Consider the following 57,671-nt stretch of genomic DNA (forward strand, 5'->3'; position numbering starts at 1 on the left):
AAAGCTGCGCTACTTCTGCCCCATCTGCAGTGCCACTATTTGTAAGCGTAAATTTCACTTCCTTTTCGTTGATTTCCAAATCTGAATAGTCAAAAGTTGTATAAGAAAGCCCATAGCCAAACGGATATTGTACCCGTACTTTACTGGTGTCATAATATCTGTATCCCACAAAAATGCTTTCCCGATACTCGGAGTTTCTCTCCGTACTTGGATAATGACGGAATGCTGGTGTATCTTCATGCTTAACCGGATATGTCTCATTTAAACGTCCAGAAGGGTTTACTTTTCCGGTCAAAATATCCAGTATAGCCCCTGCGCCTGCCTGCCCATTCAAATACCCATGGAGAATTGCTTTCAAAGAGTAATGCCATGGCATCTCAACAGAAGATCCAGCGCTTATAATTCCCACCACGTTAGGATTCACCTGTACAATCGCTTCCAACAATTCAATCTGGTTCTGGGGAATACGCATATGGGTACGGTCTAAGCCTTCAGATTCACTGATTTCATCCAAACCGAAGAAATAGAGCACAACTTCAGCATTTATTACCAAATCAAGCGTCGCTTTCTTCATTGCCTCATCTTTTTCACCGCTGCGTCGATAGCCTTCGTTTACTCCTATCACCTGCAAATCATACTGATCAGCTACTTTTTCTATAGATTCTACAAAAGTAGGATTCACCATGGAAGAACCAGCTCCCTGATACCTTGGCCTTACTGCAAAATCTCCGACAATCGCGACTTTTGTTTTTGATCTAAGCGGAAGAATTTTATCTTCATTTTTAAGAAGCACTGCGCTTTCTAAAGCAGCCTTTCTCGCCAAATCGTGATGTGCTTTTTCATTAAAATACTTAGGCTTCCCTTCCATATTTTTATTCAACGTCAAGACGGCGTCTAACAATTCATCTACACATCGATCCAGTTCACCTACTGTAAGATTCCCCTCATCTATGGCCTTCAGCAGTTCCCTTGCGGAATCCAGTCCCGGAGCAGGCATTTCCAGGTTGGAACCTGCTGCTATGCCTTTCGCATGGTCATTCGATGCCCCCCAGTCTGTAACAACAAATCCATCAAATCCCCATTCTTTACGAAGGATATCATGGAGCAGATGTTTATTTTCATTGGCATAAACACCGTTGATTTCGTTGTAGCTTGTCATTATAGACCTGGCGTTTCCTTCTTTTACTGCAATCTCAAACCCCGTAAGGTATATTTCTCTTAATGTTCGCTCATCTATAACTGCATTCATCGCCATGCGGCGAAGCTCCTGGCTGTTAACTGCAAAATGTTTGGGGCAGGCATATATGCCCTGGCTCTGAATCCCTCTTATATAGGATGCCGCCATCTTTCCCGCCAGATAGGGGTCTTCTGAAAAATATTCAAAATTCCTTCCACAAAGAGGGCTTCTCTTTATATTTAATCCCGGCCCCAAAAGTACATTCACCCTTTGTGAAGCAGCTTCTTCACCTAATGCTCTTCCTATCTCTTCTCCCAATTCTTCATTCCAACTGTTGGCAATTGTTGCCGCCGTTGGAAAGCAGGTTGCCGGAAGAGAAGCGTTTAACCCCAAATGATCTCCTGTGCCAGCCTGTTTTCTGATTCCATGTGGTCCGTCAGATAAAAATATAGCAGGAATCCCAAGGCGTTCTACTTCCCTCGTCTGCCAAACCGTTTTACCGCTAAGAATAGCCGCTTTTTCTTCCAATGTCATTTGTGTAAGTAATTCCTGATGCTTCATATCTACTTCTCCATTCCAAATATGCTCCCTTTTGAAACTGGCCTTCCGTTCACCACAGAAGACCAGTCAATTCACATATACTAAATTTCTTCTTTTTCTACCGATACTTCTGAGCCATTTCTCTTTTTACGCCAGCGCAATACTACGATTGCCATGACTGCCGCACTAAGAATTATAATTCCTGCATCAATTCCAATAAACAATGCGTTCATTGGCGTAATCAACGGTTCGTCTCTTTCGATGGTATACGCGCCACTGTTCGCTACTGTAAACATAATATTTTTTGAAGAATTCCTAAGCGCCTGCACACAGGAAGCCGCTTCTGTATCTGTAATCTTGTTGGATTCATAAGAATTAAATCCAAGCATCAGGTCATTTCCATTTCGGATACTGTCATCCGTATTCTGATAACCATAAGAACCATCCCAGTCAGTAATTACCATTCCTTTGAATCCCCACTCATCACGAAGTACATTATTCAAAAGGTTTGCATTGGATCCGCAGTATCTGTCACCGATAAATACAAAGGAGGACATAACTGCCAGAGGCCTTGCCTGGTAATCAAAGTTCTTTACACAATCCTCAAATGGCTTGAGATAAATTTCACGGAGAGCCTGCTCTGTAGAGAATGTCTGGCAGATAGCGCTACGGTTCGTTTCCTGATCATTTACCACAAAATGTTTGATGTATGCATATACGCCATGGTCAGCACAGGCATTTACTATTTCAGAGGCAAGTTTACCTGACAGCATGCCATCTTCCGAATAGTATTCAAAATTACGCCCATTAAATGCATTACGGTGAATGTTCATTGCAGGACCATACCAGCCATAAATCTCACAGTCTGCATATTCCGCCCCTACCTTATCACCATATTCTGAAGCAAGTTCTTTACTCCACGTCTGTGCCAGCATAAGTGCAGTGGGAAATGATGTACCATATACTCCAGTTACCCAGTTGTTGACTCCAGATGGTCCATCGCTGTCCATGGTTGCAATCTTTCCTACAGACTCTACTGGGACAGTCTGGAACCCACCTAAATTTACAAGCTCCACCATTTCTTCAACCGTCATCTGATCCATCAGAAGCTCCCAGTCCGGATCATCATAATCCCTGCCTGTCATCTCCGCCAGCTCAAGTCCGTTATCTGCTCCTGTTGTTGGCATTTGAGCCTCCGGATCATCATATGCGGTTGGATCATAAAATGCTGTGGATTTTGCCTGTATATTCGCTCTGTTTTCTTCTTCCATTAAAAATTCTTCTTCTTTAGGTCCAGATACAGCTATTTCATAATTTGCAAATCCATTGGCACGGGATAGATATTCTACTCTTCCAGCTGAATAATCCTCAAACTGATTCGTTGCTATATTCTGGTCGCTTGCACGTCTCTCTGTGCTATAATCAATGTCTGTATCTACTGTAAAAGAATCTTCTGCAATCACTGTGTGTGAATCTGAACGAATGGAAATACCATACTCTCCTGATTCCAGAACATAACCGCCGTTTTCTGTCTTAATTCCACTGGAATCATAAGATGCCATATCCTCTTTCTCAATTACAAAAGATACTGTTTCCGATGCACCTGGCCCCAGAATCTGTGTTTTTGCAAAGTCAATCAAATTTACGGATGCTTTTTCAATCCCTCCATTGTTGTAGGGCGGTGTATAATATATTTCTACCACTTCTTTCCCTGCCACGTCACCTGTATTTGTAACCACAACATCGAAAGAAACCGTATCTCCATTGTCAGTAAAATTCTGCATTTCCTGGCTGAATGTTGTATAGCTCAATCCGTAACCAAAAGGATACTGCACGCTTTCTTCATAGTGAATCAGCCCTTCTTCTGCCGCAGTTTCATAAAATTTATATCCAAGATAGATATTTTCTGTATAATTCAGGAAACTCATTGCTCCCATATAAGCTGCGTCTGCCTCTGTAATTGCTTCATTCAAGTCATCCACATTCGTGTAGATAAATCCACCGCTATTATTGTAAGTTACACCTTCTGTCAAATCATAAACGTATGTATCCACTGTTTTTGCAGATGGATTTACTTCGCCATTTAAAATCCTTCCAAGACCAGACATACCATAAGCGCCGCTGCCTGGTGCGAGAATTACGGACTGGATAGAACTGTAATTTTCTACCCATCCAAGTTCCATGGTGTTATTGGCATTGATTACAACCACTACATTGCCAAACTCACCACATACCTTTTCAATCATAGCTTCCTCTGTATTAGACAGTTCCAAATAGGACTCTCCCGGATCAAAATCATCATATTCGTCACTGTTATTCTCATAAGCGGCTCCATAATATCCATAGTTTTCATTCCCATTTGCTACTTCATCACGAATATCATATGTACCATGGATGACCGCATTCATATCTCTGGGCAAATCCTGTCCTTCGCCTCCAGATCTGCTAAGCACAATCATAGCTGTATCAGAAAATTCCTTTGCCCGATTTATCACTTCGTTTGTATAGACATCTACAGTTGGCTCTGGAAGCGTCCAATCTGTATGAGAAATATTTCCCATTCCCGGCGTGTTTCTTGTATCACGGTAATCTGTATAAATTTTTGTCAACTCTTCATTTGTAGAAAACCCTGCATCTTCTAAAGACTGGATGATTCCTATTGCATTGGAATTATCCGATGATCCAGAGCCTGTACCTCCAAAAATCGGATTCGTAGAAGCCCACCCGAATACATTGATATTGCTGCCTTTTGCAAGAGGCAATGCGTTATTATCATTTTTTAACAGCACCATTCCTTCATCCCCGATTTTTTCAATCGCTTCACGGCTTTTGTCTGCAGATTCTTCTGTAACTCTTGCTGTGCTGTTTAATATAATGGACAAATTATTATACAGTGGTCCATAGCAGACTAAATTCGCCAAGAGTGTAATGACCAGCAATCCGGCAAGCCCTGATCCCCATCGCACAACATGACGTGTTCCTTTCTTGACAAACCAATGTGCTGCTACCATAACAACTGCTACTGCAACAATCGTTCCTACTATCCCATAAATATAACCACTGCAAGTATCTACATACTGCTGTACATCTGTAGGACTGACACCCATATTCTGAAAAATCGGTGTCAATACTTCAACCAACCAGTCTAACATTTTCTCTTCCTCCCTTTCTTCATTTTCTGTGTTCCCTGAATCGGTTTTACAATATCTGAATTATACTGCAAATATCCGCTATCTATTTTCAAATACGGTAATCGGTCATTTTTATACGATAATTGGTCGCTTTTCAAGAAAAAAAGAAGCACCCGAAGGCACTTCTTGTATAACATTATTTATAATTAGGCTGTGGTAATAAAATATCCAGAAAAAACCGGCCATTCTTTACATGCATCAGCAATTCTCCATCATACTTTTCTGTTATATACCGTATGCTCCTTACCCCAAATCCATGATTTCTTTTGTCTTCCTTGTCAGTCACAGGAAGTCCATCTTGAAACAGCGGTTCCCTGCTACACCGGTTTTCCAAATGAATTAAAATCATTTGTCCACGGCTTTTAATATGAAGGCTTATAATCCGCTCATCATCTTCTTCCTGCAACACTCGTTCCAGTGCATTGTCTAATGCATTGCCCATAAGTGCGTAAATATCTGCCGAGGTCATAAACACAATTGCTTCCCCATCTACCATACAGCTAAATTGCACCTGATACTCATTAAACAGCAATGTTTTTTCTCTCAGAACATAATCCAGTGCCTTGCACCCAGTATGGTAGGTCGCATCATAAATGGAGACCGCTTCCTGTACCTCCTGTAAATAGTCAGAGCGAGTTTTGGAATCTTCCATTTTTGCCAATGCACGGATCTGATGCTTGAGATCATGGCATTTGATGTTGATAATGTCAATGACCTCTTTTGCACTTTTTTGCTGTGAGTCAGATAGCTGAATCAACTGTTCCATTATTTCACGTTCCCGTTTCATACTGTTTTCTCTCAAAATGTAATATTCCATAATCAAAACAAAAGCGCTGCATAGGAAACTATATGCAGGACAAATCACTTCCCCCATTAACGTTCCTATATATTCACTCGGCTGTGACCAGCATATGCTCATTATGATTGCTGTCATCAATAATATCAGCGTCAAAAATATGATACGGACATCAACCATTTCCAGACTATCCTGATCCTTATTACCCTTTATAAGCAAAAAATATATTGTTACGGCTCCCACAATATAAAATAAATATCTGGTAATCAACAGATGAGCAAGGCTTCCATAAAGTATGTATTGATATCCCAGTACATATAAACTGATTCTGGAAAATGCAAAACACATGTGCTCTGTAGCATAACCGCCTGCAAGAATGAAAACCAGTTCCATAAGCTTAATGTCAAAACATCCCCATATCAATACGGAAGACATCAAAGCATATCCTAAATACAATAAAGCATACGGCAATATAGAATCCCCTGCAATCCTAATCACTAATATTTCCCATATAACCGCTAATAGCAAATAGATAACCATTCCTGTCACTATTCGGAAAGAAAAATGATTTCGTTTCGGCTTATTCAGCAAAAAAACCAGTTCGGAAATCAGAAGTTGAAAGGAAAATTGTATATAAGTGTTTTCCAATATCGTATAAATCATATTAAAATTCTCCTCCCATATATTTCATATACTTCTGTGAAAATTGCTTTTTTAATCTCCTTGACAGTGGAAGCTGCACATCACTTTCCACGGTTACAGAATCTTTCCCAATATGTATTACATATTCAAGATTAATAAGACATCCTGAAATACTCTCTTCAAAATACAGTTCTGCAAGTTTCTCTTTCATTGCCTTGATGCTCCCTCGTCCTTGAAAAGACCCCTGAACCGTATGAAAAATAAGATAATCCCCATCCTTTTCAATGTACAAAATATCTGAAGCTGAAAACCTCTGAATGCCATCTTTGTTATTCAGAAGTATATTATGTGTGCTGCGTTTCCTACAAAATTGATATGCCTTTTCTAACTTTGTAGCAAAATTATAGTATCTGACCGGCTTTACAATAAAATCAATTGCGTTCACCTCATAACCATGAATGGCATACTGCGCCATACTGGTAACAAAAATAATTCCCACAGCATCGTCTTTTGAACGTATCTCACGAGCCACTTCCAAACCATTACTCCCAAGCATTTCAATGTCCAGAAAAATCACATCATATTCCCCGTGATATGTCTCTAAAAAATCAAAACTGGCATAAAATACACAACATTGCAGTTTTATATTTTTCTCATTTTCAAATTTTTTAATATAGTCTGTCAACAATCCTGCATCTTCTTTTGAATCATCTACGATAGCAACCTTCATTTCAACACCTCACAAAGTAATCTCTTCTTCCAGCTCTTTTCCCTTCCTCTCGTCAATAATGCTTTTAGCCAGCGCTTATATCCCCTTTCTTTTAAAAGCCATGCCCGGCTTCGGATAAAATCTCAAACTTAACAGATGGATACAACTGAGCCGCTCTTTCCGAATAAGAAATCGGTACACCCCCGTCTTTATCACCATGAACCAGAAGCACCTTTTTATCATATTGGGGAATCACCTGATAACATCCCCATGCAAAATGTCCCTATCAAAATAAAACAGATTACCTTTCTCATAATTTTTCCTCTATCTCTGCATTTATTTCATACCAAAAACAAGAGCCAGCATCCCAAAAATCCATGTTGCCGACTCCTGCTGTTTACCTTTCATTACTGTAATCCTTAATGCAATATTGCTTCAATATTTCTATATTAGCTTCTGTTGTATTGGAAATCTTTAATTGTAGCGGTCTGGAAAGATCCATGCTGAGAATTCCCATAACAGATCTGGCCTCTACCTCATAATGTCCTGAGCATAAAGCAAATTTCCCTTTCATACTTATAATGGCAGATTCAAATTTTTTGATTATATCAAAACTACCCAGATAAATATTTAATGTTGTAGACATATGTTTCCTCCTTACTAACGCCTCTTATCCTAATATGCCATATGCTTTCATTGCCTGCTCCAGCTTTCTTTTATTTACTTCTTCCAACTCTGTAAGAGGCATTCTCGGTATACCTGCCGCAAATCCCATAAGATTCAGGGCGCTTTTTACCGGAATCGGATTCACTTCACAAAACAAAGCCTCAATCAGTTTCATAGATTGCAGCTGCAGCGCAGCACTCTCCGCTGTCTTTTCTTCAAAATACAGCTGGCAGATATCATGCGTCTGCCTGGGTATCACATTAGACAACACCGAAATAACGCCTTTCCCACCCAGCGAAAGAACAGGTACAATCTGATCGTCATTGCCGGAATATACATCCACTTCACCCTCTGCCAGAGCCAAAAGTTTTGCTGTTTGGGAAATGTCTCCTCCTGCATCTTTTACCCCTACAATATTTTCCACCTCACGGCACAGTCTGACTATCGTTTCCGGCTGAATATTGCATCCCGCCCTGCTTGGAATATTGTACAACAGTATCGGAATCTGAATAGCTTCAGCTACTGTTTTAAAATGCTGGTACAACCCATTCTGGGTTGCCTTATTATAGTAAGGAGAGACCAGCAGAACACCATCTGCTCCCGCTCTCTCTGCCTCCACAGAAAGTTTCACTGCTGTTTCAGTACAGTTCGATCCCGTTCCCGCAATCACCGGCACCCTTCCTGCCACAGTTCTGACACAATGCCGAATCAAATTCAGATGTTCTCCATGTGTGAGCGTAGATGCTTCCCCACTGGTGCCTGCCACAATAATGGCATCCGTTCCGTTCTGAATCTGAAACTCTGTCAGCTTGTCAAACTCTGTATAATTGATACCTCCGTCTTCACGAAACGGTGTTATAATCGCTACGCCGGCTCCCTTAAAAATCGACATGCTCCTTCCCCCTTCTGACTATGGTAAATTTTTGTTGACTGTCCTTCCTGTACAAGCCGTCCCTGAACGCCAACAACCGTGGCTCCAGCAGGAACCTCCTTCAGTACAACGGTTCCTGCCCCGATTTTGGCGCCTTCGCCTACAGTAAAGTTGCCCAGGATTTTAGCACCTGTGCCAATGACCACATTATCTTTGATTGTCGGATGGCGCTTCCCCTGCTCTTTTCCTATCCCGCCAAGGGTAACTCCATGATACATTGTGACGTTATCTCCAATCTCCGCAGTTTCCCCAATGACCACGCCATTGCCGTGATCTATAAAAAATCCTTTTCCGATCACTGCACCCGGATGAATTTCAATCCCGGTTTTTCTTGCTGTCCGCTGTGAAATCCATCTTGCAAGAAAAAAGTGTTTTCTCAGATACAGCTTATGAGCCAGTCGATAATACAAAACCGCCCTGAATCCGGGATACAGGATAATCTCCAGATTGCTTTTGATTGCAGGATCTCTTTCACGAATGACCTTTAATTCTGCTTTTAAATAAGAAATAATACCCATTCCTCACTCTGCTCTTCATTTACGGCTGTGAAATCTGGATAATCTTATTTCCCCATCCTTCCAGTACCGGATTTTCTTCCACTGCCGTTATAAATTCTTCTGTCGCCTCAAATGTGCCGATCTTTGTATATTCTGCTGAAATCTCTGCATCATGGTAAAATAATACGATGCGGTTCGGATCAGAATAAAATACGTCTCCTGCCTTTGCTTCTGTCACCGTTTCTGAATTGGAGGGAATCTCATACCTGCTGGGAATATCATAATACTGCAGCACGCTGTAGTCCGCATCTGCATCCCGTTCATAGATAGGAAGCCTCCAGTCAGAAGTTCCTACATACCTCGCAATAGCTGCGGCAGTCTCATTGTCTAAAAGCGTCATCATAAATGGCTCACCGCTATCCCCGAACCGGACTTCCAGCTGTGTACCTCCACTTTCCGTTGTCTGATCCCCGCCAGTCTGATTTTCTATATTCCCTGTATCTATACTATTTTCAGAAAAATCGCCTGTTCCGGTATTGCTTTCCGGTCTTTGTGCTTCCGTCCCCTCCTCTCCGATGGATACGGTGTCCCTTACACTTTCCGCATCTCTATTGCTCTGGCCGCACCCTGCCAAAAGTGAAGCAGAAAGCGCTATTGCTGCCATCAATCCCATTATCCTTTTTCCCATATTTGTTCTGTAGTTGTTGTTTTTCATTTTATTTTCATCCTTTCCTTATTCCTGCCTGTCTTCATTCCTGTTTGCCTTCCGTCTCAGTTTTCCTGTCTGATACAAAACCTTTCATGTTTCCGCTGTCAGCACATTCATGTCCTCTTTTTTAATCCTGCCTGATAACAGCCAGGCGAACCCAAAGAATAAAAGTATTACCATACTCCCCGGAAGGAGGACGCTTCCAGGCGTATTCCCCGATGCGAAATTGCTGATTCCTGCCAGCCGCATAACAGTGGATACCACAGGGTCTGTGAATCCCATAGCAGCCAGTGTCCCGATCACTGCCCCGACTGCTGCCACAATTCCAAAGCGGAAAGCAAAGGAGAATCGAAGCATCCTGACAGAACATCCGATGGATTTATAGATTCCCATATCCTTCTGCTCCGCATCCAGAATCTTTGTTCCTGCCATTCCAGTCACGACACAGATAAATGCAGCGCTCACTCCATACAGGAAAAAAATCAGCATATGCATGGCAGAAATAATCCCAGACAGTCCCGGCCAGGAATTTTCATGGACATGGACATCCCCGCCCCAGGTCTGTTCCAGAGCTTCGGTAATGGCCTGTTTCTGTGAAGGATCTTCCAGAAAATAATGATAACACCACAAACGGCTGTCATCTTCCCCGATGGAAAGGTAGCCTTCTCTGCTCATTCCCAGATTCGCCCCCATATCATTGGCACAATGATAGATCCCTGAAACCGTAAACTCCCCGCTGCCTTTATTTCCCCGTATCGTAACGAAATCTCCCACATCTGCTCCCAGATCGGATGCCAGTGCCTCTGTCAGAACTACCTGGTCTGCCCCCATACTGGTCTGCCCTCTGCTGATGTGGAACCGTTCCGGCTCTGTAATGACATTTGCCGTGTAATTCGTTCCATTCACGGAAACACTGGGCATGGCCAGCAGATAGCTGTCTGTAATATCCGTATAGGAAAGTACCATCTGCTCCATTTCTTCAGCCCCAGGTTCCCCTAAAACCTGCACCCCCAGGTCAAGGTCTGCCGGGTTAAAGGCATCCATCATTCCTTTCCCATCCTCTCCCAGCCAGCCATTCATCCGGCCTGCCAGGGAAGCAAAGAATACCAGAAATACTGCTACCAGACAGGTGCCCATGTAACGCCTCCTGCCTGTCAGGACCTGCCGCAGCGCCAGATGAAAAGAAAGCCCGCCTGAGCGTATCCCGTTACGGAAAAACTTCGTTTCTGACGCAGATACGGTATCCAATTCCCCACGGATAGCAGCCATAGGAGCAATCCTCTTGATATTCCGAAGGCGCAGGATGCAAAAACTCACCGGAACCAGCAGTAGAATAGCGAATACCCCCATACAGGGCAGAACCGGAAAATGAACTGGAATCAGAACACCCGTAGTTGTGACCGTCATCCGGCTGATCAGCCCTGCTGCCGGAACCGCCAGAAGCATTCCCAGAATAACGCCACCTCCCATAGCAGCCCCATACTGTATTGTCAACAGCCCCGTCAGCCGCCCTCCGGTATAACCCATGGTTTTCAGAATACCGAGATTTTTCCATTCCTGCTCCACCAGACCGGAAATACTGTGCCCCATCACTGCCATAGCCACTCCAAACAGCACTAACGCAAAAGCCGCTAATATTGCAGAAAAAGCATTCTGGAGAATCCCCATAAAACCTGCCATCGTATCCGCACTGTGGATAAATTCCGTATACATGGAAAGAGGCGTGTTCTCCACCAGGATTCTGTTTACTTCCGAAACCGTAATGCCATCCTCCGCCTGAATATGGATCATAAGCCCATCCCTGGCCAGGGCATCCATCCCCGTTTCTTCTATGACGGAACCTATTTCTTCATAAGTCTTCTCCGATATCAGAAACCCTTTCATCCCAATCATGGAACTGCCCATAAAGGGGTCTTCATAATACCCTGCCACCGTCAGGCTGATCGTTTTTCCACCTCTGGCTATGGGAAAGGTAACCGTGTCGCCAGGTTCCAGATCCATCATGGATTTCATGGAAGGGGAAACATACACTTCCTGTCCCCCGATTTCTTCCGGAGCCTCTCGGTAGCCGGAAAGGTTATTTTGAAAAAAGCGGTACCTGCTGCCTGAAAGCGTCCAGGGAATCATCTGCCCCTGGCTGTCAGATTCCACACCGTTTGCCTCATATTCGGAAAAAATCAGCCTTTGGGCCTCCGCCGCCTCTACACCTTCCTGCTCCCGTATGCTTTCCATCAAAAACTCTATATCCGGCACATCCGATGCCCATGCGGTAAGGTCTCCAAAGCCCAACCTCTCCATCTCATCCCGTATATAGCTGTTTCCTGCCAGGACAGTTATCAGTACGGCTGTCAGAGAAAGCGCCGCCAGAAGCAGAAGGATTCCGATCCCCAAAAAACTTCCCTTATTTCTTTTCACTCCTGCCCGGATTATCATTCGATTTTCCAACATTTGACCATACACCTCCTACCAGCGAAGCCCGGAAAGCCACTGGCTGACCTCTCTTTCCCGCTGCTTTTCTTCCATTTCATTGTAAGGCTCTAAAGAGAGTTCGTCACAGACTTTTCCGTCCTCCAGATATAGAATCCGGTTCCCTCTGGATGCAGCCCGCAGGTCATGTGTCACCATCAGGATGCTCTGGCCCTCCCTGTTCAGGTCAGTCAAAAGCCCTAAAACCTCACGGGTATTTGCCTGGTTTAAAGCGCCTGTAGGCTCATCGGCAAACAGAAGCCCTGGTCTTCCGATCATGGCTCTGGCGATAGCCGCCCTCTGCGCTTCGCCCCCGGATACCTGGGCAGGAAGCCTGTCTTTGGCTTCCTCCACATCCATCTGCTGCAGAAGGTTCTTTGCCCTTTCCCTTACTTTTTCTGCACTGTCCTTCCTGCCCACATACCCTGCCACCAGCACATTTTCCAAAAGTGTCAGGTTGCTGACCAGATGAGTCTGCTGGAATACAAACCCGAATTCCTCTGCCCGGAGCCTTGCCATCTGTTTTTCCGAAAGGCTGCTGATTTCCCTGCCCCGATAAAGCACATGCCCCCCGTTTATCTGATCCATGCCACTTAAACTGTACAAAAGGGTGGACTTCCCGGCTCCCGATGGCCCCATGATAACCGTAAAGTCTTTTTCATATATTTTGATGTCAATTCCGTCAAGGACTTTTGCTTCTGCCTTTCCCTGATGAAAAATTTTTGTAATCTTTTCTCCCTGTAATATGGTATCTGCCATTTGTTATGCCACCTTTCCCTTTAAGATCAAAGGTTTCTTCCCCGTCCGGATATCCGGCAGGATTTCATTTACAAAATTCACATAGAACTGCACATAGTCTAATTTTTTCCCGGTCAGGATTTCTCCCATCTGCCGCAGCATTTCCTGCCTGATCCGCTCCCTGGATGCGCCATGTTCTATCTCTGCGTACATTTCAAAGGTATCTTTCGTGGTCTGACGGAACTGATAATCTTTCAGCCCTTCGATACAGAACCCTTCAATCGCCAGTGGATGAAGGAACTCCCGGTTTCCCTTTCCATCTTCGAACCAAAGGACATCTTCATTCCTTCCCAGAAGCCCTACCGCTTTGGTAAATGGCTGTTCCCCTTCTTCTGGCGCCTGCAAAGTCAGACGGTCGGAAAGACGGTAGCGAATGAGCGGCTGTGCGTAATTATAAAGGCAGGTAAAATACATCACTCCGTTTTCCACCTCAATGACATTCATATCGTCAAACAGAAGCATCCCATCCTCCGGATCCGTTTCTACTCCCAGAGCCAGGGACTCACTGGCGCCGTAGAAATTGACAACCTGCGTCCCAAATATCTTTTCCAGCCAGCTCCGTAAACTTGCCCCCAACGGCTCGCCGCAGGAAACCACCCGTTCCACATCCAGGCTGACTTCCCCGTCCTCCATCAACTGCGCAAGAATCTTAACCGCCGATGGATAACCAATGACAATGTTGGGCCGGAATTCTTTTAGCTGCCTAATCCATTCCGTAACCGGTGTCTTGATGTCCAGATAAAGCTGGCTGGCGCCTACTCCATCAATGCCGTCTCCTACTGCCATAGCCCCACCGTATCTCCCATCCGTGGCTGCAATATACACAATCCTGGGGCGTTTTATCAGCAGCTTCAAAATCCGGAGCATGGACATCCCCCATAGAGCCGCCCGGATAATACCGGACAGCATCTGGTTCCAGGCATCTTCATCATATACAAAATACCCAGGCTTCCCGGTGCTGCCAGAGGAATGGACGACATGGTATTTTCCCTGATAGGGCTTTCGGTCTACAGCTTCCCCTGCATCAAATTCCCGCAGGCTTTCCTGCTTTAAATCAGGCACTGTGACCAGTTCATCAAAATGTTCCAAAAACTTTTGTTTGTCAATGGTTGGAAAGCATGAAAGTGGCAGTGTGTCTAACTGTTCTTCTGTAATTCCGGCATCCTCAAAAGCTGACCGGTAGTAAGCGGAATGTTCCCATGCGAATCTGAGAAGTTTACGCAATTTTCCATCCTGCAGGGATTTCATCTTTTTTGCACTTAACTTCGCATTCTTTTTTAATCTGTATAAATCCGATAAAGTTTTTAAGTAATTCATAATTTCCTCCTTTTTGTCATGTATTTTGGCATACAGGTACGGCCCAGGCCGCCTTCTCTTGCCACTCCGTGTCAATTCACCTTGTGCCCATAGGGCGCTTCCTCCTGTTAAAATCGCTGTGCGATGGCACTAAAGGCTAAAATCTCTTTGCGACTTCATCTATTCCACCGGAACAACATATGCCCTTCCGTAATTTTCTCTATGGTAATAAATCAGCTCCTTTGTCTCCTGATTCATCACAATGCTCCATTCTGTAGATTGGGAGTCACCAAAATTATCTTTGCTCACACTGTCCAGTGCATTCCGCACCCCAGTTTCTGTCATCTCCCCCTGTTCTTCCAATGTTCCCGTAAGGATTTCATACCGGGTATGGGACTGGGCGGTACCGATTCCCTGTTTTTCTCCCGGAGCCAGATAAAAGTTCGTGACAACAGGCGTCTCGATCACAACCATTTCATGATTCACATATTCCACTGCCACGCTCCTGCCGTCCGCATCTGCGATAGCCAGATGCACCATCATTCCCATAGAACTGTGGAAATCATATTGCTGTAAGAGTTCCAGCGCTTCTTCCACATCTGCCGCCCGATCAAGCAATAGCCGGACTGCTGTTGTAGTGGTAAGAGCAGGCTTTCCGCTGTCCTGGCTGATGCCTGGTGAGTCCTGAATCATGTTCACGGAAACCGCCAGCCCTTTTTCATTCATGCCATCCAACGGTGCATACAGGGAGACAAAAGCCTGCGCCGAATCCGGTAACTGTGAAAGGTCTACTCCGCCTGCCCGGATAAAATCCATGTTTACCGTCGAAACGGAAGCATACCCGTTTTCCGGTCTGGCGCTGACAATCCATCCATTACAGGTGTTCCAGTCAAAATTTCTTCCGAACAGGTATCCTCCTGTCTGATTTTTTACCGACAGGGTACTGCATCCGAAAGGACTTCCTTCCATATGGATTTCCTGATCCAGCAATGAAGTGATATATGCTGCAACATCTGCATCCGAACCGGCTCCTCCCTGCTCTAAAAATGCGTCAAATCCATATTCCCCTTCATATCGGACGATCGACAGCCCGGTTTCCAGTTCCCTGACCTCAGATGTTGGTGCAATCCGGATTGCATTTTGGTCTCTGCTTTCTTTTCCGTTTACCGTCTCTTCTTTGACCATTTCTTCCTCTGCCCTGCTTTCCTCGTCATGGCTGTTTATCTCTGTCCGCTTTCCAAAATCTTTTCCGCATCCTGACATCAGGCCCGATACTCCCAGCGCAAGCAGCAGACATATATAGAATCTTTTTTTCATTTTCCGTCCTCCCTCTCTGTGACTACGTGTGCCCTATAGGGTATACCCATTCGGGCATCCCCTAATTTACGTCCCTGTGGGACTGGCGGACTCCGTCCGACAAGGTATACTTTACCTGTCTCAGATAACATCCAGCTAACAGAAAAATAAACAATTTCTAAATGAATTCTTGCAGATTTCTCAATTCCTTTTTGTTTTCCAATCCTGAATATATCGTAACAAGATAGCATATAAATAGCAAATACTTATACTTTATTTATTTGAATAGGAATTATCTATATATTTTATGTATTTATCACTTTTATCACCTGTTCATAAAACATCCATTCACGCAAAAATACCAGTTTGACATGAACAGCAGAATTCTATCTGTCACTCACGCCAAACTGGTATTTTCAGCAATTTAGAGTATTTCCTGTTCTGAAACAACCAATTTTACATACTTTCATTCTCAGCACAATGCACACATATAAGCATCCTCATCCACCGGTTCCAGCCATTCATTGGAACCTTCTTCTGCCGGAACCTCAACAGCTAAATGAGAAAACCAGCTGTAAGGCGTCGCCCCATGCCATTGTTTTACGCCTGCCGGAATATTTACTACATCACCGGGGAATAACTCCTGCGCCTTTTTCCCCCACTCCTGATAGTATCCACGTCCGCTGACACAGATCAGAATCTGTCCTCCCCCACTCTTTGCATGATGGATATGCCAGTTGTTGCGGCAGCCGGGTTCAAAGGTCACATTAAAAATCCCAACCTGATCGGCAGAAATGGGAGCCAGATAGCTTTGCCCGGTAAAATACTGTGCAAACGCATCATTGGGCTTTCCTATGGGAAACAGCATGGACGCTGCATGTGCGGACTTCGCATCCGATTCAGAACATTCTTCTGCCCAGACTTCCTTCGCCATCCGAAATGCTGCCCATGCTTTGGGCCATCCTGCATAAAACGCCGCATGAGTCAGTATCTCCGCGATTTCTGTTCTGGTAATTCCATTCTGTTTCGCACTGGCCAGATGGAACTGAAAAGAAGAATCCACAAGTCCTTGAGCCATAAGGGAAACCACTGTCACCAAGGAGCGGTCCCTCAAAGAGAGCTTATCTTCCCTGCTCCATACTTCTCCAAATAATACATCATCATTTAACTGTGCAAATTTCGGGGCAAATTCGCCCAGAGCGTCTCTGCCTGCGGTCTGTTTTACTGCCATTTTTCCTCCTTATAATCCATATCATTTTCTAAAATCTTATATCCATCTGGGCTATCCTTTTTTGTCAATGCATATTTACTGTAAAGAATTCTGCCAGTCTGTCAAAGGGGATACGGTCTCTCCGGTCATACAGGTCGATATGCTCCGCATCCTCCACAACCAGCATTTCCTTTGGTTCCAAGGCCCGCTCATAAGCTGCATCACTGAAAAACCGGGAATGTGCCCTGTCTCCCACCACGAACAGAATCGGACGGGGTGATATTTCATCAATGAAATCCAAGGGCCGGAAATTCATAATCGCCAGCTCGCTGGTAGTGGTAAAACCGCCTCTGGCATTTGGATGATGTCCTCTTTTCAAGGCATAAAAGCGGAACCACTCTGCTCCCGGCTCCGGTATATCCTCCGGCACCTTGTCTATTGGCTGCTCCGGAAATCCCGGCAGGTATTCCGGGTATCCGTTTTCGGCATCCAGCCACCTCTGATTTGACAAACGTTCCTTTACAGCCTGGAGTTCTTCCTTGTTCATATTCCCTCTGACCGCCACATTCATATCGTACATGCTCATAACGGCAACCGCACGGATTCTGGTATCGCATTGTGCCGCAGAAAGTGCAAAACCGCCGGAACCACAGATACCGATCACACCGATCCTTTCCCTGTCTACAAACTTCTGCAGTCCCAGGAAATCCACCGCCGCACTAAAATTCTCCACAAAGATATCCGGTGATGACACATTTCTGGGAAAGCCCCCGGATTCTCCCATAAAGGCCTGGTCAAAGGTCAGCACAATAAATCCTTTCTGTGCCAGTTCGTTGCCATATACACATGGCCCCTGTTCTTTCACCCCGCCATAAGGCGCACCGATAATCAGGGCAGGATGTTTCTGATCCAGAGAGATTCCTTTTTTAAAGTACAGTTCTCCTGTGATATCCAACCCATACCGGTTCCTGTAAACTACTTTTTTCCTCTTCACATTCTGTGATAATTCTAAAATATGTCCGCTCATGTTCTTTTCCTCCTACTATTGTTGTTTATTTTTTGCTGCGGATAACCTTTTCTTCTGACTCTTTCCTTACTATTTCTGGCGTTATCATGGACTGCCTGCTATAAAAGAATAATACTTCTGATAGTTTTCCCTATGGTAATAACGTGCCTCCCCGGTACTTTGGTTATAGACAATGCTCCACTCTGTAGACGCAAACTCGGAATCAAAATTGTGCTTACTTACGCTGTCCAGCGCATCCCGTATCCCATCCATATCCAATGAAGAACTGCTCTGCAGCAGGTCTTTCAGCATGGCATACCGGATTTTGGATTCTTCCGTCCCAATACCATATTTTTCTCCGGGAGAGAGGTAATAGTTTGTGACAACCTCTGTTTCTGTTACTGACATCTCATTGTCAATATACTCAACCACCACAGAATGTCCTGTGGCATCAGCCAGGGCAAAATGTACCATCATTCCCGCAGATGCGTGCAAATCATATTGGGAGAGCAGCTCCACGGCTTCCTCTACGTCAGCCGCCTGATCTAACAGCAGACGTACCGCTGTTGTTGTGGTCAGATCCGGTTTCCCTGTATCCTGCTGGAATCCCGGACTGTCCTGAATCATCAGAACCGCCACACATAATCCTTTTTCATTCATCCCATCCATAGGGGCAAAAGGCGCCGCCACTGACAAAAGGCGCATCTGCGTTTCTTCCGGCATACGAAGTCCCAGGTTTAGGAAATCCATATTGACCGTGGAGACAGATGCATATCCTTTCGCCGGACGTGTCTGTACAATCAACGCCGTGCAGGTTCCCCAGTCAAAATTCCTGCCAAATACCGCCTCACCTTCGGATGTCCTGGCAGAAATGGTGCTGCAACCAAAGGATGTGCCCCTTAAATCCACAGGAAACAGACCGTGAAACACATCCTGTATCACAAATTCTGCTACCGCCAGGTCATCAGCCGCACCGCCCTGTTCCAGAAACAAATCAAGCCTATAATCACCTTTATATTCCATGGAATACAGACCATCCTCCAGCTTTCTTACACTGGCAGCCGTCCGTATGTTTCTTTGGAAAAGTATCACAAGAATAATGATTACCGCGAATAGCAAAATCAAAATAGCATATATAATATATTTCAATCTTATTTTTCTCATTTCATACTCCTGACTGCGTTCCCCTACTTTCCAAAATAGGTAGCAATCTCTTTCATTCTGGAACCCTGCCTTACATGGAATGGGCACCTCCTGTCACAATGGCCACAGCCTGTGCAGTCGGAGGCTTTCTTCTCCAGATTTCCATAATGCCTTTCTGCCATGGAATCCCCCGCCACTGCCAGGTCATAGTATTTATTGATCAGTCCCACATTCAGGCCTGCAGGACAGGGCTGGCAATGATTACAGTACACACAGTTTCCCACAGCCTCCCCTGGCGTAAATGTACCGATAATGGAGTAGTCCCTTTCCTCGGTAGAAGCCCCAAAAAATCCCAACAGATTTTTTACATCCTCCGCAGTTCGGATACCCGGCAGCACCGTCAGCACTCCTGGCTTATCCAATGCATATTGGATGCACTGGTAATGTGTCAGCGCTCTGCCAAAAGGCGATGTTTTATCATCCAGCAGCTGCCCGCCGGAAAAGGGTTTCATCACGGAAATGCCCACCCCGTCCGCCTCGCATCTGCGGTACATCGACATCCGCTCTTCGGTACTGCCGTTTGCATAGTCTCCATGTCTGTAATCATATCCAGGATTGATGGAGAACATCAGCTGATCCACGATTCCGGCATCCAGTACCTTTGTCACAAGGCCCGGTGTATGGGAAGACAGCCCGATATGCCGTACCACTCCCTGCTTTTTTAACTCCAAAAGATACTTAAGAGCACCTCCCTCCTGATAAGCCTGCCAGTCCTTTTCTTCATCCAGGCAGTGGATAAACCCATAGTCTATGTAGTCAGTATGCAATGCTGTCAGCTTGGCATCCACGGAACGCCTGATTGTCTCAACATTCGTAGTCCATCCATATGCGCCGCTTTCATAATTTGCGCCAAAATGTACCTGATAGTATATATCTTTCCTGACGGATGAAAAGGCTTTCCCATAATAGATAAATGTCTTTGCATCAGCTGTGGCAAGGTCAGCATAGTTGATGCCATTTTCATAAGCATATTCCAGTGCCTGGATTGCCTCTTTTTCCTCCGCTTCTGCAATATAGCTTGTTCCCAGACCGATCACACTGGTATGGTCGCCTGTCCTTTTGTTTATTCTGTACTCCATCGATTGTCCTCCATTCCAAAGTTATATAGAATTGACCATCAGCCCGGTCAGAAAAGAAAATAGCATGATATATGCCAGATATAGTGTAAACCGCTTTATTCCCAACACAATCTTTACCGCTCCCAGATTCGTGATCTTTGTAGCCGGCCCGGTAATCATAAAGGCTGCGGCGCTCCCCAAACTCATGCCGTCCATGAGCCACGCCTGCAAAAGCGGTATGGTTCCCCCGCCGCAAGCATATAGGGGAACCCCAATGGTTGCTGCCATCAGGACGCCGAATGCCTCATTGCCGCCGAATAACCCGGCTACCGTATCGGCAGGCACATACCTCTGAAACAATGCAGATAAAGCAATACCCGCCAGAAAATACCATCCCGTAGCCCTCACATTTCTGGCCAGATTTTTGAGAAAGCGAAACAGCAGATTGGAATCTGTATCCCTGCTCCCTGTTTCCTCAAAACCTTTAAAAGAGAAAAAGGACCGGTTGCGGTAAAAGAGCCGTATCAGCCCTCCGGCAAAAATGCCACATAAAAAACAGGATACCAGACGCACTGCCAGAGCGGTCGCTCCCAGGGCTGCGCTGTAAATCAGCAGCTGTGGATTCAGCAGAATGGAACTCATCATAAAAGCCGCCAGCCAATCATCCCGCATTCCGCTTTTTGAAAAAGATGCGGCAATAGGAATTGTCCCGTACATACAAAGAGGCGAGGCAATCCCTAATGCACTGGCGATGACAATCCCCAAAATCCCCAACCGCTTTTCGCCCATAAAACGGAACGCACTGTGAATGCGGTCTTTCAGGAAAACGGAGACCAGGCTGCCCAACACCATTCCCAATACCCAGTATTTAAAAATCTGCTCCAGCTGGACACTGAAATAATACCAGAGATAAACCGCCTCACGGTGCAGCATATCAGCCATCTATACTTACCAGCCTGTATTCCCGGTATCCCAAACCGATTTTTTCCGCCTGCTCCAAAGTGTGCAGGCCGTTGCGGGATTCTATCCGGTCGATCAGTGACTGCCCATCCTCTGCCTCATAGACCAGATCCACACAGGCCTGGTCAAGCGCCACCGGATCGTAGGAGGCCAAAATACCAATATCATGCATATCCGGCTCCGCAGGGCTTCCGTCACAATCGCAGTCCACCGACAGACGGTTCATCACATTGATATACAGAATATTTCCATCCAGATAGTCCACAACCGATTTCCCGGCCTCAGCCATGGATTCCAGAAAGGCATCCTGACTGCCGCCCCACATACTCCCGCCTGTGCCGCCGCTGTGGATATGGGATTTCCCTTCCGAAGATGCAATCCCAATGGAGATATTTTTGATTGCCCCTCCGAACCCTGCCATAGAATGTCCTTTAAAATGAGACAGCACCACATAATAATCATAGTTCGCGAAATGTGCCCCCACATAATTTTCCGTTAGATTGTCCCCGCCCGTTACCGGAAGCGTCATGGAACCCTCTTCATCTATAATGTCCACATCCGCAATGGCGGTATATCCATGCTCCTCTGCCACCTGATAGTGCATGGCTGTATTTGCTCTGGAACCTCCATAGGCGGTATTGCACTCCACAATAGTTCCCTCCAGAGACTCCACCAGCTCACCAATAAGTTCCGTCCGAAGGTAATTGCTGCCCGGCTCACCGGTAGAGAGCTTTACGGCAATTTTGCCGGAAGGAGATGCAGACAGCGCCTGGTAAATATCCATGAGTCCCTGACTGCTTAAATCTGTTGTCATATATACCACCGGCGTATCTGTCTCTTCGTTCTGGCCTTCTGCGGCTGATGCTTCCGGAGCACGATTTGCCATATCTTCTGATGTGTTTTCCGGCAATTCTTCTGTTCCCGATATTTCTGCTGCACCGCTCTCCATTTCGGAATCCGATTCCTTATGTCTGTCCTGTACCACCTCTGCACTGCTTTCATTTATTTCCGGCCTTTCCGCAGCAGGATCCTCCGCATTCCGCCCACAGCCGGAAAACACGATTGACAACAGTAATGCAAAAGAAAGCAAATATTTCTTTTTCATCAAAGCATCCCTCCTCCCATAACCTTAATCAATCCGAAACCGATAGCCTGCTCCCCATACGGTCTCAATAAACTGATTCTTTGATTCGTTTTTCCCCAGTTTATCCCGCAGGCGGTTGATATGTACCGTCACGGTTGCCGCATCTCCCAGGGAGTCCATCCCCCACACCCGGTCGAACAGGGTATCCTTTGAGAACACCAGATTGGGATTCTCCGCCAGGAACAACAGCAACTCAAATTCCTTATTGACCAGTATGACTTCCTTTTTATCCAGATAGACTCTCCTTGATTTCGGCAGGATCGTCAGATTCCGGTAGGTAATCTCTGTCTCCTGCTGTTCCTCTTCTTCCGTGGTGGAAAGCAGGTTATGAATATAGATATGGGATTTTACCCTGGCCACCAGCTCCGTAGGGCTGAACGGCTTTACCAGATAATCGTCCGCCCCCAGTCCCAATCCCCGAATTTTGTCGATATCCTCTTTTTTAGCTGTCACCATAATGATAGGCAGCCGAAGACTTTTACGCAGCTCCCTGCAGACATCAAACCCTGTTTTGCCGGGGAGCATCACGTCCAACAGAATGGCGTCATATTTTTCTGTTTTTGCCTTTTGCTCTCCTATGATTCCGTCAAAGGCCAGATCCGTCTCATATCCATTCGCTTCCAGATAATCCCTCTCCAGTTCCGCAATCAGCTCATCGTCCTCTATAATCAGTATCCTCTCCATCGCAGGTGATTCCTTTCCCTAATTCTTCCCGTATTCCCTCTCTCCATCTATAACCGGAATGTTGATTATCACTGCCAGCCCTCCCCTGTTTTCTGCTCTTATGGTTCCTCCATGACCGAGGATGATTTCTTTCACCACCGCCAGCCCGATGCCGCTTCCTTTTTCTGCGCTGTTCCTGGAATCATCCACCCGGTAGAAGCTGTCAAATATCTGTTCCAGGCACTCCCCCGGCACTCCGGGGCCGTCATCCTGGAATACTAGCTCCAGGCAGTTCCCTTCCAGTTTCCTTTTCATGGAAATAAGGACTCTCGAATTTTCTTTTCTCCGGTATCTCACCGTATTGGCAAACAGGTTATTAAAGATACGTTTAAATTCTTCTCTGTCCAGCCTGACCGAAAAACTTCCTTTCCCACAGGAATATGCAATCTGTACCTGCTGGTTTTCCATATCCGGACGCACAAGCTCCAGATACTTTTCCACATAATCTTTAAAATCCGTGTCCTCCATATGATACCGGAAACCGGCATCCAGCCTGCTGTATTCAGAAAGGCTGTCTACCAGGCTGACCAGATTCCCGGTCCTTGTCTTTATGGCCTGCAGGTAACGAAGCTGTTTTTCCGGTGTGTCCGCAATGCCGTCTAAAAGTCCGTCCAGATATCCCATAATGGTAGTCAATGGCGTCCGCAGGTCATGGGAGATCCCAGTGATCAGGTTCCGTCTGCGCTTTTCATCCTTCAGCCGCTGCTGTACAGACTCCTGCAGGTAAATGCGCATCTCATCAAAATCCCTGCACACTTGGCCAAACTCATCCCTTTTCTCATACTGCATAGGCGTATCCAGGTTTCCTTCCCGGATCTCTTTTGTGCCAAGGCTCAATTTCCCAAGAGGTTTTAAAATACTGCCGGAAATCCACCAGGAAAGAACACCGTTGATACACACAGTCAGAGCTACAAAAAGAACCAGGATGCCGGCCAGATAACGCAGGATGCCGTTTTTCAGATAATTTACCATCGTTCCGTCGGTTTCCTGTGGGTGGACAGCCGTAATACAGAAAATACTTTCCCCGTGCCAGAAAGTGCTTTTGATCACGGACACCTCATACCGGCTGGCGGTCAGCATTTTTGCATAATCAATGGCATCTCCTGCCACAGACCGGGCCGTATCCAGATCTTCTTCGGACAGGTTGGAATAGATTCTTTCTCCATCCTTTGTAATCATAAAACGGTAGCCCAGTCCGGACAGTTTATGTTCCAGATGTGTCATTTCATCACTATGCCGGATCTCCGCCTGGCAGCCATCCATTTCCGGGCACTGTCCCCAGTTGTTTTCCCAAAGCTCCTGCTGGTAGTTATAGATCATGCTCTGGGCAAACTGCATTCCATTCTCATCGCTGTACATATCCATAAAAGTATGCCAGTAGCTTCCCAGAGAGGTATTCAGGCACACAATGAGCACAACCGATGTAAACAGAATCGGTATCAGAACCATCATAATATTGGACAATCTGATTTTTTTCTTAATGGTCACTTTCTATGTTCTCCTTTTCCTGCCGGCTTTCTATCCATTCACATTCCGCTCTGTGTTCAGATTAGCATGGCAGGATAAAAGAATTCACAAGAATATCTAAACAATTTCTAAACTAAACTTTTTCCAAAGGCTTTCAGTTCTGCCAGTTTTTCTTCTGATTTGTTTTGTTTGTCATATGCTGTAAAGATTCCCATATTTTCCAGCTGCAGATAATCCAGAAATGAGTTCTGGTACTCATAGATCGCCCCGTCATATACCTGGTTGCTCCCAGAGCTTAAAATCAGCGCCGCTTTTTTCAGGTTTGCCGGTTTGTCCAGAGCATAAATACGGTTAATGGCACATTGAAGCTGTCCCGTCAGGCTGTGATAATACACTGGCGAGGCCAGCACAATCATCTCTGCCTCCGAAAGAACCGGATAGACTTCCTGCATATCATCCTGCTGGATACACCTGCCCTCTCCTTTGGTATGGCAGTATTCACAGGCCAGACAGCCTGCAATTTTCTTCTGGCATACTGGCACTACAATGATTTCATGCCCATTCTCTTTTGCACCTTCCACAAAGGCATCTACCATAGCCGCCGTATTCCCGTTTGGGCGGGGGCTTCCATTTAACACTAAAATCTTCATACCTGCCTCCCCATTTCATGGGCTTTCTCCAAAGCGCTGTGTCCTCTTGCCATTCCCGGAGCGTCAACGCCGCCTGCAAAGATACATCCCGCAAGATATGCCCTCTCAAAGCAGGCTATAAATCCCTCCAATCCTTTCCTTGCGCCATCTATGGCATGTTCGTCCTCATCTGCCGCTGTCGCCAGAAGATACACAGCCCGATACGCATAATCTGCGGTATATAAAGGATTTGCCCGATCAAGCAGAGTCTTCATCTGTCCGCTCATCTCATAATAGTAAACGGGTGTGGCAAAGACCAGTACATCCGCATGCAGCATCTTTTCCACAATTCCACCGGCATCATCTTGGATGACACAATTCCCTGTTTTCTGGCAAGCCAGACAGCCCCTGCAGAACCCAATGGTTTTATCTTTCAGGCTCACTTTTTCCACCTTATGGCCCGCTTCCCTGGCGCCGTTCATAAAAGCCTCTGCCAGCAAATCCGAATTGCTGTCCGCTCTCAGGCTGGTTGAAACCACTAATATTTTTTTACTCATTTTCTCTTCCTTCTTTCTCTTAAAGTTATCTTTTTCCTGCCGGTTTTCCCTGAATCTGATAGATCAGATAATCCAGGCAGGAAATCCTTTTTTCATCCTTATGGACCCTGCCAAGCAGACTCTCCCTGTGATGTCCCAACAGCTCAAGCTGCTTCTCCTGCTGCCCTTTATCAAACCATCCCAGAAAGTCCTCAATCATTCCAGGCTCGCATCCGGCATCTTCCAGGTTCTGTATGACAGCTTCCCGGCTTCCTATGGCCATCATATTACCACCCCCTGATGTTTTTGATAGTTCCAATATAAACCTGTATAAGTAAAATAGCAAATATTTATATATAATCCATTTTCATAGTTGAAACCTATTGAAATTCGTGTTAGGATGTATTCAGGGTTTCTTTAATATTGCTGAATGGCATAGAGGTATCCTTTCGGGTTTCTTTAATATTGCCGAATGGCATAGAGGTATCCTCAGGCAAAGCTTCCTTTAAAGATAAAAATAGCGTTGTAAACAGATCAGAACAATAAGAAGGAGCGTCAATATGGAAATACGGGTATTGCAATATTTTCTTGCCATCGCAAGAGAACAAAGCATCATACGGGCCGCCGAGTCTCTCCATCTCTCCCAGCCCACACTGTCCACGCAGATTAAAAATATGGAAGAGGAGCTTGGAAAACAGCTGCTGATCCGCGGCACAAAGGGTTCCCGCAAGGTCACGCTGACGGAAGAAGGAATGATTCTCAGGAAACGTGCAGAAGAAATCCTGGACCTGGTAAAGAAAACAGAGAATGAGATTACCTGCTCCGACCATGTTGTGATCGGGGATGTCTATATTGGCGCAGGTGAGACAGATGGGATGCGCCTGCTGGCAAAAGCTGCCGGAAATTTAAAAAAGCTTTATCCGGGAATCCATTACCATATTTCCAGCGGCAATGCTGTCTTTGTCAAAGAACAGCTTGATAAAGGGCTGATTGATTTTGGGATTATATTTGGAACTCCGGATTCCACCAAATATGAATCATTAAAGCTCCCGTCAAAGGATATCTGGGGTGTACTGATGCCAAAGGACTCCCCACTGGCAGAAAAAGAATCTGTCTCCCCGGAGGATCTGTGGGATCAGCCATTACTGATTTCACAGCAGGAAACAGAGGGAGGAAGGATCTCCCGTTGGATGAAGCGCCGCCTCTCGGAACTGGATATCACTATGACATATAACCTGCTGTTCAATGCTTCCCTGCTTGTGGAAGAAGGATTGGGATACGCCATTTGCTTTGACAGGATCATCAATACTTCCGGCGACAGTAAGCTATGTTTCCGCCCCCTGACCCCAAAAATTGAAGTTGAGATGTATATGATCTGGAAAAAATATCAGGTCTTTTCCAAACCTGCTGAGAAATTCCTGTTGATGATGCAGGAAAATTTGAATACAATTTAAACTGGTATATATTAGGCTGGTGGTCAGGAACACACGGATGAATTGCAATTCTAGCCAGTTAGCAAAAATAATTTATTTACAAAGCTTATCGCATTCATCCGTTTCAACCCTAATAACAAAATAACTTTGCCACCACATGCTTCCCTTCCACAAACGGCTCCAACCAGAAGCGAGAATCATTTGAATGTTCCGCATTATCCCCCAGAACATAATAACAGTCTTCCGGAACTGTCAAAATGGCGCCATTTCTTTCAATCGTTTCACCTGCGACTGCAGCAATCCGTTTCACAAGCAGTTTCCCATTATGTCGGAATATAATGATATCTCCTGCTTCCAAATCAGAATATATTCGGCATCCAATGATATAACTGCCTCTTTTCAATGTCGGCTCCATAGATTCCGTTGGCACGTACCCTAACAAAAACATATACTTCAAAAATAAAAATGTAAAAAGCATCACAACTGCAGGAAAAAGCCAATTTCCTGTCTTTTTCAATAATCTCCTCATAACAATCCTCACTTTACTGTCGTGTAACTAAAAAAAGCGGGATGCTGAAAACCTTATGGTTCCAGCATCCCTTTTTCGCTTTAAGAACGATAGACGGCAATCGCCTCTGTTTCCGGACGTTCTTTCAAAAACTTCCGTGCCTTTGACACCCATGCACACACCAGCTTCGCTGAAGCTCCCATACGCTCCCCAATCTCACTGCTGGTGTATCCCTGGGACATCATAACCATTGCGTCTATCCCTTTGGCAGTTGAGGGCGGCGCCTCTCTTCTGGCAGAACTGAGCGCCTGGAACAAATCTATACGAAGCCCGCTTAAAAATTCCCCATTCTCGGTTTCCACCTTTTTATATGGCGTCACATCAGCGGTTATTTCATCCGAATACCGTTTGGTTGACTGAATCAATGCATCACATATTTCATGCCAAATCAGCCGATATGCATAAGTGGAAAAAGTCCCGCCCTTATCTGTCGCTGCCGCTTTACACAAGCCAACGCACCCAATCTGAAACAGATCGTCATAAGTATAGAATCCCCATTGATTGTAACCATGTACTTTATCCTTAATCACCTGATGTACCAGGCCCATATTCTCCTCCACTTTTCTTTGTTGTATGACCGTTAATGTCATGATGCTGCACCTCCTCTCACCATGCGGAACTGTTTCTTATTTTTCCTTCCTCTACACTGTTCCAGAAGTCTGCGGCTTTCTTCAATCACCTGCTTACAGTAATATTCCCCCAGATGCCCGATATGGGCCTCCGACAGTGGGGCTGAAATCAAATCCGCAAGCCACTGGTATGCATCCTGTTTACTCATGTACCCAGACTGATGGAGTTGGTCAAAATACTGGTGCGCCGTCCTCCTGAGTGTACGCAGCTCATGATTGGCAAGGCTACCTACCGGAATCCTGGTACCTGCATGGACACGCACATAGGCGTCACACTGCGGGTAATGGCTGCACACATACAGCATCATCCCTTTACTGTTGTCATAATAAATACCGTCTGCACTCCGGTACACTACCGTGCTGCCACAATAGGGGCAACGCATATTGCCTGCCTGAAATCCCTTTCTTTTTTTCTTTTTGTTTTTATTCTTCATCTATATTCCTCCGTTTTATATAAAAAAAGCCGGAAGCTCTGCGAAAAAAGCATACAGAGCCAGTGCGTTGGCGTTTGGGTGTCTCGTCCAACATTTGACTCTGTAAGTATTTAAGCAGCCTTCCGGCCTACATATTCAGTTGTGGCTTGCGTTATTGTGGATTCGCTCAGTGCGCAAAATCCGTAACGGTTCCTTACCCTCCTCCGGATAAGTCTGACGCTATACCAAACGTACCGAAAGCCTGAACGCAAGCCCCTGCCACGGTTTTAGTATAGCAAATCAATCGCTAGATGTCAAGCCTTTTGAGAATATTATTATATTTTATTCTGTATTTTATTCCTATTAGGTTTATATCTAGCTTTTTGTCTCAGTCTGGAGGCTATTCTTCTTCCTCCTCATCGTACTCGTAACCACTCTCATCTTCTCTACGCCTTTTGATAATATGCATCGTAACCAATCCACCCACCGCAAGAATCATGCCTCCGATAAAAAGGCAAAGATGAAGCACTGGTATGCCTGCAACCAAAGCATCTTCTGCCTTTTCCGGCTGCTCTGCTGTAATTTCCTCCGGCTGCTCTGTTGTGATTTCTTCCGGCTGTTCTGTCACAATCTCTTCTGATTGTTCTTCTGACGGGCTTTCTGTTGTGGCAGGGGCCTGCGTCGGGGAAGGAGCTTTTGCAGAGGAATTCATACAGGTCAGAACATACTCTTTACTGCCGCCAATTTCCAGGCGGAGTACCCCATCCTGACCTACAGGTATGGTATCCGGATATAATCCGGCATCAGTCTTCATTTGGAACTCCACTCCTGCCCACTCCGCCCCCAACTGAATCTCCAGCTGTTCAGGCTGGGCAACCTGCAGCTCGGTGCCATTGGTTCCCTGAGGCTGTGCAAAAACCGGTCTTACAGAGAAAGAGGACATACACATCATGGTCAGAAACAGCAAAACATGCTTTTTATACTTTACTCTCATGGCTTTCTACCTCCAAATTCTTTCTAAAATGAGGAAACCGGACAGGAATCATCCTGCCGGCTCCTCTTAGTTACTTTCATACAAAATACCGGAAATCTTATCGCTTACTGTGGAATCTCAGTCCTTTTTTACGCTTTCTGAGACTATAGGCACAAGCTCCGATGCCTCCAGCTCCTGCTGCCATCAGACCGAACCACAGCCACAGATTGGAAGCATCTCCTGTCTTCGGCACATCCACAGTAATCTTATCATTATGTACATTGACCGTCAGGGTTTCATCCACTACCAGTTCCACTGTTACCGGATCCGGACGTTTGTACCCTGCACTGACGCTGTCCTCCACTTCGGTTATCGTATATCTGCCGACACGCAGGTCCTCAATAAAAATTTCACCTCTGGCATCCGTTTGGAATGTCTGGTCATAATTGTCCCCAACCACGCGGAATGAAAAGCCCTCCACGCGGCCGTCAGAGGAAGTTTTTACAATCTTGAGGTTTCCTCTGTGGGCCTGGTTGTAAAATCCTTTGCCAGCTTCGTTCTCTATCTCATAAGTTTCCCCATCTGTATCAATCATGGCATAATAAACATTCTCATCCAGATAGAAGCCGTCCGGCGCGGTTTTCTCTTTGACAAGCACGCCGCCGTAAAGCAGGTCACGCATCTCATACTGGCCCGTCTCGGTTTCCTCCATGGTACCCAGAAGCTCATCATGCTTATCAAGCTCTTTGTTCCCATTGACGTCACGGTATACTTCAAATACAGCCCCACTCAGCTTATTTTCCGGATAATCTTTGTCAAATTTCGTCAGATGGAGGTTCCCACGGATAAACTCATTGGTAATTTCCACCTCAATGACCTGCTCATCCTCATTAATAGCAACAGGGAAAAGCTCCGTGCAAAGTACAAAGCCCTCCGGCTGCTCGATTTCCCGTACCATCCACAGTCCATATGGGACATCCTCAAACCGGAAAGAACCATCCTCATCGGAAGTTGCCACTAAAATTGCAGCCTCTTCTGTAAATTCCTCGGCAGATGGTGCAAACAGGCCAATCTTGGCTCCGCCTAAGCCTTCCCCATCCTCATCCAGCTTCTTACCGGATATGGAACCATAAACCAGTTCATTGACAATAGGCTCACCGTCATTGGCTGCAATTGTCACAACTGCCGTGTCCTGATCCCCATATGCAAATACTACAGGATACTTGGCATCACTTAAAAGATAATGCGCATCCGTGCTGTGTTCCTTCAGATAATAACTGCCCAGCGGCAAATCAGTCTTGGCAACGCCCCTGCCGTCTGTATCCACGCTTACAACCTCAAGCAGCCCGTCTGCCGGGATGACAGAACCATCTGCTGCAGTAAGATCTTCTGCTGCATACAAGCCAAACGTAATGTTGGCAAGCTCATTGTTATTGCCAATGCCAAATGCTTCGTTCAGCTCCAACGTCTTCTCCAGACCCAGTTCTACCTTCTGACGTTCATTATAAACGCCGGCGGCTGTTTCCGTCAGGTCAATCTCCTGCCCTGCATACACCAGTTCCACTTGATGCGGCTCTTTGTTCAGCACCATACCGTAAGGAGCCTTTGTTTCAACAATCTCATATTTGCCCAAATACAGTTCTTTGCTGGAAACAGCGCCTCCAGGACCGGTTGTAACAGTATCCACCACTTTGCCCTTTTCAGCACGCAATGTCCCATCCGCCGTAATAATGTCTTCTGCCGCACGGATTTCATAGACTGCCCCCTCCATGCCATGGATTTCATAAACCGGCTGGTAAAGGACTTCCACCCCATCCTTGTCGGCCCCATCGGATGTCGTGACGGAAGCAAACACTTCGCCGTTCTTTGCAACAACAATTTTACCCTTCTGCGGCATGTTATGCTTTTCAACTACCACCACATCCTGTGTCCCGTCCACCGTGAAAGGAACCGGCTCGCTGTCCAGTACATAGCCATAGCAGGTTTCCACCTCAATCAGTTCATACTGGCCATGCGGCAGCTCATTAGGAAGCATCAGCCATCCTTCCTCATTGGTAAAGAACGTGTTGATTATAACAGGCGTCGGGTAATAAATTGTTTCTGCAACCAGTTCGCCTGTAGACAGGTCACGGACCTGAAACCCGACACCGGCTGCAGGAATAATTTTCCCGGTTTCTGCATCATGCTTTTCTACACGGATAAGGCTGGCCTTTGTTATATTGTTCAGGATATAGGAATAGGTCTGATCGTTTGTACGGATATATACAATGAAATCCGGAATGAATGCCTGTCCTTCCTGCCCCTTTGTCTGGTGTACCACATAACGTCCATAAGGAAGATCCTTGGAAGCAGCAAACCCGTCTGCATCTGTAATCAGGATATCGCGTTCGTCCTCCCTTGCCGCATCAAAGCTTCCTGCACTGGCAAGGTAAATCTGGAATTCGGCGCCTTCCTCCGGTTTTTCGATAATTACTTCATGTCCGGGCGCTTCGATATCTTCCGGCGGAATCGGAACAGGTGCAAAAGGATCCGTTTCCGGCTCTGTTTCCGGAGCCATCTCCGATTCATTATCTTCTGTTGTTTCTCCTGTATCCTGTGACTGCTGCCCATCTGCATCCGTTTCCATATCCGTCTGGGAGTCTTCGCCATTTACGGCTGCTTCTGCGTCGCTTCCCTCTTCAGCTTCCTGGGACAATGCCTCATCTGCTTCCAATTCCATCCCAGTCTGGGCATCCCCGCCGCTTACTGTGGAAACAGCCTGTAAAACTTCGCCGTTTTCCTGCTATACCGGTTCTGCGCCATTTTCAGACGGCGTCTCCGTCTGGGGTTCTACTTTTTCTACATCCTCCAGTTCCGCATCAATATGCTTAACCAGGCGGATACGCCCCATGATCACCTCTTCGGTAACACCAATGGGAATCTGGTTCAGTTCCTCGGTATAATTACCGGGATCTGCCGGAATCGGGTAGACTGTTTCATCCAACAGGTATCCCTCGGAAGGGCTGATTTCGCGCAATGTCCAGTTGGAGCCGCAGATAAAATAATCACTGATAAAAGAACCTGTTGCGTCTGTAGTGTAAGATGCCACCAGCTCATCGCCCCGGTACACGCCATATACCGCCCCTGCAAGGCTGGCATCCCCCTGGGCATATCCGGTCTTCCGGTCTGTCTTAGTCACTTCTACACGGAATTTTTTCAGGATATTAGTGAAACTGCGCTTGGTGACGACATTCCACTGGACAGGCGCCGTCTGGGCAGCCGGAACCACATACCGGACAGGGGTGTTGACCTCTTCCAAAGTATATGGGGCGCTTCCGCTGATCAGCACATTTTCAAAACGGGCCACACCGGACGCATCTGTTACGGCATACTCATCCACAGGCAGCCCCGACAGGGACGTGCCATAGAGATGGAATGTCATATCCTGCACAAATTGGTCCTCTGATGTCTTGATGACCTCCAGCGAACCACGTTTCAGCTTATTATTAAAAGTTACGGTAGAAGTCTGCCCACTGACAATCGTGACTCTCTGGGATTTTTGAGGCTCATATCTGTCAATGTCCTGCTCCGTTACCGTATAGGTTCCCGGCATAAGCTCGACGTCCACAGTACCTTCTGCTTTTGTCTTCACTGTTTTGTCCACGCCGTTTCCGGTAATATGAAAACTGATATTGGATACGACGTCATCCTCAGAAGTCTTACGGATACGTCCGGTACCATAAGTCTCCGTATCGACCTTCACATAGAATACAACCGGATCATCTGCTCCGCACAGCATTGTCTGGAATCCGACACGTCCCCAGATCAGCATATCATTTCCGACTCCCGGAACATTTTTCTGCACAGTGAGCGATGCCGGACTGGTGAGCATACGGCTGCTGGTAAATGTATACTTGTTCCCACTGCGGCTCACACTGATGCCGCTGCCGCCGGAAAACTTCAAATCCGCCCTGGTATTGTTCGTATCCGTCAAAGTAAGGGAATACTTTTTTGTTTCCGGATTGTATTTTAAGGTATGGACCTGCGCAGAGCTGCTCCTGTCGGAAGCAAAACTGGGTATCGTCGCATGCTGCGCCATCTGAGCCAGAATCCAGTCATAGCATTGCTTTGCTGGACGGCCATCAATCGTGCGCAGATAATTGTCCCCACGGATTCCTGCCGGGCTGGGATGCAGATCCTGCGGGCTGGTCCTTAACTGCTGCTGGTATTCCCATATGAGGATCTGCGTTGCAATTGCATAATCATCCTCATTGGTCCCCGGTACCGGCGAACCTTTTCCTGGCTGCCATCCATAGACGCTGGTGAGCATGATCCCATACTGGGCGGCATATGGAAGGTTCTGAAAATATGAACTGTTTTTTCCGCTCTGGGAAGTATAGCCGTTTGTGGATGTCCCATAAGCAATGCCGGACTCAACGCAATATACCTGGCGCTCCTCTGAGCCGTTTGAAATCATATATTTCCTTCTGGGATTCCCGCCTGAGCTGGTCCTTACAGTCGTATTCCCGTTGCTGTCATACACCAGATAGCTGTAGCTATCCGCTGAATAATAATAATCCCCGTCGGAGCCTACAAAATTGCCCCCATAATGGGAAGAAACCGTCTGTCCCTCAGACGGCGAAAAAGCAAAAACCGTTGTCGGTATGACACCAACAACGGTCAAAATAGAAAGGAACAACGCCAGCAGGCGCTTTCCTCTTTTTCTGAATAAATGTTTCATATAGGTAAACCTTCCTTTCGTTTTCAGGCACAAAAAAAAGCTCCCTGCAAAAACAGAGAGCCCTTTTTTCACCTATTTGGTTTTAGTATAAGAAATAAAATGTATAACTTCCTCCCCCATTATCCTGCACGTAAATCGTGAAGCTGGTTAACTGCGCTCCCCCATAGGAGCCAATTATAGAAGGCATGGATGTTACATAGTCCTTTAGCGCCCGTTTCAGGTTATCTCCCTGAAAAGATTCGGATGCTGTAACCGGAGCTGCCCAGGAGCAGGTATCCGGCGTACAGGGGATACCGTCATCCTCTGTAATATGTGCAAGGCCCATGGACTGCCCAATCGCAATCAGCTCTGCCCGGATGGCATTTGCATCAAAGGCAAAATCATAGATAGTTTTTGGTATTTCCGGTTGGGCAGGCGGCTGTACCGGTTCTTCCGGGACGATAGGTTACGGCTCCGGCTGCTGTGTTACTGCAGGCGGTTCGGCAGACGACTCCACTGCTGGTTGTTCTGCGGGCGTTTCCGGCACCTCCGGCTCTTCTGCCACTTTAACAGACTCATTTTGATTTGCTTCTGAAGATGCCGCTGCCGCCTGGGAATTCTCCCCTGACCGGCTGCTGCCTTCCTGCTGCTTCACAGCAACACTCTCCTCTGTCTTTTGAGGAGCGGCTGAAGTTTTGCTTCCTTCACTGTTTTTGTTCCGGTCTGAGTTATCCGCCAATTTAAGTTCTGTCTTCTTCAGTTCCGGGATCTTAGGCCGATTTTTGGAATCAGTCTCGGATTTCTCTTCGTATTCCGGACACCGGGTATCTTTTTCTTCTGAAGGTACGAGAGTTTCAGCCGAATCTGACGCAGCACAGGCGCCAAGAAGCAATAATCCCAGCAATACAATAAATACACGAATTTTTTTCATAAAGCATTCCTCCAGTCATCGTTTATTTATATTACACGATACAAACTGCAGGAATACAACGCCTATCCTGTAAGCTTACCAAACCCGCGGTCTGCCTCATCGACGCACCGGTCAAGAATCTCAAAAAAACGCTGTGGTTCCATCTCAGTATCCAGCCAGTGCGCTGCACGGTAGGAATAGCACCCAACTTCATCGTTAATGGCATGGCTTCCAAGAATACTTCTTAGATTCAGTTCATTGGTCATCTGCCGCTGCTTTGCTGTGCTTGGTTTTGCAAGCGCTTTTGCCAGACAGAATACCATCAGCGGATGCAGCTCTGAAAAAGAAATCTGCAGAAAATAACCATGATAGTCTGTCATAAGAGAAGCGCCATCTTCTTCTGCAGCAGTAAGCTGTGTCAGGACCATTTTCCGGGTACGCACAGCAGTCTCCCTGCGGTGCTGCTGTTTGGCGGCACTCAGGTCACAATGGGTCATTGGCCTCACCCCCTTTCTTTCTGTAAATGGTAAAAAACAGTTACCTGGCTGCTGCAATATGAGTGATTGCTCCCCATATCCGATTGGAATCGTTGTTGATTCCCAGGATACGGACGGTAACGCGGGAACCCCTCGGCGGCCTGCCGCGTTTCGGATAACTGCAGAGGCAGTCGATGCCCCCGTCCAGCGCCACAAACACACCATTGGTGTCTACCATACTCACCGTACCCACATAACGGTTCCCGACAGAGTACCTGCGCAGAGCCTTCTCATAAGGATTTTCTCCCGCCTGCTTCACAGAAGCCGTTGCCTTAATCTGGTTGCGGTCACTGCGGTCAACCTCCAGAACCTTCACCAGAATACGCTGTCCCGGCTGGAAATAGGCTGCCGCATCCATCCACCTCTGATAGCTCAGTTCCCTGAGCGGAATGTAAATCTCCAGACCGAACAGATCTACAAAGATGCCTGCACGGATAGCGGATACGATTCTGGCTTCTGCGCATACGCCGGAGTACAGCAGGTTATTCCCATCCCTGTCCGTGCCGAGATAATAGGCTTTCCTTTTGGATTTCATCGCCTCAAGGCGGCTTGCTACTGCCAGACCGGATTTGGGATCAATGCCTTTGACAATATAATCCACTTCAGCGCCCAGCCGCTTGGTAAGCATATAATGCAAAACATCCTCCGGAAGCCTCCCTCGGTAATCCGCTGGGGGCTCCACAGCTTCCTCTGCAGGAATCATCACCTTGAACTCACCATGATAAATGACTGCAAGAGAACGGCTGGGATTATCGGCCGGACGTTCCACACCCTGGATGGTGCCGGTCAGGATACGGCCTGTTTTCTGTGACTCAAGTAAGTCGAGAAGGTCATTTTTCGCCTTGTCTGCTTCAGTCTCGACGGTCGGCCGCTCATCAATGGACACCACCGGTTTGGATCTGGCAGAAGCCCTCCTTTTCCGGGGCTTAGGCGTCTCCTCGACGCCGTCGCCGGCATCCTTATGATCAGAATGTGCTTCTGTGTCAGACTCAGACGGTTTTTCCGCGGTCTTCTTACGTCCGCGGGCCTTTTTTGGCTCTTCCGTTTCAGTCTGGGACAAAGCCCCTTCGTCATCTGCTTTGGCATTAAGATCTGCTGAATTCTCAACCGTTTCTGTCATTTCTGTTTCAGTCTGGGGAGGCGGGCTCTCTGCAGCAATTGCATCATGCATCTCCTCTCTGTCCATCTCCTCCAGTTCCGGATTCATCTCGGTCTGAGGAGCTGCTTCCTCCATCGGAGTCTGCTCCTCCGAAAGAACTTCCTGTTTCTTTGTTGCCATAAAAAATCCTCCTTTTTAAATATAATAGAATCCCGGATTCTATTATCATGAATTAAAATTCAGCCGGCGGTTTTGCCGAACTGTATAAGCTTTTTCTGCGAGCCGGCTTTTTCTCCTTTTCTGGCTCTGCCTGCCGGTCAGACTCATCGGGAACCGACATGGTATATACCGGTGCAGCGACGGACGGACAGTAATCCATCACAGATGTCTTTATCATCTGCTTGGACATGGGGTGCTTTGTGTAATCCAGCTTATTCAGCCTGAGTATGTTGCAGCCACGTATGATGCAGAGCATCTCCTCGTTCGGCAATCTCAGAACCTCATCCGGAGTCAGCAGCTTCCTGCGCCCCTGCCCCTCAGTCTGTCGGTATTGCGGAATCACCTGTGCAACCGCAATTGTTTTCCTTACTGTCATAGTAGAATTGATTTCAATACTCATGTCCCCGCTGCGGTCTGAGAAGTATTTCGCGGTCACATCATCCGTGCATCCCAACATCAGCTGGATGTCACAGTTGCCGATAATTTCGGACCACAGATTATTTGGATACCGGTTCTGCAGCTGGCCAAGGCTCTGCACCGCCAGCATGACCCGTATATCCCTGGAACGGATGACGCTTAAAGACCTTGCAAAATCCGATCCGTCCTCCGCCCCGCCGATACGTCCCACATTGTTAAACTCATCCAGTATGAGATTGACGGGCACATCGCAGCGGCCGTCCCTGCAGCTGTCTGCATAGCGGGTCAGTCTTATGAACAAGAATGAAAAAAAGAGCGATGACAGGAACGCCATCGTGGCATCCTGGTCGCTCAGGATAATAAAATATGCACTTTTCTGCCTGCCCGGCGCCGACAGGTCGATATCCGAGCGGCTGGTAATTTTTTTGACCGCATCGTTCTGCAGTACCTGCAGGCGGGTTCCAAGTCCCAGTATAATACCGGAACGAACCGTATCGCTGGACTGGGAAAACAGATTAAACGGCGCCCTTGCCGGATGATCCAGCGGCAGTTTCTCAAACAGGGCCGTCAGCTGGCGCTCACTGTTCTGCGTCAGCATCTGATATACCGCCGGAAGATTTTTCATTTCCGGACTGCGGCTCCTATCCTGGTCAATCAGCAAAATCAGTGCCTTCAGCAAATTGCCCTCGCCATTATCCCAGAAATGATCGCCTTTGCCGGAACTGGTGTTTCCGATAATAACATTGGTCAGCACCTGCGCCATCAGCGTATCCCCGTTTAAGTCTGACATGCAGTTCCATGAGTCGCCATGCTCAGGGTTTACCAGGTTAAAAACCTTGACCCCATACCCATTCTGGCGGTAAAGCTCTGCGGTATCCGCATAAAGCTCTCCTTTTGGATCTGTAATCACGACAGATTCCTGCCGCTTCAGGGCCTGAAATAAGGCATTCCGGATAATGGCTCTGGATTTCATGGTGCCGGATGCGCCGAAAATAGCAATATGGCGGTTGAGTCTGGTATCTTTTGGCATACAAACAGCATTTCCTTTATACTCACCCAGAATCACACCTTCTGCCTTCGCTGGCGCCGTCACCTCCAGAACTGTCTTTATCTCCTTTTCCTCCATCCAGGAAGCTGTGCCGTAAGCGCCGCTGCTGCTGGTCTTGAAGCCTCTTGGATCATAGTTCTTTCCATCAAACTTATCATGAAGCCTCACATACAGAACCACCACCCCGCCAGCCATCAAGATTCCAGCCATCCCTTTGAGACCGTTTACAGTAAATGCCTGCGGGATGCAGGCCAACGGGTTCCAGTCTACTGGTTCCATTTCAACCTGGCCGGCAAACCCATCTGCCGCCATCCAGTCCATATAATTTCCAAGCAATTGGCCAAGCATTCCGCCAAGATACAACAGCGCTGCGCATCCCAGTATGGCAGCAGCGATTATGGCAGCCTTTCTCTTTTTATCTGCCAAACAAACTCCTCCTTTCCTTATGGCTACACGTACTTCCAGGCATGACGGAATATTAGAAAGGCATTTCCAGTCCTAGCTCTGCTTCCACCGCCTCCATGTCGATGGTTTTGATATTCACCATCCGGCCCAGATATTCACGAAGGAAGTCAGTCTGGTGGGGAAAACACAGGATTTCAAACCTTCCTGTTTGATCACGGATGCCTTCCCGGAAGCGAATGAGTCTTGCAATGTCACCGTCCAGATGCGATAAAATATATACGCCGTCCACACAGGCATCGTATTCAAAAAAACCTTTGTCAAAAGATCTGACTTCAGGCTCAAACAATAAATCAAGCAGCTTTTCTTTCCAGTCTGGGACAGACAGAATAGAAAGCTGACGCATGCCGCACACATCCATGGGCACGAAATAAATATGGTGGTAAATGGAATCAAACCGGAACTCAAGCCGCCGGCTTTTATCCGACTCCAGTAATGTTTTCAGGGCTATTTCACCAGACTCACCGAAAAGCACTGCTGAAGAAATCTGATCCGTACCGGCATTCAGACGCCCAACTTCGGTTAAATTGTGGAGCGCCTTAAATTCTCCCATCCCACTCCATTTCATTGCAGCTGCGCGTGTATTGTAAACAGCATAACAACTGCCGTGAGAAAAAATAGCTCCGACCATCCGGGTGAACATGGTTTTGTTCATCTCCGCCTGGCCAATCTTCTTGATGTCCCTTGCAAGATAGAACGAACTGCCCTCCGGTATGACAGAGAACCGGCCCCCGTTTTGCAAATGGGGAAGCAGGTAGGGCCTCGTTTCTATTCCTGCCCGCATACAGAGCATTACCGTTTCCGATACCCTGTGGTTCCTCTCCCTGTGGGCAGAGTCCCCTGGGAATCGGTGATTCCAGAATGCATCCATATAATACCGGTACGCAGCCGGATGAACCCACTCCAGTATGGGAAGAGCAGCCTTATACAAACGGACTGTTTTGGAACTGCTTCTTCCAGTAACAGTTAACAATCTGCAGGTCATTTCCGTTTCAGTCTGGGGATTTTGGATTGTCTGGGGCATGGTCAATTTTGTCACCAAAGCTTTCAGAACACGTTCCTTCCCAAGCATCCGAATGGAGCGAAACGGGAACTCTCCTGTGACGGAAAGCAGTGTGATGAGCTGCCAGACCTGACTGCCTGGACGGAAGTGCAGCATTTTAACCTTCTCCCGATTTGAAGCATTTTCCGACAACATGACTGCTCTCTTTGTCGGATTTTCCTGCATAGTGCCGCCCCCAGACCGCAGCAATACCGGGCGTTTTCTGCCTTTGGGAAGATATGTATTTTTCAGGGACAGAACTCTGCCTGTTTTTACATATGTTTTTCCGCTTAAATCTACCGTGTTTCATATAATTTCACCCCCTTATCCGGCATAGCGCGCTCTGTCACCAGCCATAATGGAAAATCATTTTTAGGTACAACATATACCTCGGTACGGTCATCCGTCCCCGATGCACTGCAGTAATAATGGGCGCACACCTTCGGACTGTCATCGGGCATAACATACAATGCCACAATGTCCGATACCATATTGACCTCAATATTGTCATGATCCCGTTTCTGGCGCTCTGGCCGATCCCTGCTATAGACATGCCGGTAAACCAAAACACAGTCCCGGTACCGGACCGGCGGCTGTGTCTGGAAAAACCTCCGCATGGCAGGGTATAAAAAAGAGCGGATATAATCCGCTGAACCAGAAGACTTTTTGGGAAGCAGCGCCGGAATACGGAGCGCAAACCAGCCATCTGCCGTAAAGCCAATCTCAACCGGAATACTTTCTGCCATGCAGTTTTCCACTGCAGCTCCCGCCATAGGGCATCCAGTATATGCCGGAAGCCTTCTTGTGAAAAGCGCCAGCCGTTCTGAGATTTCTTCCAGCCGGAGGGCTGCATCGTATGCCGCCTGAAAATCCGAATCTTTGTAAAAGCGGCGCACATAAGCCATCTCTGACTCCAGACTTCGTTTCGCCAGCTCCACTTTATCCAGGACTTTTATGAATGAATTCTCTCCTGCCATTTCCTACCGCCTCCTCTGAATAAAAAATAATTTTTGGTTCCTCCTCCCCCTGAAAATCAACCGTTGCAAACAGACACGGCGCATCCGGCAGTTTCAATTTTTCCGCCATTGCAATATGGGGGACAATAATGATATATTTCAGATCCTCCTGCGGCTGTAAAAGCCTTAACTGGCTCTGTTCTCCTTCATAGAGAACCACAATCTCATACCCGATGTTTTCCTTTAGAAAGAAAAGCTGCGACGGGTAGACCGCAGGGTAATGAGCCATCGGATCTACATAGTCAATAAACTTGAGCAGCACCCATACTGCCAGTATGATACGCTGATCCGGACGACACATGGGATCCAGGCCAACGTAATAGCCGCCTGACACATCTGCTATCTGCATCTGCTTTTTCAGGTTCCGAAGAATCTTTTCGGCTGTCTTCTCCGGTTTTTGCAGCATCCGGACAATCTGTGTCTTTGGCAACGCCCCATACTGGGACAGCCATTTCACAACGTACTGCTCATCCTGTAACAGCATTTCTGCCACCTCCTTGTCAGTATAATAAATGTGGGCTGTAAGTATTTGCGCCCAAATAAGTATTTCTATGCGGAATGCGTTTTTTCTTTCTGCCGCTCCCGCAAAATTGCTTCCAGTTCCGCACGGTCTGTAGTAATCATTTCCTGTTCTTCCTTGGAAGCTTTGATTACTACCGGCACCTTATTGTTGTTCGAGTATACTAACGCCTCCCCTCTCTCGAACCTTGTAATGGAACGGACCTCTGTTTTCGTCAGCTTCAGGACATCCTGGACATAACGGGCCTCATCCGGCTCCAGGTTCAAAATAATTTTGTTTTTTGAATTATTGACGATTGCCCGTCCGTATTTCCCATCTTCCAGGCTGAAGAAATCTGACAAATCCTGCGTAGCTGAAATAGCCGCCCCGCCAAATCCCCGGATTGTCTTAAAAATCGTCAGGCAGAATTCCGCTGCCTGCCTGTTGGAAGATGCCCCTACAAGCTGCCAGATTTCATCAATCATGATCGCTTTCTTTTTTGTCCGGTCTGCTTTCACATTATCCCAAACATAGTCCAGGGCAATCATCATCCCCACCGGAAGCAGCTTGCCCTTCAGTTCAGACAAATCCAGTACAATATATTTATTGCTCAAATCCACATTGGTCTGTTGGTTAAAGGACTGCGCTGAACCTGTAACAAAGCGGCTTACAATAACGGCAATCCGCTGCGTCATTGGGTTTTCCAAAAGATTTTTGTGGAGATCCCCAAGAATCGGCATCGTCTTCATCTTTGGATGTGCCGCTTTCCTGTTTTTATATAAAGAATCGTTATCATGCGTGATGCCGAAATCAGCATATGTCTTAATCAGCGCCTCATCCAACATCTGTTCCTCCTCATTCGTCATGTCTGGAATCAGCAGGGAAAAGAAAATCATCAGCTGCTGGATTTTCCTTGCAAGCATGGAATCCATCTCGCTGTAATCCATCTCGTCAATCAGTTCCATCTCTGGTGTAATCGTATGCCGGATTTCCATGACATTGATACAATGCGGAGAACCAGGCGCTATCTTGATATACTGGCCGCCGATCCGGTGACAGGCTCTTTTGAACTCATGTCCTTTAATCGGAGCCAGAATATAGCACTGGATTCCTCTCATGCGCATCCTAAGCGCAAGCAGCTGAAGCGTAAAGGTCTTTCCGGCTCCGCTGGTACCGAGCAGGTTCAGGTTGGCATTTTTATTTTTCTTCGTATTAAACAGGTCTACAATACACAGTGAATTGTTATGCCGGTTGACGCCCAGCAGCACACCTGTATCATCCGACATTTCAAAGCTTGTAAACATATAGGTAGACGCTGCTCCGCTGGTAAGCACATTCCTCTGGGACTTCTTTTCCAGAGACGGCGCTATCTGCAGAAACGGCATTACGGATCGCAGCGCCGCCTCCTGCTGGAATTTACAGTCGCTAATATACATATCCATAGATTTCAACATATCGGAAATCTGCTGCTTCCGCCACATCAGCTCCTCATAGCTTTTCGCTGATACCGTCACAAACACAGACATGTAAAATAAATCCTCATTGTTATTTGCAATCCCATGCTTTATGAAATACCCTGCCTGAATAGAATTCGTAAGTTCCTCGTAATCGGTACTGGTGTCCTGCATACTTTTGAGTTTCGTGCGGTTCAACCGGATACGCTGCGCCACCTTGTCAATCGTTTTACTTCGGTTCTCACGGCGGAGATAGACATCTATGTCAATCCCTTCCCCGGCATTGATCAGCGCCGACATCCAGCCTGCACGTACCATACCGGGATAGCCGTTCCCTTTGATATATAAAAACGAATAGTACAGCCCGTCCATAATGATATAGTTATAATGCGTCAGGTCAATCCCACGCGGTGACAGAAAATGCGCCATTCGGATATGCGGTATCGGGTCCACCCCGATGACCCGATTCTTTGCCGCCATTGTGTCAACCACTACCCGGTTCATCCGCAAAGAGAATGCCTCATCCACACAGGAACAGCGGTTAAAAAACATATACAGGATTTCCACCGTAGCTTCATCCGGATCCCTTGGCTGCAGGATAGAGTTTCCACATTGCAGAAAATATGCTTTTGCATTCTGTTCTGCGGTCTGCAGCATTCCGTATATCTGAGAAAAATCGTCGTTATCCCCTCGTCTGATTTCTTCATACTGGAAAATCAAAAAGAAGCGCCTTGTCAGCGCCTCCCTGCTTCCCACATCTTTAATCAGGCGGATATATCCTTCACCGAGCGACCTGCACTGCGTATCCTCTTCCTCTGCCAGCTCTTCCTGAATCATTGCCACATGTTTATCAGAATCCGCCTTTCTGGTAATGCTCTTAAACTGCAGGCGCATAGGTGAAATTTTCAGCCAGCTTGCAAAGGATGAAATGATGCTAAACTGCTCTTCCCCGGAACGAAGCATGAAATTAATCGGCTCTATCTCCAGAATCTTGATAAATCTTCCGTCCGTCGTCTGTATGATTCCGTGTGTAATGTCTTTAATTGGAATAAAATCCTGCACGAAATCAAGCTTTTCCAGCTTTTTTCTTTGTTTTTTCAACTTTTTTCTTTGATCTGCCGCCTTTTTTCCTTTTGCGGAGCTGTTTCGGATCATAATGATAACCCACCCTTCTGAAATGTAGTTTTCTTTTTTTCGCCATGTAGCGGACTATGTGAACCAGGTATTGAAAAAGGGAATCTCCGTCAATTCCCATCATGGCGACAACCGCTGTTGGCAGAAGCGTCACAGTCATGACGACAATTCGTATGGTTCCCGGCATGGAAATCAGCATCAGCTCCGGATAACCCAAAAGCGCCACCAGTATAACTGCTTCAATCGCATTCCGCGGTTCCAGCATACCTCCCAAAATCTTACCTGAGTCTGTATAATTTGCCGGTATGGCATAAATATTGTTATACTCTTTATCCTCCAAATAAATCACCTGCCTAATCTGTAAATTGTTGCTGTTGTCCTAAACCGTCCAAGCCGCAGCGCCTCGTTATGGTCTGGAACGTAAATATCCACACGGTGTATGTCATTTTCAATTCCGGATCCGCCGCGATCTTCTACCGTATACATTGTACCGTTAATCATAATCTGTGTTCCAAACGGATAATGGCTGGACATGGCCACCATTCCCCTGGAAGCTATTTTCCCACTGGCAGTAATGCCATTTGCATTGCTGCCGCAGCATTTTGCGCAGGCACAATAATGCGTCACGTCTACCTCCAGAGTTGAAATCGGCGTACCTTGAATATTGTCCGGAACCGGCGCATCAAAATCCACATTCTGTGGCCTCCTAAGCTCCAATGTGGCTTCATAGCTTGGAGAATTTAAGATAACGCCTTCCCCGCCTGATGAATGTACCCACATCCGCCTGCCATCTTCTCCATATCCGGCAAAAATAAGCACATGGCTCCACCCTTGTCCGTCCGATTCTCTTAAAAACCCCAAATCTCCAGGAAGAAGTTCACTTGCGGAAACAGCAGCCGTTTCTTCCCACTGATTCCATGTTCCCCCATAGAGGTTCACTCCCACAGCCGTCTTATAGGTCCAGTCAGTAAAGCCGGAACAATCCAACCCATACGGTCTGATGGTTCCGCTTGTTGTAGAACCTGCAGCTGTTACCAGCTTTGGCGTATTCCATTCATCATTCCATCCCGGACCTGATTTTCCACCCCAGAAATACGGAACCTTCCCTACGAGCGAAAGAGCTGTTGTCAAAATATGTTTTCGTGTAGCATTACAGTTTTGCCGGTTCACAAATGCGATTAATTCCGCATCTGTCAAAGGAACAGACTGCCCGTTTCCTGCTATTCCATACAGCGTCATTTTAAGCGCTGTGGCCATCTTTTGGATTGCTTCTCCATAAGTGATTCCAAATTGCTCATATGGCGCATCCAGGTTAATCCCAAATGCTGTGGCAATTACGGCATTATCAAATGGATGAATCGTACATTCTATATATTTAATTGTCTCCGTCCCCGGCGTAACTGTTTCTTTCCCATCCGCCTGATAATAGGTTTCCTCCGTAGTGCCGGTAACTGTGCCGCCAGAATAAACCGGGAGAGATACTGTCACGCTTTTATATGCGTCAATCTCAACCGGCTCATTACTGGTATGGGATTCATCCGGCAGGTAATATGTCTTTTCTGCGGTTTCATACCGGTACTGCGCCACCCCATTGACGGTGCCTGTTTTCACTTTATCGGTTACAACCGTCAGTGTCACTGGTTGATAGGTATAATAAGTGACTGGGATAATGATTTCCTTCTGCTTTTCCTCTGATGTGACCGGGAACATGCTCCCGGCAACGTTTCCGAGTTTTGAAACCATATCTTCTTTCTTTGTGTTTTGCTGCTGCATGGAGGCTGAATATGCCGCCAGGATATAGCTGACATCATATCCCGATGAACTTTGTGCATAATTAACCAGAGCCTCCATAGATAAGTCATAGTCATACCCGCCATCGGATATCATGCTCTCCACTTTGGCAAGCGCCTGGCTATACCCATCATCCACCACGTCAGAAACCGCCCCTGCCATCTCCGCATAAACCGCAGTCGGCGTGACACCCTCTATCGGCTTGTTCCCATCCAGCCCAAATATGCTGTTAAAAACAATCGAGGGCAAGGACACTATCATAACAATCAGAAACAGCAGGAATAGACAGATACAAACTAAAACTTTGAACAAAGTATGACGCATAGACCAGGCAGCCGAAAGAACAGCTCCCCATGGCCCTCCTGCAGCCGTTCCCGCTGCAATCTCAGCGGCAGCTTTGCCACCCTCTACACTGGCTTTTACAGTCGCTGCAGCCGCATTGGATGCCTGTTCTGCTCCTTTAGCGGCAGTCTGCTTCACAGCTTCCTGCCCGGACTGTCTGGCTGCTTTCGCCATCTGGCCGGCTGCCTGCCCATAATTGTCAGATCCATCACCAATCTGCTGCTTTGACGGTTCAGCCATCTTCTCCACCTCCTATTTCAAGCTGCAGTGCTGCAGCATATATTTCTTCCATAAACGTAGAAAAGCCGGATCAGTTTCCCTGGTCCAGCTTTCCGTTTTTCATTATCTTTTACGTCTCGGCGGCTTACTCCCAAAATTCTTTCTCGGTTTCGGCTCCTCAAACCGTGCCGGCGTCTGCTTGTAACGCACGGTTTCCACCGACACAGAGCGGACATTCTCTCCGTCATAAACGGGTTTTCCATTTTCATATACAGGCTTGTGTTCCACAGATGCCTCTCCACGTACCGCATACCACTGCCCGCCGCGCGCATCTTCAAATACCTGATAATCACCGCGGGGTGCAGCATACTGCGCAGTGTCAAAGAACATCGTACCCGAACCATTCTCATGACGAACTTCAAAATGCCCATCAGCACGGCCGGAACCATCCACAGAAGATATTTGCTGCTCATATCCCGGCATAAATTCCTGGAACTGTGCCTGATTATACATGGCTGCCGCAGCACCGGATTCAAATTCCGGTGTCTGGGCATGCTGCTGCATTGCATACCAATCCACACCGTTTGCTGACTGCATAATCGTATGCGGCGCATCTGGCTCATCATAGTAAGCGCTGTTATACCACATAGAATTGCTGCCATCGGCTCCGCTCGCCTCGATAACGCCGTCTCCGACTGTCCGCAGCGTTGTCCCCTCTGCTGCATCCGGAAAGGCCTGTGCGACCTGGGCTGCCTCGGAGATATCCCCGGAAAATGCAGGTGCATCGTAAAATGCCCCAGCGCCTGCCCCGGATGCCATCTGATACCACTGGCTGCCGTCTGATGCCGTAATAACGGAATGCGGCCCGTCCGGCTTGTCAAACTGTGCTGCATGATACATCTCCACATTGGAACTCTGTCCGTTTGCAGATGTAGCAACGGTGCTGATCTGTCCGCCGGATATCTGCGTATCCTTTAACTGGTATCCGCCAAGCTGCGGCATATAGTTACCAAGGCTGCGGTCTGCAATATCTCCGGCTATGCTGCCTGATACATTTGGACTTCTGGACGCAACCGAAGAAATAGAATCTCCTGTAAGAGCCGCCCCGTTACGGGCTGCCATTCCTCCAAAAGCACGGCCCACAAAGCCAACGCTTCCACCGGCCCCCATACGGATTCCGCCATCCACAACTGCATCCCTCACATAACTGTTGCCCTTAAATTTGCTGGCAAACCCGGCCGCGAATCCACTTGCCGCCGCACCGGTTCCGGTTACAGTGCTTCCGCCTTTTCCGAAAACGCTTCCAGCGCTTCTGGCCCCGCCTCCGACACCGCTGATTACCCTTGCCGCCATTAAAAGCTCCATGCCCATACTGGAACCAGTCTGTGCTACATTCAGTCCCATCGCCGCCAGATAAGAATCAAATTTCTGTGCCGTTTTTAAGAACGCCAGGGCGCAAAACAGCCAAAGGAAGATGCTGCCCTGACCTGTCGAAAGCGCACCGCCATTTCCCATATACTGTCCTACGGAAGAGTTGAACCCCCGCAGGAACCATACATTCATTACAAGCAAAAGCAATTGGGAGCCAACCATCCTGCACCAGCTCTTGAATACTGGCGCTGTCGTTTTGGAAGCCCCCATGGAAAATGCCAGAGGGGAAGTATAGCAAAGAACGCCTACCACAATATACCGCTCTACTGTTTCAAGCAATAGCTTAAAATAATTCCATCCCAGAGAAATCTCCAGAATAACCAAAAGCAGCAGCCCTACCACAGACACAACCGCGACAATCGTAGTCAGCCCATTTGATAATGCTTCCTCAACGCCGGCAAACGTAAAGTCCTCCGCCGTCATACTGATATCCATAAGAGCCGTATAGGGAGCCCTTGCAATATCCAGCGTAATCATAAAAATCGGCCGGGCATATCCTATCAGCAATGCAAAGATAGAACTCCTTGCAAGCAGTGTCCACGGATTCTCCGCTTCCGTAATCGGGCCTCCAAACACACGGAAGAGCTGCCATACCGTAATCAGGAACAGTACCGCCCACGCTGTGTACTGTATAACCGTAAAGGCTTTGGCCACAAATGGAAAATATTCCTCCATTGCTGTCATATCAGTTCCAAGCGCCTGAAGGAACAAGCCGGAAACCGCATCCATCATTTGGGATACGATACTGCTAATCCAGTTCACAATCCCTTCAAATATCCAGTCAAGCATCTTTCACCACCTCCCATCTGGCTTGACCGGGAAATTTAACCTGCGTAATTTCCACCGGCAATCAACGGCTGCAGGTAAGCAACGATAAAGCCCAGTGAATTGAGGACAATCCATGTCACTACAATCCGCTTCAGCCAACTGGTTGCTTCATCCACTGCACGCTGGTTCCTGGAAACCATCCTGACAATCAGCGCAATCGCAGCGGCTGTGACCGCAACAATCGTACTGATTCCCACCAACTGACCATACACATCTTTCATAATCTTGGAAAAACGATCCCAAATCGTGTCGGCCATGACCGGCTGCAGGGAAATAAGCGTCACACACGCCATCCCTACCAGCAACCAGTAGGCAGTTTTCAGATGTTCCCTGCCCTTTTTCAGTTGTTTTACCATACGAAGGTACCTCCTTTGATTTTTTGGCGTCAGATAAATCTCGCAAAGCGGGATTTTACGCCTGCGGCAGATTGCGCAAGCAATATCCTTCCTCTCTGCCGCAGTGCGATAATTTTTTTCGTGCTATAGGAAATCCGCAGGATTTTTTATAGCATGAAAAATGCCGCTCCAAAAGCATCTTGCTCCTGAAACGGCATCTCCTACGCCCTCTCCCAATTTGGGACGATATCAGTATACCTCTTTTCCGTTTGCATGTCATCGGCTCTATAGCGCCACTTTTACGCCACTTTACTGCCATTTCATTTTCATTCCAATCCCTCCATAAGCGTCAGCATCTCCAGCCAGAAATCCACATCCTTTGCCGGAGCCGCCCATAACCGGATGGACAGAATGGTGATTGCCTGTTGGCGGAGTCGGTAATAGTGCCTGGAAGACATGTCCAGCCGATAGAGAAGCTCCGTATGATTCAGATGCTCCGGCGATATGTACGTCAAATAAACCAGCTGATACAGCTTCTCCCCATTCTCTGGCTTTTTCTTCAGCACCGTAAGCGCTTCATTTACCCGATCCAGGAGCAGCCTTGATTTCTGGATGCCATCCATCCGGTTCTCCAGCTTCCGGTTCCCCATAGCCATTTCCACATCCATATGCTCAATCAAGGCATCCACTCCCTCAAAAGGCTTTTCCAGTTCCTCCGCAATAGTTTCCGGGAAACATTCCATCATCCAGACGATGGTGCGGTACTGCTGCAGGAGCATAAGCGTATTGTGATAGCTGTTCCTGGTCTTCTCCTGCTTTGCGGAACGCACCTTCTCACTGTCAATCTTCTGATCCGCAAGGATCCCCCTCTTTGTCAAAAGGCTGATAAATGCATCTGATTGTGCCAAAATCTTTTCTTCCTGCTGTTCATACAGCTTTTTTTCATCCTGTCTGCTCATATGTGAATAACTCCTTTGCTATTTTTGTGATGTCCACAGGCACACACGGTCCGCGGATTTTACTCGTTTCTATCACTGCATCCGTATATATACTTTTACCCTTGCAGTCATATATACAATTCTTACAACTCCTACACGGAGAAAGATACGCGCGTATTATAGGGCCGGAAAGTGCAACGCCCCCTTCTGGCTCATTTTGATGCGTTTCTTCCGCCATAGCCCCTGTCAGTTTCCTGCTGTACCATGTGACGATACGGTTAAGCTGTTCATGGTCGGAACCTTTTTTCTGCGTATTTGCACCCAAAATGCGTATTTTATCCAGAATACTTATAATATCCTCCTGGGTAGGCATTGAAACCTCTGTACCGGTTGGGTACAGTCTATTAAAAATGAGGCAGCCATAGGATCCTGGCAGACGGTACAGAGCAAAGACATCCCCATGCTTCTGAAAAAACCTCCATACCTTCGTCTTTTCCCAGCCCCATCGCTGACCCAAGGCTTCCAAAGTCAAAACGGCGCCATATTTCCCATACTGGACAGCCGGCGCCAGGAATGAAAACACATTGTTTGTTTCCTCAAATACCGTGTGGCACCAAAGGTCAAGCCATGCGTCAGATTCCTCAAATTTAGTTTGCTTTGCGGCAAGCCGCTCTGTTATGCTGCGGGGAAGGCAGAGAAAGCCATACCCTTCGGTGGCATAAACAGCCCCATCCATGCAATCCTCTCCTGAGCATTTCACAACCCAGTCTGTGACCTGATAGGTGAGCTTTTTCGTTTTTGTATCCAATGTATATTCAAGATATCCCAACTCTGAGAGCGCCTGAAGCGTTTCCAGCGCCTTAGAGCGGCTTTTCATACCCAGTATGCTCTTTAGCCCTACAACGCCTCCAGACCACATGCCAGGGCTTACAGTGTTGCTATAACCACAATAGGAGGCCTGTCCTTTGCGGAATGCCGCACGGGATGCAAGCTTCGCCCAGTATCCCATAAGTCCTTTGCCTTCTGGCAGACGATTACGGGGCAGTTTTACCCATTGGTACTTCATTAAGCATTTCACATCGGACACCTCCTTCCTAAAAATGGACACGTTCGCCTATCGGCTCACTGATCGCGGTATTCGCCATATGGGAACGCAAGCGTCCCCGCATGGCTCATTACTCGCACAAAAAAGGGCGACCTCTTTTTCCCTAAAGAAGCCGCCCGGCAATTAAACTGCTAAAGTCTTACAACCAATCCTGAAATGTTATCTGTCTTGATACCCACCAGATACCAGTCTTCACCAAGCTCAATCCTGGTGGGTACCCATTTGCCATTAATCAGCACATCCATACCAGTTCCACAATGTAATCCCCCATAATAAGATTCCAGTCCAAATCGTATGTCCATCCGCTCGCTTGACGGATCGTAAAATAAAGATCCCTGTTTCATAAAATTTTCCTCCAATTCTTTTTCAATCTCTTTACTAAGTATTTCCAGTTATTTACTCTTAAATCACTACATGATATAATGAGTTTACTCATTCAACGAGTAGCAAATTGCGATTACAGATGCCTGCATCTGTAATATAATAAAAAACGACCAGACAGGTTAGCTACTCCTATCTGGCCGTTTATGACAAGTATGAAATTGTCTTAAATTCCTAATAATATTGTGTTGGGAAATCAAATAATTTCTGTCATTTATGATTTTTATGACGTAAGCAAACTATTTTCCACTTAAATTCTAACATATCCTGTAGCTGGCCCTGAGCCAACCTTTGCAATGTGACCATTTTTAACTAATTCTGTCAAAGTCCGTTCTATTGTTGTTTTACTTATATCCGGACAAGTATCCATGATTTCTTTCTTTGTAATTTTTCCAATCTTTTGATCAATTAAAGCTTTGATTCTATCTGGTTTAGAAAGACTTCTGTTTTTTAAATGTTCCACACGATTTTCAAACTCATTATATGCTTTTAATGTAACTCCCAGATAGTATCTTACAAAAGGCTCATAGGCATTCTCATTTTCATGCCAGTCTCCGGAACTTGCCTGTAATGCCTCATAATAAGTTTCCTTTGTCTTTTCAATCAGCATTTCCATACTGATATATTTTCCTACAATATATCCAGCTTTATAAAACAAAAGGAGTGTAAGCAAACGGCTCATACGTCCATTCCCGTCATTAAAAGGGTGGATACACAGAAAATCAAGGACAAACATTGGAATCAATATCAATTTATCAATATAATCCGCTTCCCATGCCTCCCAAAAACGATTGCAGAGTTCCTCCACTGCTTCTGCCGTCTGAAATGCTGGAACAGGAATAAACCGCACTTTTTCATGGCCTTCAGCATCTATCTCAGCGATCAGATTATCAGAATTTTTATAATTGCCACCGACAGCTCCACGCGAGAAAGAGTATAAATCCCGATGAAGCTGCAAAATCATATTTGACCTCGGAACAATATATTCATAGCTTTCATGAATCATGGCAAGCACTTCCCGGTAACCTGCAATTTCCTCCTCAGAACGGTTGCGTGGTTCTGCTTTCTGACTTACCAGCTCTTTTAACCGCTTATCTGTTGTATAGATACCTTCAATACGGTTAGATGCTCCTGTACTTTGAATCATAGCCACTTCCAACAATGTTTTTAATTCGTCCTGATTTGCCTCAAGGAATAACTCCTGTTTTCCTTTATGTTCATGAATACTGGCAATCATTTGGACAATTTCTGGTGTTAATAATTTTTCAGGCGTTTTTCTATAATCAAATATCCTCATATTATTTACCTCATTTCTAAAATATCTGCATCATTTTACCACAAAATGACGGAGATTCCAATACAATGACGGAGATATTTTCTTGTACTTATCCTTTACCACATCACGCAATGCTTCATAGAATTTTCCTCCAATTCTTTTTCAATCTCCTTACTAAGTATTTCCAGTTATTTACTCTTAAATCACAACATGTTATAATGAGTATGCCATTCAACGAGTAGCGAATTGCGATTACAGATGCCTGCATCTGTAATATAAGAAAATTGACCAGACAGGTTAGCTACTCCTATCTGGCCGTTTATGACAGGTATTCAATTATGAATATGTATTTACCGAAACTGCTCCTCCTTTCACTTACATTCACATATCCGCGCAGATACAGTGTCCCATTCTTGGTCAATGAATTAGGATAACCACCAGAAACGCCCTATTTATCAGCATTTCCCGTGTTGTCCTTATTATAACTCACTCACATCCCCTGCACAATCCCTCCGGTCAGATTCAAAAGTTCTCCGTCTGTCACCTGAAAAAGGATTCCCTTATTTTCACTGTTATAATCCACGTCGGTAATGACAATGGAATATTCCTTCCGCTCCCCGGAAACAGTGGAAATAATGACAGCTTCTCCTTTTTCAATATCCTGTTTCAGGCCAATGGGATAATAAGGGCTTTTGCCCACTGTATCAGGTACTCTTTCCAGATTACCGTAAATACCTGCATTTGTATTTTCCTCTACCGTTCCCAGCCGGTACTGATCCAGATATGTGATTACCCCTGCAATTTCTCCCGGATTTCCTTTTTCTCCCTTAGTGATACCTGCCACTTCCGCTTCATACAGAGTTCCTTCCCCCATATTCACTTTCGTTCCGGTATCCAGATCACTGACCGGATGCCCCAGTGCACCGTAATCTCCTTCTTCATTGTAAAACGTCAATGTTCCAACGCCTGCCAGATCATCCCGCACCCAGATACCCAGCTTATATTCGTTTTCTGCTGTCTGTACCGGTTGGAGCTTCAGCTGAATGTATTCTTCCCCGCGCAAAACTCCCAGTATCACAGATTTTCCCTGACACTGGTTGATTTTCCCAATCAGATCCTCTTTGCTTTCCACCACCTGATCGTCTACCGTTTTCACATAATCTCCGCTTTTTACCAGATTCTCCGCAGGCTCATAATTCATTCCATCGTTCCCGGTTACCGTTCCTGTTCCAATAATCAGAATCCCGTTGGTTTTTACATAAATTCCCACAGGGATGCCGCAGGGCACCACCTGCTCTTTTTCGATTACCTCTACTGCCACTTCTTTTATATGAAACAGGCCGAACAACCTGCAGCTCATGGAATAACTTCCCTGATTCCGGGACTTCAGAGAAAAACTTTCATTCAAATCCAGGCGGATTTTATCCTCCTCCACCGCTGGAGACTGATTTCCAAAAACCTCCAGACCTTCCTGGTCCATTTCCCCGGTAATGGGCAGGTGGAAATCAAAATTTTCCTCTTTTCCCTCTTCAATCCAGATTTTATCCGGAATAGCTTCCCTGATGGAATACCAGGAAAAAAAGATTCCCCAGCAGAGTCCTGCCGTCAGACTTCCCCGCACCATCCATTTCTGAAATTTTGCCAGTCTGTTCCTTCCGTTTTCTTTCATCCTTTCACATCCTCTCAAAAAAAGACTTCAATTTTATTCAAATTGAAATCCTTTTTTAGTATGTGAAATTCTGCTGTTTTAAATCTGGGATTTTTTAACTTTCCGGATAAAATTTTCTTACATGTGATTTTTCACTTTTACTCAGCTTCCCTCCTGAATCCGGGAATTTTTAACTTTCCGGGCAAGCTCCTTCATTTCTCCGGCACTTTCCATCACTTTATCGGTAATTTTCACGCCGCCGAGCATACGTCCCAGCTCCGTAACGCTCTCTTTTTCATCCAGCAGGGAAATATTGGAAACTGTCACATGATTTATCACATCTTTTCGTATCAGAAAATGATAATCTGCCATGGCCGCAATCTGAGGCAGATGTGTGATACAGATGACCTGATGATTTTTTCCGATTACATTCATTTTCTCCGCCACCATCTGGGCTGTCCTTCCGCTGATTCCTGTATCTATCTCATCAAAAATCAGCGTCTCAATTCTGTCGCTTTCCGCCAGAATGGTCTTAATGGCCAGCATGATACGGCTCAGCTCTCCGCCGGAAGCCACCCTGCCCAGAGGCTTTACAGGCTCTCCCGGATTGGTGGAAATCAGAAATTCCGCATCGTCTGTCCCATTTGAGGTATAGCTTTTGGTTTCCTGAAATTCCATGGTAAATTCCACATCCAGGAAATTCAGTTCCACCAGCGCCTCCTTTACCTGTTTTACAAGTTTTTTTGCAGACTTTTTGCGGATTTTTGACACTTCCGCCGAAATTTTCTTCAAAGCCCCTTCTGCTTTCTCCAGACGTTCCTCCAGTCCGGCCAGATATGCTTCATGATCTTTCAGCCGGCTGTACCTTTGCTTTTTTTCCTCTTTTGCCTGCAGAACCGCTTCTATGCTTCCACCGAATTTATCTTTCAGACGGTTGATTTCATCCAGACGGCTTTCCACCTGTGCAAAAGTTTCTCCGTCAAATTCCTCCTCGGAAATGTAGCCGGACAGCTCCCGGTTAAAATCATTCAGCAGACTGTCCACCTCTTCCAGCTGTCCCCGGAGTCCTTCCAGATGAGGATCAAAGTCCGCCACGGTCTGCAGCTCCCGCAGCGCCCGGCCAAGCTGTTCTGTGGCACTTCCGCTGCCGCCTGTCATCTCATAGGCAGCTCCTGCCGCTTCCATAATTTTTCGGTTATTGGCCATTTTGCGATAGGACAGTTCCAGTTCTTCATCCTCTCCCGGTACCAGAGCCGCATCCTCAATTTCCTGAATTTCATATTCCAGAAATGAAAGCTCACGCTCCCTCCCTTCTCCCTCGGAAAGAGCCTGCTGTCTTTCTTCCTGCAGTTTCTGATATTCCTGATAGCGCTGTTTCAGGAGCCGCTTTTTTGCAGCCAACTGTTCTTTTCCATATTCATCCAGGATTTCCAGATGCTTTTTCTTCTGAAGCAGAGACTGGTGCTCATGCTGTCCGTGAATATCTATCAGAAGAGCTGCCGCCTGTTTCATGCGGGAGGCAGAGACCGTTTCCGAGTTGATTTTCCCCACGCTTCGGGAAGCCGTGATTTTCCTTGACATAATAATTTCTTCATTTTCCGGAAAAATATCCATGTCTTCCAGTAATTTTCTCTGTTCTTCATTTTCCACCCGGAAAATCAGTTCCACCAGGGCATATTCTGCCTGCTCCCGCAGCATTTCCTTCGGCACCTTTTCTCCCAGGGCCAAGTTAATGGAACCGATAATAATGGACTTTCCGGCTCCTGTTTCCCCGGAAAGAATATTCAGTCCATTTCCAAATTCCACCTCTGCTTCCTCCATCAGGGCCAGATTTTTCACATGCAGACTTACCAACATATCCCTTTCTCCTTTTAACTCTCCGTAATTTTCCGCAGACGCTTCATCAAAGACTCCGTATCCTCTAAAGTGCGCACCGCACACATTATGGTATCATCTCCTGCAATGCTGCCCACAATTTCATGACAGTCCATGGCATCCAGAGCCGCCGCAACCGCCATTGCCATACCGGAAACCGTTTTTATCACCAGAATATTCTGGGCCATATCCATGGACACAAATCCTTCCCGGAATATTCTGGTATATTTCTCACTTAAATCCACATGCTGTTCCTGCAGGGAAATGTATTTCTGCTGTCCTGCTCCCCCTGCCACTCTGGTCAGCTTCAGTTCCCGGATGTCCCTGGACACAGTGGCCTGGGTCACATGAAATCCTTCCTGCTCCAGATGTTCGGAAAGTTCTTCCTGTGTCTTAATATTATATTTTGAAATGATTTCCAGAATTTTTGCCTGGCGTTTCGACTTCATGGCTCCCTCCTGTCAGGTATACCCCTGCAATTTTTTCCGAAGACGTTCCAGAAAACTGAGCTGACTCAGCTTCAGTATTCTGGTGCAGGCCTGAGCCTTTTTTATTACAATTTTCTCTCCGGCCCGGAGGGTCCCCACAGGTTCCCCGTCAAAACTGACTTCCAGGCTTTCCTTCTGTTCCTCGTTTCTGTTTGCTACCTGAATGGTAATTTCATCTTCCCCGTCTAACACAATACTTTTGGCATTCAGGGAATGGGGACTGATGGGCGTAATCAGCAGAAGACTGGCTTTGGGATCCACAATAGGGCCTCCCGCCGACATACTGTAGGCTGTGGAACCGGTGGGGGTGGCTATAATCATACCATCCGCACTGTAAGTATTCAGGTATTCCCCATTGACGGAAATAATCAGATCCACCACCTGGAGCCTGCCGGTGCGGTGAATGACAATATCGTTCAACGCCCGCCGCTCTCCGCTTTCTCCTGCTTCCGTCATACAGCGGCCGGTCAGCAGCATACGCTGTTCCACCGTGTAAGTCCCTTCCGTCAGAAGGTGCTCCACACCGGGAATTACCGTTTCTGCCTCCAGCTCACAGAGGTAACCCACATGGCCGGTATTGACCCCAATCAGAGGAATCTTCCGGTCTGCCATGGTTCTGGCCGCCCCCAGCAGCGTGCCGTCTCCTCCCACCACAAGAATACACTCCGTTTCTTCCGGAATCTGCTCCCTGTCAAACCTGTCTCCGTCCGGCCCCTGATTTGCCTGATATCCGCAGACCCCTCCATGCTCCGTAACAAAACTGCATATTTCCTTTGTCAGTTTCAGCTGTACGTCCTTTCCGGAGTTTGCAAT

51 protein-coding genes (2 of these 51 cut by a window edge) are annotated in these 57,671 nt (G+C 46.7%); 1 reads left to right on the plus strand and 50 read right to left on the minus strand.

Translation table 11 applies throughout. The features are described from left to right. The 24 genes from C805_RS24170 to C805_RS24280 all read right to left on the minus strand — a co-directional run. Nucleotides 1-1,738: the 5' portion of a glycoside hydrolase family 3 C-terminal domain-containing protein gene (locus C805_RS24170; protein ID WP_016216689.1), read on the minus strand. Its footprint begins 686 nt before the window's first position; only the first 1,738 of its 2,424 coding nucleotides appear in the window; it begins with the start codon at nt 1,736-1,738; its stop codon lies beyond the left edge, outside the window. An 80-nt stretch (nt 1,739-1,818) separates the two neighbouring features. Next, on the minus strand, nt 1,819-4,869 hold the full coding sequence (locus C805_RS24175) for a glycoside hydrolase family 3 N-terminal domain-containing protein (protein ID WP_016216690.1): 3,051 nt from the start codon (nt 4,867-4,869) through the stop codon (nt 1,819-1,821). A gap of 175 nt (nt 4,870-5,044) precedes the next feature. Then, entirely contained in the window at nt 5,045-6,244 is a 1,200-nt protein-coding gene (locus C805_RS24180; protein WP_242832730.1) for an ATP-binding protein, read from the minus strand. 124 nt (nt 6,245-6,368) lie between these two features. Then, nucleotides 6,369-7,076, minus strand: coding sequence for a LytR/AlgR family response regulator transcription factor (locus C805_RS24185; RefSeq protein ID WP_016216692.1), 708 nt, complete (start codon nt 7,074-7,076; stop codon nt 6,369-6,371). 91 nt (nt 7,077-7,167) lie between these two features. Then, the gene (locus C805_RS27665) at nt 7,168-7,311 is read right to left on the minus strand and encodes an alpha/beta fold hydrolase (protein ID WP_371197685.1); all 144 of its coding nucleotides are present in this window, start codon (nt 7,309-7,311) and stop codon (nt 7,168-7,170) included. 141 nt (nt 7,312-7,452) lie between these two features. Continuing rightward, nucleotides 7,453-7,701 carry a hypothetical protein gene (locus tag C805_RS24190; RefSeq protein WP_016216693.1) on the minus strand — a complete coding sequence of 83 codons (249 nt, stop codon included), beginning with the start codon at nt 7,699-7,701 and terminating at the stop codon, nt 7,453-7,455. Between the two features lie 24 nt (nt 7,702-7,725). Beyond that, nucleotides 7,726-8,613: a 4-hydroxy-tetrahydrodipicolinate synthase gene (gene dapA / locus C805_RS24195; RefSeq protein ID WP_016216694.1), complete on the minus strand. Its 888-nt coding sequence runs from the start codon at nt 8,611-8,613 to the stop codon at nt 7,726-7,728. After that, a complete protein-coding gene (gene cysE / locus C805_RS24200) occupies nt 8,586-9,170 on the minus strand; it encodes a serine O-acetyltransferase (RefSeq protein ID WP_016216695.1) in 585 nt (194 codons plus the stop codon). The genes dapA and cysE overlap by 28 nt, the downstream gene beginning before the upstream one ends. Before the next feature lie 19 nt (nt 9,171-9,189). Then, the gene (locus C805_RS24205; RefSeq protein WP_016216696.1) at nt 9,190-9,864 is read right to left on the minus strand and encodes a cyclophilin-like fold protein; all 675 of its coding nucleotides are present in this window, start codon (nt 9,862-9,864) and stop codon (nt 9,190-9,192) included. 84 nt (nt 9,865-9,948) lie between these two features. Then, a complete protein-coding gene (locus tag C805_RS24210; protein ID WP_016216697.1) occupies nt 9,949-12,306 on the minus strand; it encodes an ABC transporter permease in 2,358 nt (785 codons plus the stop codon). Between the two features lie 15 nt (nt 12,307-12,321). Then, complete coding sequence (locus C805_RS24215) at nt 12,322-13,083, minus strand: ABC transporter ATP-binding protein (protein ID WP_016216698.1); 762 nt, start codon at nt 13,081-13,083, stop codon at nt 12,322-12,324. 3 nt (nt 13,084-13,086) lie between these two features. Continuing rightward, complete coding sequence (locus C805_RS24220; RefSeq protein ID WP_016216699.1) at nt 13,087-14,439, minus strand: phenylacetate--CoA ligase family protein; 1,353 nt, start codon at nt 14,437-14,439, stop codon at nt 13,087-13,089. Nucleotides 14,440-14,598: 159 nt separating this feature from the next. Further along, nucleotides 14,599-15,735 carry a linear amide C-N hydrolase gene (locus tag C805_RS24225; RefSeq protein WP_016216700.1) on the minus strand — a complete coding sequence of 379 codons (1,137 nt, stop codon included), beginning with the start codon at nt 15,733-15,735 and terminating at the stop codon, nt 14,599-14,601. A 451-nt stretch (nt 15,736-16,186) separates the two neighbouring features. Further along, nucleotides 16,187-16,945, minus strand: coding sequence for a carboxymuconolactone decarboxylase family protein (locus tag C805_RS24230; RefSeq protein WP_016216701.1), 759 nt, complete (start codon nt 16,943-16,945; stop codon nt 16,187-16,189). A gap of 64 nt (nt 16,946-17,009) precedes the next feature. Beyond that, complete coding sequence (locus C805_RS24235) at nt 17,010-17,951, minus strand: alpha/beta hydrolase (protein WP_016216702.1); 942 nt, start codon at nt 17,949-17,951, stop codon at nt 17,010-17,012. A gap of 84 nt (nt 17,952-18,035) precedes the next feature. Continuing rightward, the gene (locus C805_RS24240) at nt 18,036-19,094 is read right to left on the minus strand and encodes a linear amide C-N hydrolase (protein ID WP_016216703.1); all 1,059 of its coding nucleotides are present in this window, start codon (nt 19,092-19,094) and stop codon (nt 18,036-18,038) included. 23 nt (nt 19,095-19,117) lie between these two features. Continuing rightward, entirely contained in the window at nt 19,118-20,212 is a 1,095-nt protein-coding gene (locus tag C805_RS24245) for an aldo/keto reductase (protein ID WP_016216704.1), read from the minus strand. A 21-nt stretch (nt 20,213-20,233) separates the two neighbouring features. Then, a complete protein-coding gene (locus C805_RS24250; RefSeq protein WP_016216705.1) occupies nt 20,234-21,133 on the minus strand; it encodes a permease in 900 nt (299 codons plus the stop codon). Beyond that, nucleotides 21,126-22,256, minus strand: a complete 1,131-nt coding sequence (locus C805_RS24255) for a DUF362 domain-containing protein (RefSeq protein ID WP_016216706.1) — start codon at nt 22,254-22,256, stop codon at nt 21,126-21,128. The genes C805_RS24250 and C805_RS24255 overlap by 8 nt, the downstream gene beginning before the upstream one ends. A gap of 24 nt (nt 22,257-22,280) precedes the next feature. Continuing rightward, nucleotides 22,281-22,979, minus strand: coding sequence for a response regulator transcription factor (locus C805_RS24260; RefSeq protein ID WP_016216707.1), 699 nt, complete (start codon nt 22,977-22,979; stop codon nt 22,281-22,283). Between the two features lie 18 nt (nt 22,980-22,997). Next, nucleotides 22,998-24,506, minus strand: coding sequence for a sensor histidine kinase (locus C805_RS24265; protein ID WP_016216708.1), 1,509 nt, complete (start codon nt 24,504-24,506; stop codon nt 22,998-23,000). 107 nt (nt 24,507-24,613) lie between these two features. Beyond that, on the minus strand, nt 24,614-25,135 hold the full coding sequence (locus tag C805_RS24270; protein ID WP_016216709.1) for a flavodoxin family protein: 522 nt from the start codon (nt 25,133-25,135) through the stop codon (nt 24,614-24,616). Continuing rightward, nucleotides 25,132-25,671, minus strand: coding sequence for a flavodoxin family protein (locus C805_RS24275; protein WP_016216710.1), 540 nt, complete (start codon nt 25,669-25,671; stop codon nt 25,132-25,134). Before C805_RS24275 ends, C805_RS24270 begins: the two co-directional genes overlap by 4 nt. A 25-nt stretch (nt 25,672-25,696) precedes the next feature. After that, the gene (locus C805_RS24280) at nt 25,697-25,936 is read right to left on the minus strand and encodes a hypothetical protein (protein WP_016216711.1); all 240 of its coding nucleotides are present in this window, start codon (nt 25,934-25,936) and stop codon (nt 25,697-25,699) included. 274 nt (nt 25,937-26,210) lie between these two features. Between C805_RS24280 and C805_RS24285 the strand changes: the two genes are divergently transcribed. Next, nucleotides 26,211-27,104, plus strand: a complete 894-nt coding sequence (locus C805_RS24285; RefSeq protein WP_016216712.1) for a LysR family transcriptional regulator — start codon at nt 26,211-26,213, stop codon at nt 27,102-27,104. Nucleotides 27,105-27,213: 109 nt separating this feature from the next. Here the strand turns inward: C805_RS24285 and lepB are convergent, their stop codons facing one another. The 26 genes from lepB to C805_RS24405 form a co-directional block, all read right to left on the minus strand. Beyond that, on the minus strand, nt 27,214-27,600 hold the full coding sequence (gene lepB / locus C805_RS24290) for a signal peptidase I (RefSeq protein ID WP_022751495.1): 387 nt from the start codon (nt 27,598-27,600) through the stop codon (nt 27,214-27,216). Between the two features lie 92 nt (nt 27,601-27,692). Further along, complete coding sequence (locus C805_RS25610; RefSeq protein WP_016216714.1) at nt 27,693-28,241, minus strand: sigma-70 family RNA polymerase sigma factor; 549 nt, start codon at nt 28,239-28,241, stop codon at nt 27,693-27,695. Next, a complete protein-coding gene (locus C805_RS24300; protein ID WP_016216715.1) occupies nt 28,238-28,714 on the minus strand; it encodes a DUF3268 family zinc-finger domain-containing protein in 477 nt (158 codons plus the stop codon). The genes C805_RS25610 and C805_RS24300 overlap by 4 nt, the downstream gene beginning before the upstream one ends. A 379-nt stretch (nt 28,715-29,093) precedes the next feature. After that, nucleotides 29,094-29,687, minus strand: a complete 594-nt coding sequence (locus C805_RS24305) for a hypothetical protein (RefSeq protein WP_016216716.1) — start codon at nt 29,685-29,687, stop codon at nt 29,094-29,096. A gap of 97 nt (nt 29,688-29,784) precedes the next feature. Beyond that, nucleotides 29,785-32,385: a SpaA isopeptide-forming pilin-related protein gene (locus C805_RS25615; protein WP_051135872.1), complete on the minus strand. Its 2,601-nt coding sequence runs from the start codon at nt 32,383-32,385 to the stop codon at nt 29,785-29,787. Nucleotides 32,386-32,448: 63 nt separating this feature from the next. Further along, complete coding sequence (locus C805_RS25620) at nt 32,449-34,386, minus strand: SpaA isopeptide-forming pilin-related protein (RefSeq protein ID WP_051135873.1); 1,938 nt, start codon at nt 34,384-34,386, stop codon at nt 32,449-32,451. Nucleotides 34,387-34,831: 445 nt separating this feature from the next. After that, nucleotides 34,832-35,296 (minus strand): prolipoprotein diacylglyceryl transferase, encoded by a 465-nt coding sequence (locus C805_RS24315; protein ID WP_016216719.1) that lies wholly within the window; start codon nt 35,294-35,296, stop codon nt 34,832-34,834. Between the two features lie 62 nt (nt 35,297-35,358). After that, on the minus strand, nt 35,359-35,772 hold the full coding sequence (locus tag C805_RS24320) for a hypothetical protein (protein ID WP_016216720.1): 414 nt from the start codon (nt 35,770-35,772) through the stop codon (nt 35,359-35,361). Between the two features lie 40 nt (nt 35,773-35,812). Beyond that, nucleotides 35,813-37,090, minus strand: coding sequence for a S1 RNA-binding domain-containing protein (locus tag C805_RS24325; RefSeq protein ID WP_016216721.1), 1,278 nt, complete (start codon nt 37,088-37,090; stop codon nt 35,813-35,815). Between the two features lie 52 nt (nt 37,091-37,142). Further along, nucleotides 37,143-39,020: a VirD4-like conjugal transfer protein, CD1115 family gene (locus C805_RS24330; protein WP_016216722.1), complete on the minus strand. Its 1,878-nt coding sequence runs from the start codon at nt 39,018-39,020 to the stop codon at nt 37,143-37,145. Nucleotides 39,021-39,072: 52 nt separating this feature from the next. Then, nucleotides 39,073-40,284 (minus strand): hypothetical protein, encoded by a 1,212-nt coding sequence (locus tag C805_RS24335; RefSeq protein ID WP_016216723.1) that lies wholly within the window; start codon nt 40,282-40,284, stop codon nt 39,073-39,075. 110 nt (nt 40,285-40,394) lie between these two features. Further along, nucleotides 40,395-41,075 carry a DUF6100 family protein gene (locus C805_RS24340; protein WP_016216724.1) on the minus strand — a complete coding sequence of 227 codons (681 nt, stop codon included), beginning with the start codon at nt 41,073-41,075 and terminating at the stop codon, nt 40,395-40,397. Next, nucleotides 41,038-41,598, minus strand: a complete 561-nt coding sequence (locus tag C805_RS24345; protein ID WP_016216725.1) for a DUF5697 family protein — start codon at nt 41,596-41,598, stop codon at nt 41,038-41,040. Before C805_RS24345 ends, C805_RS24340 begins: the two co-directional genes overlap by 38 nt. A gap of 65 nt (nt 41,599-41,663) precedes the next feature. Continuing rightward, nucleotides 41,664-44,168, minus strand: a complete 2,505-nt coding sequence (locus tag C805_RS24350; RefSeq protein WP_022751499.1) for a VirB4 family type IV secretion system protein — start codon at nt 44,166-44,168, stop codon at nt 41,664-41,666. Next, nucleotides 44,134-44,541: a PrgI family mobile element protein gene (locus C805_RS0107075; protein WP_022751500.1), complete on the minus strand. Its 408-nt coding sequence runs from the start codon at nt 44,539-44,541 to the stop codon at nt 44,134-44,136. The genes C805_RS24350 and C805_RS0107075 overlap by 35 nt, the downstream gene beginning before the upstream one ends. Before the next feature lie 5 nt (nt 44,542-44,546). Then, nucleotides 44,547-46,574: a C40 family peptidase gene (locus C805_RS25625; protein WP_016216727.1), complete on the minus strand. Its 2,028-nt coding sequence runs from the start codon at nt 46,572-46,574 to the stop codon at nt 44,547-44,549. A gap of 102 nt (nt 46,575-46,676) precedes the next feature. Then, a complete protein-coding gene (locus C805_RS24360; RefSeq protein ID WP_016216728.1) occupies nt 46,677-48,773 on the minus strand; it encodes a hypothetical protein in 2,097 nt (698 codons plus the stop codon). A gap of 35 nt (nt 48,774-48,808) precedes the next feature. Further along, nucleotides 48,809-49,168, minus strand: a complete 360-nt coding sequence (locus tag C805_RS24365; protein ID WP_016216729.1) for a hypothetical protein — start codon at nt 49,166-49,168, stop codon at nt 48,809-48,811. A 305-nt stretch (nt 49,169-49,473) separates the two neighbouring features. Continuing rightward, nucleotides 49,474-50,106 (minus strand): hypothetical protein, encoded by a 633-nt coding sequence (locus tag C805_RS24370; protein ID WP_016216730.1) that lies wholly within the window; start codon nt 50,104-50,106, stop codon nt 49,474-49,476. After that, nucleotides 50,090-51,163 carry a hypothetical protein gene (locus C805_RS24375; RefSeq protein WP_016216731.1) on the minus strand — a complete coding sequence of 358 codons (1,074 nt, stop codon included), beginning with the start codon at nt 51,161-51,163 and terminating at the stop codon, nt 50,090-50,092. Before C805_RS24375 ends, C805_RS24370 begins: the two co-directional genes overlap by 17 nt. A gap of 158 nt (nt 51,164-51,321) precedes the next feature. Then, on the minus strand, nt 51,322-51,534 hold the full coding sequence (locus C805_RS24380; RefSeq protein ID WP_016216732.1) for a DUF5348 domain-containing protein: 213 nt from the start codon (nt 51,532-51,534) through the stop codon (nt 51,322-51,324). A gap of 287 nt (nt 51,535-51,821) precedes the next feature. Further along, complete coding sequence (locus tag C805_RS24385; RefSeq protein ID WP_016216733.1) at nt 51,822-52,868, minus strand: Fic family protein; 1,047 nt, start codon at nt 52,866-52,868, stop codon at nt 51,822-51,824. Between the two features lie 469 nt (nt 52,869-53,337). Then, on the minus strand, nt 53,338-54,516 hold the full coding sequence (locus tag C805_RS24390) for a SpoIVB peptidase S55 domain-containing protein (protein ID WP_016216734.1): 1,179 nt from the start codon (nt 54,514-54,516) through the stop codon (nt 53,338-53,340). A 141-nt stretch (nt 54,517-54,657) separates the two neighbouring features. After that, nucleotides 54,658-56,352, minus strand: coding sequence for a DNA repair protein RecN (gene recN / locus C805_RS24395; RefSeq protein ID WP_016216735.1), 1,695 nt, complete (start codon nt 56,350-56,352; stop codon nt 54,658-54,660). A 14-nt stretch (nt 56,353-56,366) separates the two neighbouring features. After that, complete coding sequence (argR, locus tag C805_RS24400) at nt 56,367-56,819, minus strand: arginine repressor (RefSeq protein ID WP_016216736.1); 453 nt, start codon at nt 56,817-56,819, stop codon at nt 56,367-56,369. Between the two features lie 12 nt (nt 56,820-56,831). Beyond that, a protein-coding gene (locus tag C805_RS24405; protein ID WP_016216737.1) for an NAD(+)/NADH kinase crosses the window boundary here: on the minus strand, nt 56,832-57,671 show its 3' portion. The gene runs 18 nt beyond the window's last position; only the last 840 of its 858 coding nucleotides appear in the window; its start codon lies off the right edge, out of view — the gene reads right to left on this strand; its stop codon occupies nt 56,832-56,834.

The sequence above is a fragment of the Eubacterium sp. 14-2 genome (assembly GCF_000403845.2).
GTDB lineage: Bacteria > Bacillota > Clostridia > Lachnospirales > Lachnospiraceae > Petralouisia.

Coding starts and splice junctions, on each gene's coding strand:
- recN (WP_016216735.1), bottom strand. CDS start 56,352: ATGTTGGTAAGTCTGCATGTGAAAAATCTGGCCCTGATGGAGGAAGCA.
- C805_RS24340 (WP_016216724.1), bottom strand. CDS start 41,075: ATGGCAGGAGAGAATTCATTCATAAAAGTCCTGGATAAAGTGGAGCTG.
- C805_RS24320 (WP_016216720.1), bottom strand. CDS start 35,772: ATGACCCATTGTGACCTGAGTGCCGCCAAACAGCAGCACCGCAGGGAG.
- C805_RS24285 (WP_016216712.1), top strand. CDS start 26,211: ATGGAAATACGGGTATTGCAATATTTTCTTGCCATCGCAAGAGAACAA.
- C805_RS25610 (WP_016216714.1), bottom strand. CDS start 28,241: ATGACATTAACGGTCATACAACAAAGAAAAGTGGAGGAGAATATGGGC.
- C805_RS24210 (WP_016216697.1), bottom strand. CDS start 12,306: ATGTTGGAAAATCGAATGATAATCCGGGCAGGAGTGAAAAGAAATAAG.
- C805_RS24345 (WP_016216725.1), bottom strand. CDS start 41,598: ATGCTGTTACAGGATGAGCAGTACGTTGTGAAATGGCTGTCCCAGTAT.
- C805_RS24255 (WP_016216706.1), bottom strand. CDS start 22,256: ATGAAAAAGAAATATTTGCTTTCTTTTGCATTACTGTTGTCAATCGTG.
- C805_RS24335 (WP_016216723.1), bottom strand. CDS start 40,284: ATGCAGGAAAATCCGACAAAGAGAGCAGTCATGTTGTCGGAAAATGCT.
- C805_RS25625 (WP_016216727.1), bottom strand. CDS start 46,574: ATGGCTGAACCGTCAAAGCAGCAGATTGGTGATGGATCTGACAATTAT.
- C805_RS24250 (WP_016216705.1), bottom strand. CDS start 21,133: ATGGCTGATATGCTGCACCGTGAGGCGGTTTATCTCTGGTATTATTTC.
- dapA (WP_016216694.1), bottom strand. CDS start 8,613: ATGTCGATTTTTAAGGGAGCCGGCGTAGCGATTATAACACCGTTTCGT.
- C805_RS24220 (WP_016216699.1), bottom strand. CDS start 14,439: ATGAATTACTTAAAAACTTTATCGGATTTATACAGATTAAAAAAGAAT.
- C805_RS24325 (WP_016216721.1), bottom strand. CDS start 37,090: ATGGCAACAAAGAAACAGGAAGTTCTTTCGGAGGAGCAGACTCCGATG.
- C805_RS24370 (WP_016216730.1), bottom strand. CDS start 50,106: ATGAGCAGACAGGATGAAAAAAAGCTGTATGAACAGCAGGAAGAAAAG.
- C805_RS24275 (WP_016216710.1), bottom strand. CDS start 25,671: ATGAGTAAAAAAATATTAGTGGTTTCAACCAGCCTGAGAGCGGACAGC.
- argR (WP_016216736.1), bottom strand. CDS start 56,819: ATGAAGTCGAAACGCCAGGCAAAAATTCTGGAAATCATTTCAAAATAT.
- C805_RS24380 (WP_016216732.1), bottom strand. CDS start 51,534: ATGAAACAGGGATCTTTATTTTACGATCCGTCAAGCGAGCGGATGGAC.
- C805_RS24305 (WP_016216716.1), bottom strand. CDS start 29,687: ATGAGAGTAAAGTATAAAAAGCATGTTTTGCTGTTTCTGACCATGATG.
- C805_RS24205 (WP_016216696.1), bottom strand. CDS start 9,864: ATGAAAAACAACAACTACAGAACAAATATGGGAAAAAGGATAATGGGA.
- cysE (WP_016216695.1), bottom strand. CDS start 9,170: ATGGGTATTATTTCTTATTTAAAAGCAGAATTAAAGGTCATTCGTGAA.
- C805_RS24360 (WP_016216728.1), bottom strand. CDS start 48,773: ATGCTTGACTGGATATTTGAAGGGATTGTGAACTGGATTAGCAGTATC.
- C805_RS24260 (WP_016216707.1), bottom strand. CDS start 22,979: ATGGAGAGGATACTGATTATAGAGGACGATGAGCTGATTGCGGAACTG.
- C805_RS24315 (WP_016216719.1), bottom strand. CDS start 35,296: ATGAAAAAAATTCGTGTATTTATTGTATTGCTGGGATTATTGCTTCTT.
- C805_RS24185 (WP_016216692.1), bottom strand. CDS start 7,076: ATGAAGGTTGCTATCGTAGATGATTCAAAAGAAGATGCAGGATTGTTG.
- C805_RS24245 (WP_016216704.1), bottom strand. CDS start 20,212: ATGGAGTACAGAATAAACAAAAGGACAGGCGACCATACCAGTGTGATC.
- C805_RS24385 (WP_016216733.1), bottom strand. CDS start 52,868: ATGAGGATATTTGATTATAGAAAAACGCCTGAAAAATTATTAACACCA.
- C805_RS25615 (WP_051135872.1), bottom strand. CDS start 32,385: ATGGAATTGGAAGCAGATGAGGCATTGTCCCAGGAAGCTGAAGAGGGA.
- C805_RS24215 (WP_016216698.1), bottom strand. CDS start 13,083: ATGGCAGATACCATATTACAGGGAGAAAAGATTACAAAAATTTTTCAT.
- C805_RS24390 (WP_016216734.1), bottom strand. CDS start 54,516: ATGAAAGAAAACGGAAGGAACAGACTGGCAAAATTTCAGAAATGGATG.
- C805_RS25620 (WP_051135873.1), bottom strand. CDS start 34,386: ATGAAACATTTATTCAGAAAAAGAGGAAAGCGCCTGCTGGCGTTGTTC.
- C805_RS24190 (WP_016216693.1), bottom strand. CDS start 7,701: ATGTCTACAACATTAAATATTTATCTGGGTAGTTTTGATATAATCAAA.
- C805_RS24240 (WP_016216703.1), bottom strand. CDS start 19,094: ATGAGAAAAATAAGATTGAAATATATTATATATGCTATTTTGATTTTG.
- C805_RS24235 (WP_016216702.1), bottom strand. CDS start 17,951: ATGAGCGGACATATTTTAGAATTATCACAGAATGTGAAGAGGAAAAAA.
- C805_RS24230 (WP_016216701.1), bottom strand. CDS start 16,945: ATGGCAGTAAAACAGACCGCAGGCAGAGACGCTCTGGGCGAATTTGCC.
- C805_RS24280 (WP_016216711.1), bottom strand. CDS start 25,936: ATGATGGCCATAGGAAGCCGGGAAGCTGTCATACAGAACCTGGAAGAT.
- C805_RS24300 (WP_016216715.1), bottom strand. CDS start 28,714: ATGAAGAATAAAAACAAAAAGAAAAAAAGAAAGGGATTTCAGGCAGGC.
- C805_RS24180 (WP_242832730.1), bottom strand. CDS start 6,244: ATGGTTATCTATTTGCTATTAGCGGTTATATGGGAAATATTAGTGATT.
- C805_RS24225 (WP_016216700.1), bottom strand. CDS start 15,735: ATGAAAAAAAGATTCTATATATGTCTGCTGCTTGCGCTGGGAGTATCG.
- C805_RS24365 (WP_016216729.1), bottom strand. CDS start 49,168: ATGGTAAAACAACTGAAAAAGGGCAGGGAACATCTGAAAACTGCCTAC.
- C805_RS24175 (WP_016216690.1), bottom strand. CDS start 4,869: ATGTTAGACTGGTTGGTTGAAGTATTGACACCGATTTTTCAGAATATG.
- C805_RS24270 (WP_016216709.1), bottom strand. CDS start 25,135: ATGAAGATTTTAGTGTTAAATGGAAGCCCCCGCCCAAACGGGAATACG.